Raw genomic sequence first — 56120 nt, 5'->3', positions numbered from 1 at the left:
GCCCAGAGGATGAAGGATTTTCCCGTGGAGGTAAATCTTTTGTGCCGTTTTAACACTCCGGGAGAGCAGAAAAAAACCATTACAGAGTTAAAACGGGGAATGGTGGATATCGTGATCGGCACCCACAGGGTTCTCTCAAAAGACGTGATTTTTAAAGATTTAGGGCTTTTGATTATTGATGAGGAGCAGAGATTTGGAGTTGCCCATAAAGAAAAAATAAAAAAGATGAAGGAAAATGTGGATGTCCTTACCTTAACGGCAACCCCCATTCCCAGAACTCTTCATATGAGCCTTATTGGAATCCGAGATATGAGCGTGTTAGAAGAGCCTCCCATGGACCGTCTTCCCATCCAGACCTATGTCATGGAGTACAATGAAGAGATGGTGCGGGAGGCCATTGCCAGGGAACTTGCCAGGGGAGGACAGGTTTATTATGTCTTTAACCGCATCAACCAGATTGAGGATGTGGCGGCAAAGGTTGCCTCTTTGGTGCCGGAGGCTGCGGTGCAGTTTGCCCACGGCCAGATGAAGGAGAAAGAACTGGAGAATATCATGTATCAATTTATCAATGGAGATATTGATGTTCTCATAAGTACTACAATAATTGAAACAGGATTAGACATTTCAAATGTAAATACGATAATCATTGCCGATGCAGACAATATGGGGCTTTCCCAGCTCTATCAGCTCCGGGGGCGGGTGGGGAGAAGCAGCCGCACCGCCTATGCATTTTTAATGTATAAAAGGGACAAAATGTTAAAGGAAGTGGCGGAAAAGCGCCTGGCGGCAATTAAGGAATACACGGAGCTTGGCAGCGGGTTTAAAATCGCTATGCGGGATTTGGAAATCCGGGGAGCCGGAAATCTTTTGGGGGTAAGCCAGCATGGTCATATGGAGGCTGTGGGCTATGACCTGTACTGTAAAATGTTAAACGAGGCGGTAAAACAGGCAAGGGGAACAAAAGTGGAAGAGAGTTTTGAGACTTCCATTGACTTGGATATCGACGCTTTCATTCCCCCTTCCTATATCCGGGATGAGACCCAGAAGCTGGATGTGTACAAACGGATTGCAGGTATTGAAAATGAGGAAGAGAAAGAAGAAATGTTGGAGGAGTTAATCGATAGGTTTGGGGATTTGCCAAAACCTGTGGAGAACCTTTTGATGATTGCGGAATACAAGGCAAAGGCCCACAGAGCCTATTTCACTGAGGTGGCCCAAAAGGGGGCTGAGATTCGGTTTACCCTTTTTGAGAGGGCAAAGGTGGATGCGGCAAAGATACCGGAATTTGTGGATTTGTACCAGGGGAAGATGAAATTTATTGCGGATAAGAAACTGCCCCTTTTTATTTATACTTTAAAATTAAATTCCAGACAGAAGGAGAGCCCTGTGGAAGTTGTGGAGCAGGTTCTTTATGACTGCAAGATGCTTACTGGAAGGTCCGGGGAAAAGAAGAATTTGTGAAAAGTCTTGCGGCATACAAAAAAAAGCACTATAATAGGTAAATGGCGGCAAAATTGTTTTAGAGAAGTATTAGGAGGAACCTATGAAGAATAAAGAGAGGGCGGCAAAGTTGTTTGCAGCTTTAGCCATAACGGGAATAACCTTAAGCGGATGCGGAAGTACCATTGATTCGGATGCGGTGTTTGCCACATTAGACGATACCACCATCACCATGGGAGTTGCAAATTTCACTGCAAAGTACCAGCAGGCAAATTACGATTCATTTTATACTGCTTATTTTGGGGAGGATATGTGGGAGAAAGACCTTTATGGAAACGGCAGTACTTTAGCCCAGGACGTAAAGAGAGATGTGGCGGACAGCCTGGAAAATATGTATCTCTTAAAGGCCCATATGGCGGAGTATCATGTGGAACTTTCCAAGGAGGAAGAGGCGGCTATAGAGAAGGCGGCAGATACCTTTCTTGCTGACAACTCAAAGGAAGCCATCAAGCAGGTTGGCGGGGAGAACAAAGAGGATATCCTTGAAGTTTTAAGGCTCTACACCATCCAGAGTAAAATGAGAAAAAGTATTGAGGATAGCGCAGATGTGGAAGTGACAGATGAGGAAGCGGCCCAGAGGAGTTTCAGCTATGTGGTAATTAGTACCACAGGAAAGTATGATGAGGAATCCAATTTAGTGGAATATACAGAGGAAGAAAAGGCCCAGTTAAGGGATAAAGCGGTGGATATCGCAGAGGCTGAGGATTTTGAGAAGGCCGTCACCGATGCAGGGTATACTGTGAGCAAAGAGTCTTACGGTTCGGCGGAAGATACGGATTCTTCTTTGAATAAGGAAGTTCTGGAAGCTGCGGATGGCTTAAAGGAGGGGGACATTTCCGGGGTAGTGGAGACAGAAAACGGCTACTATGTCCTGCGCTTGGACAGCGAGCATGACAAGGAAGCTTCAGAGGAGAAGAAAGAGGAGATTTTGTCCCAGAAAAAGAGCGATTATTATGAGGATGTCTTGTCCGGTTGGCGGGATGAGGCAAAATGGGAGATTAACGGAAAAGAGTGGGATAAAGTAACATTTAAAGACAGATTTACCGCAAAAGCAGACCCGGAGGATACCGAAGCACCGGCTGAGGAGGAGGGCTTAGATGCCACCGAGGGCGTGGAATTAAAATAGTTTGTGTCAGGAGCAACTTAAAAGTAAACAGTATGCTGCAATGAGAGTCCTCTTATTGCAGCATTTTTCACCGAGGGCTTGTATGAAAACAGGAGGACATTGTGAAAAATCTTTTGGTATACCTTAAGGATTATAAAAAAGAGTGCGTTTTGGCGCCTTTGTTTAAAATGTTAGAAGCCATTTTTGAACTTTTGGTGCCCCTTGTGATGGCATCTGTTATCGATGTGGGAATTGCAGAAGGGGACATTCCCTATATTATAAAAATGTGCCTGATCCTAATCCTTTTAGGCGTTGTGGGACTTATCAGCGCAGTGACGGCGCAATATTTTTCTGCAAAAGCGGCAGCAGGCTTTGGAACTGCTGTGCGCCATGGGCTTTTTGCCCATATACAAAAGCTTTCTTTTACCAGCCAGGACAAGCTGGGAGACGCCACCTTAATCACCAGAATGACAAGTGATGTAAATCAGGCACAGTCCGGTGTGAATATGGTGCTGCGGCTTTTCCTGCGCTCCCCCTTTATCGTGTTTGGGGCCATGGTGATGGCGTTTACCATTGACGTTTCCGGGGCGATGACATTTGTGGTTATTATCCCTCTTTTATCCCTGGTAGTTTTTGGGGTGATGGCAATAAGCATTCCCCTCTATAAAAAAGTTCAGGGAAAACTGGATGCCGTTACCCAGTGTGCCAGGGAAAATCTTACCGGGGTAAGGGTTATCCGGGCTTTTCACTTGGAGGAGCAGGAGATAAGTGAATTTGAAAAGAGAAATCAAGAGCTTACTGGAATGCAGATGTTTGTGGGAAAGATTTCCGGGCTTTTAAATCCTGTGACCTATGTGATGATTAATGCTGCCACAGCTTATTTGATTTACAAAGGGGCCCTGCAGGTGGACTTAGGGATTCTCACCCAGGGGGAAGTGGTTGCTTTGGTGAATTATATGGGGCAGATTCTTGTGGAACTGATAAAACTGGCAAACCTCATTGTGACTGTGACAAAGGCCATTGCTTGCGGCAACCGTATCCAGTCGATTTTTGAAGTTCCCCAGGGGGAGACGAGAGAGACACCGGCAGAAGATGCCGGGGGCAGCACCGGGGAGGAAATGGTGGTTTTTTCCCATGTGGGCCTTACCTATCAGGATGCGTCAGAGGAATCTCTTACGGAGATAAGCTTTACCGCCCGGCGGGGAGAGACTATAGGGGTAATCGGCGGGACAGGCTCGGGGAAATCGTCCCTGGTGCATCTCATTCCCGGTTTTTATCCCCACACAAAAGGCTCCATACGCATTGACGGAAAAGAGCTGGCTTCCTATGAGCCTGGGGAGCTTAGAAATAAAGTGGGAATTGTGATGCAAAAGGCGGTGCTGTTTCAGGGTACTATCCGGGATAATCTCTCCTGGGGCAGGGAAAATGCCACGGATGAGGAGATGCGGGAGGCATTAAAGACAGCCCAGGCTTTGGAGATTGTGGAGAAAAAGGAGGGGCTTGACACTTATGTGTCCCAGGGGGGCAAAAATTTTTCCGGGGGACAGAGACAGCGCCTTACCATTGCAAGGGCTTTGGTGAGAAAGCCGGAAATTTTGATTTTAGACGACAGCGCTTCCGCCCTGGATTATGCCACAGACGCAGCCCTGCGGAAAGCTATAGCCGGATTAAAGGAAAAGCCCACGGTGTTTATCGTGTCCCAAAGGGCTTCTTCCATTCAGTATGCAGATAAGATTTTAGTGCTTGAGGATGGGGAGCTGGCAGGGATTGGAACCCATGAAGAACTTTTGGATAGCTGTGAAGTATACCAGGAAATTTATTACTCCCAGTTTCCGGAAAAACAGAGTAAGGAGGGAGTCGTCAATGGCTAAAAACAAGACCCAGTGGGGAACAGTAAAAAAGCTCCTCGGCTATATTCGCAAATACACCTGGCTGATATTGGCGTCCTTGCTTTTTGCTGGGGTGTCCGCAGTGTTGACCCTCTATGTGCCCATTCTTACAGGCAGCGCCATCGACTGTATCGTGTCGGAGGGGAAAGTGGATTTTCCAGGAGTTTTCCAAACGATAAAAACAATATTAATTGTAGTTTTAATAACTTCTGCAGCCCAGTGGCTTTTAAATGTGTGCAATAACCGCATTACCTATCAGATTGTCAGGGACATGCGAAAAGATGCCTTTGCAAAAATTGAGATTCTTCCCCTGAAATATCTGGACACCAGGTCTTACGGAGAACTGGTCAGCCGGGTGATTGCCGATGCAGACCAGGTGGCAGAGGGGCTTTTAATGGGATTTACCCAGTTTTTTACCGGTGTTATCACCATACTGGGCACCCTATGCTTTATGGTCAGTATCCAGTACAAAATTGCCCTGGTGGTTATCTGCATCACGCCCCTCTCCCTTTTTGTAGCAAGCTTTATTGCAAAAAGAACTTATGTCATGTTTAAACGCCAGTCGGAGGCCAGGGGGGAGCAGACGGCTCTTATTGAGGAGACGATTGCAAACCAGAAAGTGGTCCAGGCTTTCGGACAGGAGGAGAAAGTACTTGTCCGCTTTGATGAGATAAACGAAAGGCTGCGGAAATATTCTTTGGAGGCAACATTTTTTTCTTCCATGACGAATCCCAGCACCCGCTTTGTAAACAGCCTGGTGTACACAGGGGTAGGGATTTTCGGGGCAGTGGCGGCGGTGATGGGACAAATCAGCGTAGGGCAGCTTGCCAGCTTTTTAAGTTACGCCAACCAGTATACAAAGCCTTTCAATGAAATTTCCGGCGTGGTGACAGAGCTTCAGAATGCCATCGCCTGTGCAGGGAGGATTTTAGAGCTTATTGAAGAGGAACCCCAGGTCAGCGACAGGGATGCAGGGGAACTTACGGGGGTAAAGGGAAATGTGAGCCTTTCCCATGTGGATTTTTCCTACACCAAAGGCCAGAATCTTATTGTGGATTTTAACCTGGATGTCCTTCCGGGGCAGCGGGTAGCTATTGTGGGGCCCACAGGCTGCGGAAAAACCACTTTAATTAATCTTTTGATGCGGTTTTATGATGTGGACGCCGGGGCGATCCAGGTGGAAGGGGAGGATATCAGGGATATTACAAGAAAGAGCCTGCGCTCTTCCTACGGTATGGTTCTCCAGGAAACCTGGCTCAGGGAGGGAACCATTTTTGACAATATCCGTATGGGGACGGATGCTTCCAGGGAGGACGTGATTCAGGCGGCAAAGGCATCCCATGCCCACAGTTTTATTAAAAGGCTCCCCAAGGGGTATGACACCTGGATTACCGAGGAGGGAGGGGGGCTCTCCCAGGGGCAGAAGCAGCTTTTATGCATTGCCAGGGTGATGCTTTCCCTGCCCTCCATGCTCATTTTGGATGAGGCTACCTCCTCCATTGACACGAGAACGGAAATAAAAATTCAGAAAGCCTTTGCAAAAATGATGGAAGGGCGCACCAGCTTTATTGTAGCCCACCGCCTCTCTACCATAAAAGAGGCGGATGTGATACTTGTGATGAAAGACGGCCATATTTTGGAGCAGGGAAACCATGAAAAGCTCCTTGCGGAAAATGGATTTTATGCCACATTGTACAACAGCCAGTTTGTGGCGGCGAAAGAGGCGGAATAGGGGATACTATGAAAAAAAGACAAAAGATAGAAGCAGGTTGTGTTGGCACCTTAGGGGCGCTATTTTTAGGGGCAGCCCTTACCCAGTATATCTCGTTGGGCCAGCCTTACTATGAAATTTACGTTGAGGGAGAAAAAATCGGCTCAATGCCCAAATCAGCGGATGTGGAAAAACTGATTCGGGAGGCAAAACGCAAGGCGATGAAAGATACAAAGGGATATATGTATCTCACCACTCAGGTGGATTATCAAATCAAGGATAAACTTTTTGAGCCCATGATGCCTGTGGAAGAGATGGAACAGCAGGTGGCGGAGAAATTAAAACAAAATAAAATAAACGAAAAAATTTCTGCTTATACCGTTACTACTGAAGATTTTTCTGCAAATTTTGCCACGGAGGAAGAGGCCATGGCCTTTTTGGAGGGGGTAAAAAACCATACGGAGGGGGGCGGTGATTTTTACGTGCGTTTTCGGAAGCCTGCAGGGTATGAGGGGGCTTTTATGGCGGATATACAAAAAGAATCCCAGGAGATGCATGGAAATGACCTTTTTGCAGGGATAAACGCCCAGTTGCTAGACATGGAAAAAGAAGTTTTTGATGAAAAAAACTACCAGGAAAAGACAGGTATTCTGGCTATGGATTTTGCAGATACTGTTTTTGGATATGAAAATGTGGTGAGAAAAGAGGAACTGGCGGATGCTTCCGCCTCTGTGGAAGAGGTAACAAAAGAAAAAGAAACGAATACAATATATGTAGTAGAAGCAGGAGATTGTTTATCTATCATTGCAGAAAAATTTGAGACTTCCGTAGATTCCATTATGAGCCTTAACGAACTCTCCGGGGAGGATGCGCCGGTTTATACGGACCAGGAACTGATTGTGGCGGTGCCAAGGCCGGACATTTCCCTGAAAGTGTCCCAGGGTATCGTATATGAGGAAACCTACGAGGCAGAGGACCAGGTGATAAAAAATGACGGCTGGTATACGAACCGCAGGGAAGTGCGCCAGGAAGGTGCGGAAGGCCTAAGAAGAGTCAATGATATTGTGGTAAGTGAGAATGGAATTGAAATTTCCAGAATTACAGAACATACCCAGATTCTCAGGGAGGCGGTGCCCACGATTGTGGAGGAGGGGACCATTGTGCCTCCAAGCTATATCAAGCCTTTGGGGGGAGGAAGGTTTACCTCCGGTTACGGCAGCAGATGGGGAAGAATGCACAAAGGCGTGGATTGGGCAACTCCTATCGGTACAAATGTGTATGCCTCAAGCGGGGGGACTGTGTCCATCGCCGGGGCAGTGAGAGGATATGGATATGCGGTTTATATCAATCATCCTGACGGAAGACAGACCAGGTATGGTCATTTGAGTAAGGTGCTGGTATCTCCGGGACAGCATGTGGAGCAGGGGCAGAGTATCGCCTTAAGCGGAAATACGGGACGTTCCACAGGACCCCATGTACATTTTGAAATATTAATTAACGGTTCTCAGGTGAATCCATTGGACTATATCCGATAGATGTGGTATACTAATGCTGATTGAACAGCTTATATTGTTACCAAATTATTACACATGTTACATATACAGAAAATTCTTGACAAAAGAATTGTATAGTTACTATAATTAATGTTTGTATGTGAATTCTATAGTTAAGCATAGAGGTGCGATATGGATCAGTATATTATTAAGGGTGGGAATCCGCTGGTTGGAGAAGTTGAGATAGGGGGAGCCAAGAATGCGGCTCTTGCTATTTTGGCAACGGCAATTATGACGGATGAGACCGTTACAATAGAGAACCTTCCCGATGTGCGGGATATCAATGTAATGCTCAATGCCATAGAGGGCATTGGCGCCATGGTGGAGCGGGTGGATGCCCATACTGTAAAAATCAACGGCTCCATGATTAGTAATCTGACGGTGGCCTATGAGTATATTAAAAAAATCCGTGCGTCTTATTATCTTTTGGGTGCCCTTCTTGGAAAATACAAAAAGGCGGAGGTTGCCCTTCCAGGGGGATGTGATATTGGAAGCCGGCCTATCGATTTGCACTTAAAAGGTTTTCGCGCCCTGGGAGCAGCGGTGGATATTCATCATGGGCTGATTTCTGCGGTTGCAGACACTTTAAGGGGAACGCATATCTATCTGGATAAGGTTTCTGTGGGAGCTACTATAAATATTATGATGGCGGCAGCAATGGCAGAGGGAAAAACCACCATTGAAAATGCAGCCAAGGAGCCCCATGTGGTGGATGTGGCCAACTGTTTAAACAGCATGGGGGCAAATATCCGGGGCGCCGGTACAGATGTGATTCGTATTTCCGGGGTGGAGCGGCTGCACAAGACAGATTACTCCATTATTCCCGACCAGATTGAAGCGGGCACATTTATGTTTGCGGCGGCAGCCACCAGAGGGGATGTGACGGTAAAAAACGTGATTCCCAAGCATTTGGAGGCCACCACGGCAAAATTAATTGAAGTGGGATGTGAGATAGAAGAATTGGACGATGCAGTGCGGGTAGTGGCCTCTAAGCCCCTGCACCACACCCAGGTGACGACTCTGCCCTATCCAGGATTTCCTACCGATATGCAGCCCCAGATGTCTGCTGTGCTGGCGATATCAGAAGGAACCAGCACCATAACCGAGAGTATTTTTGAAAATAGATTTAAGTATGTGGATGAGCTCACCCGTATGGGGGCTTCCATAAAAGTGGAGAGCAATATTGCCATTATCACTGGAATTGAAAAATATACAGGGGCCAGGGTAAGCGCTCCGGACCTTCGGGCGGGAGCTGCGCTGGTGATTGCAGGACTGGCGGCCGAGGGGATTACCATTGTGGACGATATCTATTATATTGAGCGGGGATATGAGAGTTTCCATGAAAAACTGGAAAGCCTGGGAGCTCAGATTGAGAAAGTTTCCACGGAAAAAGAGATTCAGAAATTTACATTGAAAGTGTCTTAACAGAGAAAATCACAGAAAAAAAACCGTTTGAAAAATTTTCAAACGGTTTTTCTATGTAAATTAAAGCAATGATTGTATGCTCAGATTTGGGGTGCGGGACAAATCCACGCAGGAGCCGTCGCTTAACTGGACAATAGGCCGTGACAGCTGTTTGTTTAAGAAAATAATATCCCCCGCCCTTCCGTCGTTTAACAGGATGCGGTTTTTCTGGTAGGCGTTGGCAATCTTCTCTAAAAACTTCAAAATATACTTGGGATGGTACTTCTGCAGTCCCTCTTTCTCAAAAGCGGCGATAACCTGGAAGGGACACAGGGGCGCCCGGTAAGAGCGGGCAGCCGTCATGGCGTCATATACATCCGCCACAGCAATCATCATGGCAAAATCGTCAATATCGTTTCCCTGCAATCCCTGGGGATATCCGCTGCCATCCAGCCTTTCGTGGTGCTGGAGAGCGGCCAGTTTTACCCGGGGGTCAAGGAAATCGTCGGGATATGCGGATAAAAGGTCGTAACTTAACTTGGGATGGCTCTTTACCAGAGCAAATTCCTCGTCTGTGTATTTTCCAGGTTTGTTTAATACCTCCGGGGGAATTTTTGCCTTGCCCACATCATGGAGCAGGCCTGCCAGCACCAAGAGCTGTATTTCCTCCCTGGGGAGCTTTAACCATTTGCCGAAAATCCCAGAAATCAGCCCTACATTCATAGAGTGGGCGTAAATGCTGTCGTCCACAGAGCGCATATTGTGGAGCATATCAAACATTTCTATGGAACTTTTCACCCCGTCGATAAGGGGAAAGGCAATTTCACAGAGCATATCTTTGTCAAAAGCACCGCTTTGGTTGATAACAGGGGCAAGCCCTTTCGCCAAATCATCTATAGCCTTTGTATATTCAAACTGGAAACGCTGAAAACCGGCGGAACTCTTAATTCTCTGGGAATATGCAGGATTCTGTGCATTTCCCTTTGGAATATTAGGTGCTTCCGCAGCCTCCGGGGCTTTGGCTGTCTCCGGAACCTCTGCCGCGGCGGGTTCATCATCCTGTATCTCAATACTGGGGATGCCGCATGAATTAATCTGTGCAATTAAGTGGTGAGTCAGGGAAACCCCTGCGTCTGCAACAAACTGACCATCCTTTGTCTTTACCGGAAGGGCAGTAATCATCCCCTCTTCTAACTGTAACGTTCTAACAACATGCATTTTAATAATCCTCCCTGATTGTCAGCCAAACTTCAACTTGAAAACATAGGACAACCAACTATATATTAAAATTATAAAACATAATTCTCAAAGTGGCAATGAAAACTTAAGAAAAATTGTGAAAAAGTTGGGAAAAGTTTGCAATAGTTCTTGACAAAGGCATAGAAATGGTGTAGTTTAATCTCAAACAGGAGCCTGTAAAAATTGAATAGTAGAACCTCTCTTATTCAGAGTGATGGAGATACATAGGATCTGTGAAGTCACGGCAACCCCAGTTACTGGAAGGTGCCAACCTGAGCGAGTGAATCGAGCAATAAGAGGAATTGGTTTATTTGTAATAATATCAATCCGCTTATTTGTTAAGCGGTTTTTTTATGCACACGGACACCCAGAGGAAAAATGTAAGCATAGTAAAGGAGAAAATAAAATGGAAAAAAGATTATTTACCTCAGAGTCAGTTACGGAAGGACATCCGGATAAAATATGCGATGCTGTTTCAGATGCAATCTTAGACGCCTGCATGGCCCAGGACCCTATGAGCCGGGTGGCATGCGAGACGGTGACATGTACAGGATATGTGCTGATTACCGGGGAGATTACCACGAAGGCAAATGTGGACTTTTCCGCTATTGCCAGAGATACGGTGGTGGAGATTGGCTACGACAGCTCTGAAAAGGGATTTGACGGAAATACCTGCGCTGTTATGGTGGCTGTGGACAAACAGTCCCCGGATATCGCCATGGGCGTGGATAAGGCCCTGGAGGCAAAAGAGAGCAAAATGACGGATGCCCAGATTGATGCTATTGGAGCTGGGGATCAGGGAATGATGTTCGGCTATGCCACCAATGAGACAGAAGAATATATGCCCTATTCCATCTCACTGGCACATAAGCTTACCAGGCAGCTCACAAAAGTCCGCAAAGACGGTACCCTTACCTATCTGCGGCCGGACGGAAAATCCCAGGTGAGCATTGAGTATGATGAAAATGGAAAACCTGCCCGCCTGGAGGCAGTGGTTATTTCCACTCAGCATGATGAGAAAGTAACCCAGGAGCAGATACATAAGGATATTAAAGAGCATGTGTTAAATCCTGTGCTGCCAAAAGATCTTTTAGATGAAAACACAAAATATTATATTAACCCTACCGGGCGGTTTGTAATCGGAGGCCCTCAGGGGGATGCAGGTCTTACGGGACGCAAGATTATTGTGGATACCTACGGAGGGGTTGCCCGCCACGGCGGCGGTGCATTTTCCGGTAAGGACTGTACAAAAGTAGACCGTTCTGCAGCATATGCAGCCCGCTATGTGGCAAAAAATATTGTTGCGGCAGGTTTGGCAGAGCGGTGTGAAATTCAGCTTGCATATGCTATCGGCGTGGCACAGCCCAATTCTATTATGGTGGAGACTTTCGGCACAGGAAAACTGCCGGAGACAAAGCTTGTGGAGATTATCCGGGAGAATTTTGACCTGCGCCCTGCAGGAATTATCAAAATGCTGGATCTTAGAAGACCCATTTATAAGCAGACCGCTTCCTATGGACATTTTGGGAGAAATGATTTAAACCTTCCCTGGGAGGCCCTGGACAAAGTGGATGAACTGAAAAAATATTTATAAGGGTTTATGAAAAATTTAGAAAATATTTTGTTTTTTTAGTGGGATTCTGAACTTTTCATGATATAATGTGTCGTAGGGATTCATTTATCCCTGCGACTTTTTTCTGGCAGAGGAAATGGTTATGAAATTAAAGACAAGGCTCACGATTTCGTTTTTTATCATTATGTTTGTACCTATCGTGCTGGCGGGGTTTACCTTTATGTGCTTCTGGAAAGTACAGATTAAAGCTTTGGAACAGACCTATGGGTTTGACGATTCCGACTACAGTTATCTTATGAACTCCGTACAGCTCTTAAACCGTTATACCATAAAAGATTACGGCAATCTTACGGAGATTGCGGAAAATTATCCTGACAGGCTTTTAGACGAGGAGTACCAGATAAGGCTGAATCAGGAATTGCAGAAGAAATATTCCTACCTTATTATCCGAAGGGAGGATAGAATTATTTATAAGGGCAATGACGCATCATTGCTTGAGGGCAGCAGCCTTCCGGACTACGGGGAAAATGACTGGCATGACAATTCTGCCATGTATATGGACGGAAAAGAACAGGCCCTGATTAAACAGGTGGATTTCCGCTTTTCCAGCGGGGAGGAAGGCAGCGCTTTTATTGTCACCAACGCATACGAACTTCTGCCGGAGATGAAAAGGCTGGCCTTTGATGTGTTTATCTCTGTTTTTTTGATTCTCTTATGTACGGCGGCAATGCTGATTATCTGGATATACGGCGGCATTATCCGGCCCTTAAAGAAACTGGAAGCGGCCACGGTGAACATACAGCAGGGCAATCTGGACTTCACTATTGAGGGGGAGGGCAACGATGAAATCAGCGAACTGTGCTCCAGTTTCGAGGAGATGCGCAAGCGTTTAAAGGAATCCGCAGAACAGCAGATGACCAGCGAGCGGGAAAATAGAGAGCTAATCAGCAATATTGCCCATGATTTAAAAACGCCTATCACCACGGTAAAAGGGTATTCGGAAGGGCTTTTGGACGGCGTTGCGGACACGCCGGAAAAACAGGAGAAGTATCTGCGCACCATAAACAATAAGGCAAATGAAATGGATGCTCTCTTAAATGAGCTTACCCTTTATTCCCAGATTGATACCAACCGTATTCCATATAATTTTACAAAACTCAACGTGTCAGAGTATTTCAATGACTGCGTGGAGGAGATAAGTATGGATTTGGAGTCCAAAAATATTGGGCTTACCTACTTTAACTATGTGGATAACCATGTGCTGATTATCGCAGATCCGGAACAGCTGCGCCGGGTGGTGAATAATATTATCGGCAATTCTGCAAAATACATGAAAAATAAACGGGGCCAGATTAACATCAGAATAAAAGATGTGGGGGATTTTATACAGGTTGAGATTGAAGATAACGGAAAAGGCATTGCGCCAAAGGATCTGCCCTATATCTTCGAGCGGTTTTTCCGGGGGGATGCCTCAAGAAATTCCGCCACAGGGGGAAGCGGCATCGGCCTTTCCATCGTGAAAAAAATTGTGGAGGACCACGGGGGGAAAATCTGGGCGACTAGTAAAGAATCTGTAGGTACGGTGATGTATTTTGTGATTCGGAAATATCAGGAGGCCATAAGAGATGAGTAAAATTTTGATTATTGAGGATGAAGTAGCCATAGCGGAGCTAGAAAAGGATTATCTGGAATTAAGCGATTTTCAGGTGGAAATTGAGAGCCAGGGAGATATGGGCCTGGCCCGGGCATTGGGGGAAGAATTTGACCTGTTTATTTTAGATTTGATGCTTCCAGGTCTGGACGGGTTTGAAATCTGCAAAAAAATCCGGGAGGTAAAAAATACCCCAATCCTTATGGTATCGGCCAAAAAAGAGGATATTGATAAAATCCGGGGGCTGGGCATCGGCGCAGATGACTATATTACAAAACCTTTTTCACCCAGTGAGCTTGTGGCAAGGGTGAAAGCCCATCTGGCCCGGTATGAAAGACTTATTGGCAGCAGCCAGGCGGAAAATACCATGATTGAAATCAGGGGGATTAAAATTGACAAAACGGCCCGGAGAGTGTGGGTCAATGATGAGGAAAAACCCTTTACCAGCAAGGAATTTGACCTCCTTACATTTTTGGCGGAAAATCCCAACCGTGTGTTTACCAAGGAGGATTTGTTCCGGGAAATCTGGGAGATGGAGTCTGTGGGGGATATTGCCACAGTGACGGTCCACATTAAAAAAATACGGGAAAAAATCGAGTTAAATTCCTCAAAACCCCAGTATATTGAGACAATCTGGGGGGTGGGATACCGATTTAAGGTGTAGGCATATGGATGCAGTGATATATGAGGATGACGAAGTTCTTATCCTTCACAAAAAAAGCGGGATACCGGTTCAGACAAAAAGGGCCGGGGAAAAGGACATGGTAAGCTTACTGAGAAATTACCGGGCAGAGAAAGGGGAAGAACCCTTTATCGGTCTTGTGCACAGGCTGGACCAGCCGGTGGAGGGGGTCATGGTTTTTGCGAAAAACAGGCAGGCTTTGTCCTTCTTAAACAGGCAGGTTTTACAGGGAAAGCTGGAAAAGCATTATCATGCCATAGTGTGTTTGCAGCCGGGGGAAAGGGTGAAAACCGGGGAAAATTACACGCTCACGGATTATCTAATCAAAGATGGAAAGAACAACTGTTCTTTTGTGGCGGAGCCTTCGGCTCCCAGGGCCAAAAAAGCTGTGCTCTCCTACCGCTTTTTAAAACAGAGAGAAGGATTGGCAGAAGTTCTGGTGAAGCTTCACACAGGAAGGCATCACCAGATACGGGTGCAGATGAGCCATGGGGGATATCCCCTGGCAGGAGACAGGAAATACGGCGGTGACAGGGCCTTACAGGCAGCAGAGGGAAACCACATTGCCTTATGTGCGGCGAAAATTGGTTTTATCCATCCTAAAACATTAAAAAAAATGGAATTTTCTGTGCTGCCTGAAAATCCAATTTTTAGAAAGCTTAAAGATTGAGGATAGAAAACATAAAATTACATATAATTTTCCCATAAAATAATACATGGAAGAAGAAAAATGGGAAAAAAATTTTTGAAACTATTATTACTGGTTGGCGCAGTCTATCTGGGGATGAAATATATCTTTCCCATAGTACTGCCCTTTTTTATTGCATTGATACTTGCCAGGCTGCTCTATCCCCTGGCAAGGAAGACGGAAAAATTTTGTAAGGGAAACCGGGCATTTTCCAGAAGCCTGGTATATATTTTGTTTTTGCTGGCCCTGGGGCTTATCTGTGCAGGGCTTTTATACCTGTGTTACCGCATGGGAAGCGGCTGTGTCCGCCATTTCAATTTTATTGTGGAAAAAGTGCAGGTATTTTCCGGGGAGTGCTGCAGAAAGGTGGAAGAAATCAGCGGCTTGGCCGCGGATGACGTGGGGGAAAAAGTCGGGGATATGGTAAAGGGAATGTCAAACGGGGCCGTGGAAATTTCAAAAGAGGCGGGAGCCTGCATCTTATCCTTTTTGGCAAAAGCCCTTGTAACTCTTGTGGCGGCATTTTTAATACTCCATGAATATGAGTATGTGTTTCGCCTGTTTCAAAAAACCTGGGCGGGGCAGAAGGCTTTTGAGATCCTTCGGAATATGAAAAGTGCCTTTGGGGCGTATCTTAAGGCCCAGATTATCATTATGGGCATTATTACTTTCATCTGCGTGGCTGGGATGTTTTTAACAGGTACAAACTATGCCCTGGCTGTGGGAATCTTTATCGGGATTTTTGACGCCCTGCCCTTCCTTGGGACAGGCACCATACTTGTACCCTGGACTTTTATGGATTTGCTGATGGGGCGTTATCTTGCCGGGGCGGGACATTTTTTGATTTATCTTTTGTGTACCTGTGTCAGGCAGTTTTTAGAACCCAGGCTGGTGGGGAAAACACTGGGGGTTCCACCCCTGTTTGTGCTTATGAGCCTGTATATTGGGATACAGGTGTACGGGGGAGCCGGGGTCTTGCTTGGGCCCATATCTGCACTGTTAATCTATGAAATATGGCTGATAAACAGAGAGAAAGAAGGGGCGTGACAGCCTCTTTTATTTTTCTGTTGACAAATGCGACCATACTGTATATACTGTGTAATAACAGTATAGGAGGTATGAGCTTGGAAATTATAATTAGAAATTCCAGTGACCAGCCCATCTATGAACAGATTTACGCACAGATAAAGGATATGATTTTAACAGGGGTTTTGACAGAAGGGGAAATGCTTCCCTCTATACGGGGACTGGCCAAAGATCTGAGAATCAGCGTCATTACAACAAAGCGTGCCTATGATGAGCTGGAACGGGCCGGGTATGTGAACACCGTAGGGGGGAAAGGCTGTTTTGTGGCGGAGACAAACAGGGAGCTGATACGGGAGGAGCACTTAAAAGAAATAGAGGCGCACATGAGTGAAATTGTAAAGCTGGCTAAGTCCTGCGGGTTAAAAAATGATACCCTGGTGGAAATGTTTAAGCTTTTAGAGTTGGAAGAATAACAGGAGGAAAAGATATGAATGCAATAGAAATGAAGCATGTTTCTAAAACTTATGGTTCTTTTGCCATAAAGGATTTGAATCTCACACTGCCGGAAGGCTGCATTATGGGTCTGGTGGGGGAAAACGGCGCAGGAAAGAGCACCACCATCAGGCTTTTGATGCATTCCGTTACAAAGGAGGCCGGGGAGATAAAGGTTCTTGGGGTGGACAATACATCCAAAGAGTTTCTGGGTGTGCGGGAGGATGTGGGCGTTGTACTGGACGAGGCGTATTTTCCCGAGGTTTTAAACGGCTGGGATGTAAATAAAATTATGAAGCACACATATAAAAACTGGGAGGAAGAAACTTTTTTCCGCTATTTAGATCAGTTTCATGTGGAACGGCAAAAGAAGTTTAAAGACTATTCTAAGGGAATGAAAATGAAGCTTGCCATTGCAGTGGCCCTTTCCCACAAGGCTAAGCTTTTGATTTTAGATGAGGCTACCGGCGGCCTTGACCCCATTGTCAGGGATGAGATTCTTGATATTTTTAATGAGTTTACAAGGGAGGAAGGCCACTCGGTGTTAATTTCATCCCACATCGTAAGCGACCTGGAAAAAATTTGTGATTACGTGGCGTTTCTCCATAAAGGGGAGATCATACTGCATGAGGAAAAAGACAGGCTGCAGGAAATTTACGGTATTCTGCGCCTGGGAAAAAGGGAGGCGGAAGAAATTCCGGAGGAGGCAGTCGTTGGTGTCCGGGATAATGGGTATTTCAAAGAAATCCTGGTTAAGCGGGAGTTTTTACCAGAAAATTACCCCATTGAGCGGGCGGGAATGGAAGATATTATTTTGTATCTGGCGAAAGGAGAATAGGCATGAAAGGTTTATTGTTAAAAGACTGGCTGGTAATTGTGAAGCAGACGAAAGTTTATTTTCTTTTGATGTTTCTATTTGCCCTGGTTCCGGGGATGGGAATTTACAGTATATTTTTTGGGGCGCTTTTGCCTATGACAGCCCTGGCTTATGACGAGAGAAGCAAGTGGGGCCAAATGGCGAAGATGATGCCTTACTCCAACCATAAGATGGTGGCGGAGAAGTATTTGTTTGGCTATCTTCTGGCAGGGGGGATTGCCGTTTTGGAGGCCGTGATCCAAATCCTGTATTTCATTTTGGGAATCGGAGAGGGAGAGCTTTTACAAAATATGGGGGTTATTATAATTTCTGTTTTGGCGGCGGTGAATGTTATGGCGCTGCAGCTGCCGGTAATTTTTCGCATGGGGGTGGAAAAATCAAGGATTTTCCTGATGTTTGTCACCATCAGCGTTATGTTTGGCCTCCAGTCATATTTTTCTGTCAGAGTTTTTGAGGGAGGAGTGTCGCGGCCGGAGTGGAGTCCTTATATGATGCCGGAGATTTTTGCTATTACTCTCATCATACAATTTGTGTCTGTTATGCTTTCGGAAAGGCTGTATGGATGTGCTGTGAAAAAGAAAAATTAGAAAATATTTCTTAAAAAGTTTAGCACATATCACTCTTGGTGGTAAACCGGGTTGCTATTTTGTCCCAGATAAAGTAAACTACAAGAGAAATTACTAGTCAACCCAGAAAAATAAGGAGAGGAAAACAATGATGAAGAAGTTTTTGAAGACTTCCGCTTTATTTCTTATGGTGCTTTTTGTGGGAATTTGTATCGGAACTGGCACCATGGAAGCGAAGGCGGCAGTAGTAACCCAGACAGATGCCCAGAAGACATCTGTGACAGTAACCTGGCCAGCAGAGAAAGATGCGGTAAGCTACAATGTGTACATAAAAGAGAACGGCAGTGATGCGGAGTATGATTTGGTTGGGAACACAGGGGAGCTTGCCTATACCATTTCCGGTTTAAAACCGGCCACCAAATATTCTGTGAATGTAAAAACAGTGAGGGCAGACGGAAGTGAAAATTATGGCAGTATTCTTTATAAGGCTGTTACAATTCCGGATAAGCTTACAGGCCTAAAACAAGAGAGATGGTACTATTTTATTAATGAATTGGATGTGCAGTGGGATAACCAGAGTGCGGCAGACGGTTTTGAGGTGAAGCTGTTCGATAATAAGGGCAAATTAAAGAAGACCAATAAGGTAGGCGGCTACTCTTCCAGAACAAATTTTTCCGTGAAAAACAATGTGGTATACAAAGTGCGGGCCCGCTCTTTCACCACGTTTAACGGGAAAAAATACTACTCTTCCTGGGGAACTATTTACTGCCTGAACCAGCCTATGCTTTCAAAAGTAAAGGTTAGCGGGAATAAGCTGGAATTGAAGTGGAAAAAGACTAACGGGGCTACGCAGTATAAAGTTTATGTGTCTACGAAAATGAAAAACGGATACAAAAAAGTGGCTACGGTGAGCAAGAACAAAAGTTCCTGTACCGTGAAGAAATTTAACGGCAAGAAATTTTCTTCCAAGAAAACATATTATGTGTACGTGGAGGCCATTTGCAATAAGGGAGGTACGAAAAATACTTCCAGTTCCTTATACTGCTGGAATACCAAACGAGGCGGCGGAGATTCCAGTTGGAACCACAGGAAATAGAAACAATCCGGGACAGCATATAAGTGCTGCCCCGTTTTTTTACTTTTCGCCGGTATTTTCTCCCTGTTTTTCACTTTTTTTCCTCAGTTCCTTTTCCTTTTTCTTGGCAACTCTGGAAAAAGTTCTTCCGGTTTCAATATATAAAGGCTTCATTCCCTCTGGAATCCCACGGTAGATGTTGATTAAATGACGTTCTTCCGCATTAAAAGGCGTGACAGGAGGATCCCTGAATGTGGTGAGGCCATAAATATAATCTGTGGTGGTGTGAAAATAAGAGGCAAGGCGAATGGCCATTTTTGCGTCGGGCTGCCTGCGGTTTTGCACATAACCGTTTAAAGTGGTGGATGATATGTTCAGGGCCTCTGCCAACTGCTTTTGGGTAATGCCATCCTGATCAAGTAAATTCCGTAACTGGGTTCCGATATCCAATACGATTCCTCCCTTCCAATGAGAGAATTGTAATGGAAATATACCGGGAAAAAAGGGGAAATGTGCAATTAGCAAATAAATCTCCTTCGACATAATATGATATTCGCTTTATGCGAATCTATATCCATCCCCCGTCCAGCCCGATAATCTGTCCTGTGAGGTAGGAGGGGGATTCCGCCAGCTGGAGAATCAGATGTGCGGCTTCTTTTGGGCTGCCGAACCTTCCTGCAGGAATCTCCTCATTGAGAGCGGCACGTTCTTCCCGGGAAAAGCAGCGGTTCATGTCGGTGTCAATGACGCCGCAGGCAATGGCGTTTACCTGGATATTGCTGGGGGCAAGCTCTTTTGCCAGGGCCTTTGTCAAAGCGTTCATCCCCCCTTTTGCAGCAGAGTATGCCGCCTCGCAGGAAGCCCCCACGCTGCCCCAGGCGGAGGAAATGTTAATGATTTTTCCCTGTTTTTGTGAGACCATGTAGGGTATGGCCATTTTGCAGCAGGAAAAAACGGAGGTCAGGTTTGTATTTATCACATGGTTCCATTCTTTCAGGGTCATGTCGCTTAAGAGCCCGATGTAGTCAATGCCTGCATTATTCACTAAAATATCAATGCCCGGGGCAAATTGTTTCATCTGGTTAAAGAGTCCGCATACAAAATTGTAGTCCCCAATGTCTCCGCAGCAGGTGAGGACGGATACTCCGTAATCCCTCCTCAGTTCTTCCGCAAAGGTTTCCAGTTTTTCTTTTGAATGAAAACAGTTTAGGACCAGGCGGTATCCCCTGGCGGCAAAGGCGGAGGCGGCGGCCTGTCCAATACCCCGGGAGGCCCCGGTGATGAGTACGGTAGAGCTTTTCATAATATTCTCCTGTTCGTTTATTTATGTTTATATTACTATAAAAGATGAAATAAGAAAAGGAACAGGAATAGTTACACAAAATATACAAAGAAATCAGAAAATTTCTTGAAATTATGTACTAATGTGATATAATTGGTACATACACAGATAGGAAGGATATAAACTACCTGTGAACCAAGGAAAGGGGCTGGACATCATGCGTATTACCATTACAGGCAGAAACATTGAACTTACAGAGGGGTTAAAGGCGGCAGTAGAGGACAAACTGGGAAAACTGGAGAAATATTTTGCGCCGGACACAGAAGTATTTGTCACATTGAGTGTGGAGAAAGAGAGACAGAAAATAGAAGTTACCATACCGGTTAAGGGCAACATCGTCCGTTCCGAGCAGGTGAGCAATGATATGTATGTATCCATTGATTTGGTTGAGGAAGTCATTGAGCGGCAGCTAAAGAAATATAAAAAGAAGCTCATCAGCAAACAGCAGAATGCGGCTAGTTTCCGCAAGGAATTTATTGAGAAGGAAACGGATGTGGACGATGAAATCCGTATTATCCGTACCAAGAGGTTTGACATGAAACCCATGTATCCCGAGGATGCCTGTGTGCAGATGGAGTTATTGGGACATAATTTTTTTGTTTTCTGTAATGCAGAGTCGGAGGAAGTCAATGTGGTTTATAAGAGAAACGGCAACACTTATGGATTGATTGAGCCGGAATTCTAAAGAAGATGAAATCCTTCTGACAGGTAAAAATGAAATTGTGCAAAGACAGCAGAACCAAAGGATACGGCGGTTCTGCTGTTTATATGTGCAGTTTTTTTCCCGAATGAGGGGGAATCCTCTCCGGAAAAAAATGAAAAAGGAGATTTTGGTGATATGGAAAATGAATTATTTGAACATGGGCCCATACACAAGGCATATTTTAAGTTTGCCCTCCCTGTGGTGTTTGGTATGGTTGTGTCCCTGATTTACAATATGGCAGACACGTATTTTATCGCCCGGACAGGGAATACAAACCTGGTGGCAGGGGTCTCTCTGGGAGCGCCTGTTTTTACCTTGATGATTGCCCTGGGGGATATTTTTGGTCTGGGGGGGCAGTTCGGTGATATCCCGTCTTTTTGGGCAGAAGAAAGATGAGGACGGCAAACGTCTCGGCATTTTCTGTTTTTACTCCGGGATTGTGTGCGGAGAAAGTGAATATGATAGCTGTTTTAGTGCTGGTGGGTTTTGTCTTTGGGGCACAGCCCCTGGTGGGATATAATTATGGGGCAAAAAATTTTCTCCGGCTGAAAAAAATTCTTCGTTTCTGCTACGGATTTGAATGCAGTTTGGCTGTGGTGCTGGCCTGTGTGCTCTCCCTTTTTGCCCCGTCTTTGATATCTCTTTTTATGCAGGAGGAAAAGATTATTGAGCTGGGCATCCCAATGCTTCGTATGCAGCAGGCGGGGATGCTGTTTGTGGCGGTTGTTTTGGTTACGACCTGTACGTTTCAGTCTGCAGGTAAAGCCTGGGGAGCATTCTTTTTGTCGGTGAGCAGACAGGGCGTAATTTTTGCCGCAGTGATTTTTACGGCATCCCATGCGGCGGGATACATTGGGGTGATTTGTTCTCAGGCGATAGCAGATGCCCTAACGGCTGTGCTAGCGGTTGTGCTGTTTTGGAGAGGTCTTTACCGGGAATTGGAGAGCGAGGCTTTTGTCCCTAAAAATCCATAATAGTACCGGATACAGATATACGGCCCGGAAATACTTTTTCCCGGGCTGTATGTTTCAGGGGACGAAAGACTTTCTACTCTGCGTTAGTTTTGAACATAGAACTCATAAGAAAAGCAGAATGCACTGCTTAAAGACAAACTTTTTTTAGATCTTATCAAGATACTCCAATTTATTTCCCCCTTACATAAAAAGTATAACCCTGTCATTTTTTGTGCGCAATCCGCACAATGCCAATCAATTTTCACTGTGCGGATTTTTGGTGGCCAAAAGCAGGAGAAAATTTATTTGTAAAAAGTTCTTGCTTTTTTGGGAATCATGCTGTATAATACCAAGTGCTGTGGCATGATAGCGTTGAAGCGTGAGGTTGCTGCCTTTGGCAGGTTTTTCCGTGGAGCGAATGTCAAGTTAAGAAACTGGCGACAAGTCACTGTATCACAAAGCAATCTACAAAAAAGTAGAAAACCGTGAAATGTCTTTATGACACACACGGGAGAGTGTGCAGTCACCGCTTGTCGTACTGAGGTAAAGTGCGAAAAGGAGGCGACTTTTTTTATGGCAAGTCAGGTAATGAGAATCACATTAAAAGCTTATGATCATGAGCTTGTGGATGCATCTGCCAAGAAAATCATTGAAACTGTAAAGAAGAACGGAGCTCAGGTGAGCGGACCCGTACCACTTCCCACAAAGAAAGAGGTAGTTACTATTTTAAGGGCCGTACACAAGTACAAAGATTCCAGAGAACAGTTTGAGCAGAGAACTCATAAGAGACTCATTGATATTATGACCCCTACCCAGAAGACTGTGGATGCATTATCCCGTCTTGAGATGCCGGCAGGTGTGTACATCGATATCAAAATGAAAAACAAGTAAATCTAAAAACGAAAACAATCCTCGAAGGTTTAATATAGAAGCTATGTTTTTACATCCACTTATATTGACTGTTCTAGGATGAACGCAGGAAGCGTTCCGCTGTAGGAGTTAGGAGGTAAAAGAATGAAGAAAGCTATTTTAGGCACAAAAGTCGGAATGACTCAAATCTTCAATGAAGACGGCGTTTTAGTACCTGTTACCGTATTGCAGGCTGGCCCTTGTGTGGTTACCCAGGTGAAAACCGTGGAGAACGACGGTTACAGCGCAGTGCAGGTGGGTTTTGTAGACAAGAAAGAAAAAATTGTCAACAAAGACGCAAACGGCAAGAAGGAAATCAGAAACAGACACGGCGTAAACAAGCCGGAAAAAGGACATTTTGAGAAAGCCGGGGTTTCCGGTAAGAAATATGTCAGGGAGTTTCGTTTTGAGAATGCCGAGGATTATAAGCTGGCAGATGAGATTAAAGCTGATATCTTTGCTGCAGGCGATAAGGTAGACGCTACTGCAATCACAAAAGGAAAAGGGTTCCAGGGTGCAATCAAGAGACTTGGACAGCACAGAGGGCCTATGGCTCACGGTTCCAAATTCCACCGCCATCAGGGTAGTAACGGCGCATGTTCTTCCCCAAGCCGTGTGTTTAAGGGAAAAGGAATGCCGGGACATATGGGACATGTAAAGGCTACGGTACAGAATCTTGAGATTGTCCGGGTAGATGCAGAGAACAACCTTCTCTTAATCAAAGGTGCAGTACCGGGACCTAAGAAATCATTAGTAACAATTAAGGAATCAGTGAAAGCAGCAAAATAGCGCTTACAGGAAAGGAGGAATTTACAGATGGCTACAGTATCTGTTTTAAATATGCAGGGTAATGAAGTTGGAACCATGGATTTAAATGATGCTATCTTCGGTGTGGAAGTAAATGAGCACCTGGTGCACATGGCAGTGGTTCAGCAGCTTGCAAATAATCGTCAGGGAACACAGAAAGCAAAGACACGTTCTGAAGTTCGCGGCGGCGGAAGAAAACCATGGAGACAGAAAGGGACCGGCCATGCAAGACAGGGTTCCATCAGAGCTCCCCAGTGGACTGGCGGCGGTGTGGTATTTGCCCCCACTCCAAGAGATTATTCTTTCAAACTGAACAAAAAGGAGAAGAGGGCAGCCCTTAAGTCCGCACTTACTTCCAGGGTTCAGGAAAACAAATTTATCGTAGTTGACGAGCTGAAATTCGATGAGATTAAGACAAAGAAATTTGCAGAGGTAATGAAAAACTTAAACGTTGAGAAAGCATTGGTAGTCCTTAATGACAATGATGTGAATGTGGTGAAATCCGCTGCAAACATCCCCACCATTAAGACAGCTTCCACAGCAACCATCAATGTGTTTGATATCTTAAAATACAACACGGTAGTCGTTACAAAAGCTGCTGTGGAGACAATTCAGGAGGTGTATGCATAATGGCAAACGTACAATATTATGACGTAATCCTCAAACCGGTAGTGACGGAAAAGAGCATGAATGCAATGGCTGAGAAGAAATACACTTTTTTCGTTCATCCTGACGCAAACAAGTTTATGATTAAAGAAGCTGTTGAAAAAATGTTCGAGGGAACAAAAGTGGCAAGCGTAAACACCATGAACATCCAGGGAAAGAAAAAGAGACGTGGAATGGTGACAGGCAGGACAGCGGCTGCAAAAAAAGCAATCGTACAGCTTACAGAGGACAGCGCTGACATTGAGATTTTCAGTGGGCTTTGATAAAAATATCGAATTGAAAGGAGAATTACAATGGGAATTAAGACATATAACCCATATACACCTTCCAGAAGAAACATGACTGGTTCGGATTTTTCTGAGATTACAAAGACAACTCCTGAAAAATCCCTGTGTGTTTCTTTAAAGAAAAACGCCGGACGTAATAACCAGGGTAAAATTACCGTAAGGCATCACGGCGGTGGAAACAGAAGAAAATACAGAATTATCGATTTCAAGAGAAAGAAAGACGGTATTCCCGCAACTGTAATCGGTATTGAGTATGATCCTAACAGAACGGCAAATATTGCATTAATCTGCTATGCAGACGGTGAGAAAGCATATATCTTAGCTCCTGAGGGGCTGACAGACGGCATGAAAGTTATGAACGGCCCGGAAGCGGAAATCCGTGTAGGAAACTGCATGCCCCTTGAGAACATCCCTGTAGGTACACAGGTACACAATATTGAGCTTCTCCCGGGCAAGGGCGGACAGATGGTTCGTTCCGCAGGCCTGGCAGCACAGCTTATGGCAAAAGAAGGAAAATATGCCACATTAAGACTTCCTTCCGGTGAGATGCGTATGGTGCCCATCGGATGCCGCGCAACCATCGGAGTTATCGGCAATGGCGACCATAACCTGGTAAATATCGGAAAAGCCGGACGTAAACGTCATATGGGCATCCGTCCTACTGTCCGTGGATCTGTTATGAACCCCAATGACCATCCTCACGGCGGTGGTGAAGGTAAAGCTCCGGTAGGACGTCCGGGACCATGTACTCCCTGGGGTAAACCTGCACTGGGACTTAAGACCAGAAAGAAACACAAACAGTCAAATAAACTTATCGTAAGAAGAAGAGACGGTAGGGCAATCAAATAGGAGGTAAGGAGTTATGGCTCGTTCATTAAAAAAAGGACCATTTGCGGATGAGAGTTTATTAAAAAAGATTGACGCAATGAACGCTTCCGGGGACAAGACAGTAATTAAGACCTGGTCCCGCCGTTCTACAATCTTCCCCTCATTTGTAGGTCATACTATTGCAGTTCATGATGGAAGAAAACATGTTCCCGTATATGTTACGGAAGATATGGTAGGACATAAACTCGGTGAGTTCGTTGCTACAAGAACTTACAGAGGACATGGAAAAGACGAAAAGAAATCAGGCGTAAGATAATTTGAAAGGAGGCTTTTTTCATGGCTAAAGGACATAGATCCCAAATTAAGAGAGAGAGAAATGAAGTAAAAGACGCAAGACCTTCCGCTAAGTTATCCTATGCAAGAGTATCTGTTCAGAAGGCTTGTTTCGTGTTAGATGCTATCCGTGGAAAAGATGTTGCGACAGCCCTTGCTATCGTGGCGTACAATCCAAGATACGCTTCAAGGGTTATTGAGAAATTATTGAAATCTGCCATTGCAAATGCAGAGAACAATAACGGAATGAAAGCAGAAAACCTTTACGTTGCAGAGTGCTATGCAAACAAAGGGCCAACAATGAAGAGAATCAGACCAAGGGCACAGGGAAGGGCATACAGAATCGAGAAGAGAATGAGCCATATTACAATTGTGCTTGATGAGAGATAAGGAGGGCGAACATGGGACAGAAAGTGAATCCACATGGCTTAAGGGTCGGTATCATTAAAGATTGGGACTCTAAGTGGTATGCGGAAGCAGATTTTGCAGACTTTTTAATTGAAGACTACAATATCAGAACATTCCTTAAGAAAAAATTATACGCTGCAGGCGTTTCCAAAATTGAAATCGAACGCGCTTCCGGCAGGGTAAAAGTAATTATTTATACGGCAAAGCCTGGCGTGGTAATCGGAAAAGGCGGAGCAGAAATCGAGAAGATTAAGAAAGAAGTTCAGAAATTAACCGACAAGAAACTTGTGGTTGATATCAAAGAAGTAAAAAGACCGGATAAAGATGCTCAGCTTGTGGCAGAGAACATTGCATTACAGCTTGAGAACCGTGTATCCTTCCGCCGTGCAATGAAATCCTGTATGGGACGCTGCATGAAAGCAGGGGCAAAGGGAATCAAGACTTCCTGCTCCGGACGTCTTGGCGGCGCAGATATGGCCCGTACCGAGTTTTACAGCGAAGGAAATATCCCTCTTCAGACTTTAAGGGCAGATATCGACTACGGATTTGCTGAGGCAGATACCACATACGGAAAAGTCGGCGTGAAAGTATGGGTATACAAAGGAGAGGTGCTTCCTACAAAAGGGAATAAGGAAGGAGGAGCTCAGTAATTATGTTAATGCCAAAAAGAGTAAAACATCGTAAGCAGTTCCGTGGAACTATGCGCGGAAAGGCAACGAGAGGAAATAAAATCACCAACGGTGAATATGGTATTGTGGCAATGGAGCCATGCTGGATTAAATCCAACCAGATTGAGGCAGCCCGTATCGCAATGACACGTTATATCAAGCGTGGCGGTAAAGTTTGGATTAAAATTTTCCCGGATAAACCGGTAACTGCAAAACCGGCTGAAACCCGTATGGGTTCCGGTAAAGGAACATTAGAATACTGGGTAGCTGTGGTAAAACCAGGACGTGTATTATTTGAGATCTCCGGAGTGTCGGAGGAAATCGCCAGAGAGGCATTGCGTCTTGCTACACATAAATTACCTTGTAAATGTAAAGTAGTTTCTCGTGCAGACTTAGAAGGCGGTGAATCAAATGAAAACGAATAAATATTTAGAAGAATTAAAATCACAGTCTGTTGCAGATTTAAATGCACAGTTAGTGGAAGCTAAAAAAGAGCTTTTCAATTTGAGATTCCAGAATGCAACAAATCAGTTGGAGAATACCGGCAGAATCAAGGAAGTCAGAAGAAATATTGCCAGGATTCAGACCGTTATTACTGAGAAAGCAACTGTAGCGGAATAAGACGGGAAGGAGAGCATAGACCGTGGAAGAAAGAAATCTTAGAAAAACACGTACAGGTGTGGTTGTAAGTGACAAAATGAATAAAACCATTGTTGTTGCCGTTAGAGATAATGTAAGACATCCACTTTACAATAAAATCGTAAAAAAGACCTATAAATTAAAAGCACACGATGAGAACAACGAGTGCAAAATAGGCGACACTGTAAAAGTTATGGAGACAAGGCCCTTATCCAAAGATAAGAGATGGCGACTTGTAGAGATTATTGAGAGAGCAAAATAATTAAAGGAGGCTGCAACATGGTACAACAGGAAAGCAGACTGAAAGTGGCCGATAACACAGGGGCAAAAGAGATTCTTTGCATTCGTGTTATGGGTGGATCTACCAGAAGATATGCGAATATCGGTGATGTGATTGTTGCTACGGTGAAAGACGCAACACCAGGCGGTGTTGTTAAAAAAGGCGATGTAGTGAAAGCCGTAGTTGTCCGTTCCGTAAAAGGTGCCCGTCGTAAAGATGGTTCTTATATTAAATTTGATGAGAACGCTGCTGTTATTATCAAAGATGACAAAACCCCCAGGGGAACACGTATCTTTGGGCCAGTAGCTAGAGAGCTTCGTGAGAAACAGTTTATGAAAATTGTTTCTTTGGCTCCAGAAGTATTGTAGGAGGTGAAACGAAGATGGCTACAATGAAAATTAAAAAAGGCGACATGGTAAAAGTGATTGCCGGCAAAGACAAAGACAAAGAGGGAAAAGTAATTTCCGTAAATAGAAAAAAGAATACACTCCTCGTGGAAGGTATCAATATGGTTACCAAGCATGCAAAACCAAGTATGCAGAACCAGCAGGGCGGTATCGTTCATCAGGAAGGACCAATTGATGTGTCAAACGTCATGTATCTTCACAAAGGAAAAGCTACTCGTGTGGGCTTTAAAATGGATGGGGATAAGAAAGTTCGTTTTGCCAAATCAACTGGTGAGGTAATCGATTAATCAGAGAGGAGGACAAATCAGTTGAGTAGACTAAAAGACCAGTATCAGAATGAAATCGTAGATGCATTGGTAAAAAAATTCGGATATAAAAACAAACTCCAGGCGCCGAAGCTTGAGAAAATCGTAGTAAACATGGGCGTTGGCGAGGCAAAAGAAAATGCCAAAATCCTGGAGGCTGCCGTAAAGGATTTAGAGACAATTACAGGCCAGAAAGCAGTTACCACAAAGGCGAAAAAATCTGTTGCCAACTTCAAACTCAGGGAGGGCATGGCAATCGGATGTAAGGTTACTTTAAGGGGCGAGAAGATGTATGAGTTTTTAGACCGTCTTGTAAACCTTGCACTTCCCCGTGTACGTGATTTTAGGGGTATCAACCCCAACGCCTTTGACGGCAGAGGAAATTATGCCCTGGGCATTAAAGAGCAGTTGATTTTCCCTGAAATCGAGTATGACAAAATCGACAAAGTAAGGGGTATGGATGTTATTTTCGTAACTACAGCAAAGACCGATGAAGAGGGCCGGGAACTGTTGGCTCAGTTCGGTATGCCATTTGCAAAGTAATCAGGAGGAGATTTTAATGGCTAAGACATCTATGAAAATAAAACAGCAGCGCAAACAGAAATTCTCTACCAGAGAGTACAGCCGTTGCAGAATCTGCGGACGTCCCCATGCGTATCTGAGAAAGTACGGCATTTGCAGGGTATGTTTCCGTGAGTTAGCATATAAAGGACAGATACCGGGAGTGAAAAAAGCGTCTTGGTAGGCCGGAAACACTTAGCGAAGGCAAGCCTTCAGGCGCAGGCTGAGGTTAGTGTGAGGCCGTTCTGTGAGATCATGACAATTGAACTGCTAATGTTCAATTGTATAGTGAACGCAAGCTGTTAAGCGCAGCGCGAACTTATCGAACAGAACATCCTTTAGTATCACAATAAAAAATCAGGAGGAAAATTCAATATGACAACGAGTGATCCGATTGCAGATATGCTTACAAGGATACGTAACGCAAACACTGCAAAACATGATACAGTTGATGTTCCAGCTTCTAAGATGAAAATTGCGATTGCTGACATCTTGGTGGATGAAGGATATATTGTAAAATACGATATCATTGAAGAGAACAACTTTAAAACAATCCGCATCACATTAAAATACGGTGCAGATAAAAATGAGAAAATCATTTCCGGCATCAAGAGGATTTCCAAACCGGGACTCCGTGTTTACGCTGGCAAAGATAAGATTCCCCAGGTATTAGGCGGACTTGGCATTGCCATTCTCTCCACAAACCAAGGAATCATCACCGACAAACAGGCAAGAAAACTCCAGGTAGGCGGAGAAGTATTGGCTTTTGTTTGGTGACATTGAACACTTAATGAGTGCAAGCCGCAGGCGAAGGACGAATTTAGTGTGAAAGTCGTTCCCGACACTTAGCGGTGGCAAGCCGTAAGGCGAAGACAGCGTGTTAGTGGAGTGGAACATACCTTCTGTGAGATTAGCGAATCCGAGCCGCAAGGCGAGAGTTGAGCTTAGTGAACAGAACATCCTTATAAAACAGGATAATAATTAAAATATAAATTAGGAGGTACGGGCATGTCACGTATAGGAAGAATGCCAATCGCAGTTCCCGCAGGCGTTACTGTGGATATTGCAGAAAATAATCATGTGACTGTAAAAGGTCCGAAAGGGACTCTGGAAAGAACACTTCCAGCAGAGATGGAGATTAAGTTAGAGGATTCTCAGATAAATGTTGCAAGACCTAACGATTTAAAGAGAATGAAATCTTTACATGGTTTGACAAGAACTTTAATAAACAACATGGTTGTGGGCGTAACAGATGGATACACCAAAGAACTGGAAGTAAACGGTGTTGGTTACAGAGCTTCAAAATCAGGAAAGAAATTAACTTTAAACCTTGGTTATTCCCATCCGGTGGAGATGACAGATCCGGAAGGATTAGAGTCCACCGTAGAGGGCAATAAAATCATCGTTAAGGGTATTGATAAAGAAAAAGTCGGCCAGTACGCTGCTGAAATCAGAGATAAGAGAAGACCTGAACCTTACAAAGGAAAAGGTATCAAATATGCTGATGAAGTTATCCGTCGTAAAGTCGGTAAGACTGGTAAGAAATAAGTAAAGGAGTGGACAAAAAATGGTAAGCAAAAAATCAAGAACCGAAGTTCGTGAAAAAAAGCATAGAAGACTTCGTAATCATCTTGCCGGGACAGCAGAAAGACCACGTTTGTCTGTCTTTCGGAGCAACAATCACATGTATGCTCAGGTAATTGATGATACAGTTGGCAATACGCTTGTGTCTGCTTCTACTTTAGACAAAGAAGTAAAGGCAGAAGTGAAAAAGACCAATAACGTGGAAGCTGCAGCATATTTGGGAACTGTAATTGCCAAGAAAGCATTGGACAAGGGAATCAATACTGTTGTATTTGACCGCGGCGGTTTCATTTATGAAGGTAAAATCAAAGCTTTAGCTGATGCGGCAAGGGAAGCCGGGTTAGAGTTTTAGAAGGAGGAAGCGAATTACATGAAACGTACAATTATTGACCCTAGTCAGTTAGAATTAAATGAAAAAGTAGTTTCCATCAAACGTGTAACAAAGGTTGTAAAAGGCGGACGTAACATGCGTTTTACAGCGCTGGTAGTTGTGGGAGACGGCAACGGCCATGTAGGTGCAGGTTTGGGAAAAGCAACTGAAATTCCCGAGGCAATCCGCAAGGGAAAAGAAGATGCAATGAAAAAATTAATTACCGTGAAATTAGACGACAACAAGAGTATTACCCATGACACCATGGGGAAACATACTGGCGCGTCCGTATTGTTAAAGAGAGCACCGGAAGGTACCGGAGTTATCGCCGGCGGCCCTGCACGTAATGTCTGCGAGCTTGCTGGTATCAGCAATATCCGTACAAAATCTTTGGGATCTAACAATAAGCAGAACGTTGTGCTTGCTACAATCAATGCTTTAAGCCAGTTAAAATCTCCGGAAGAAGTAGCGAAACTCCGCGGCAAATCCGTGGAAGAAGTCGTGGGTTAAGGAGGGCTTAAAAAATGGCAGAGAAATTAAAAATTACACTTGTGAAATCTACAATCGGAGCAGTTCCTAAAAACAGAAAAACTGTGGAAGCTTTGGGTCTTAATAAAATCGGCAAAACAGTGGAGATGCCGGATAACAAGGCAGTCCGGGGAATGATTCAGAATGTGAGACATTTAGTAAAAGTAGAAGAAATCTAATTAATGGATAAGGAGGTGTCAGCATGGATTTATCAAACTTAAGACCTGCAGAGGGTTCTGTGCAGAATGGTAATTTCAGAAGAGGACGTGGACACGGCTCAGGAAACGGAAAAACTGCCGGTAAGGGACATAAAGGACAGAAAGCCCGTTCAGGAGCTACAAGGCCAGGTTTTGAAGGCGGACAGATGCCGTTATACAGAAGAATTCCCAAGAGGGGATTCAAATGCAGAAATTCCAAGGAAATCGTGGGAATTAACATGTCAGCCCTGGAAGTATTTGACAATGATGCCGTTGTGACAGTAAGCAGCTTAATGGCAGCGGGAATCGTAAAAAATCCAAGAGATGGCGTTAAGATTCTGGGCGGCGGAGAACTTACAAAGAAACTTACCGTTCAGGTAAATGCATTTAGTGCAGGTGCAAAAGAAAAGATTGAAGCTCTCGGTGGAAAAGCAGAGGTGATTTAATGTTTAAAACCCTTCGTAATGCATTTAAGATTAAGGATATACGGGATAGAATACTGTACACATTTTTTATCATGATTGTCATCCGAATCGGAAGCCAGCTTCCGATTCCTGGTGTTGACAGAAATGTGTTTGCAAACTGGTTTGCAAATCAGAGCAGTGACGCATTTAACTTCTTTGATGCAGTTACCGGCGGTTCTTTCTATCAGATGTCTGTTTTTGCATTAAATATTACACCATATATTACAAGTTCCATTATTATGCAGCTTTTGACCATCGCAATCCCCAAATTGGAGGAAATGCAGAAAGAAGGGGAGGAGGGCAGAAAGAAGATTGCGGAGTTTACCCGTTATCTCACCGTTGTCCTTGCCCTGATCGAATCCGTCGCTATGGCGGTAGGATTTGGAAGAGGCGGCTATTTGGAAGAATTCAATGCGTTGAATGTAATTATGGTTGTGACCGCTTTGACGGCGGGCTCTGCTGTGCTGATGTGGTTTGGTGAGAGAATTACGGAAAAGGGAATCGGAAACGGTATTTCCATTGTGCTGGTTATCAATATTATCTCCAGGCTTCCGGAGGATCTTACTGCGTTGTACCAGCAGTTTATCAGCGGTAAAACAGTTGCCAAGGGAGTGCTTGCAGCAGTGATTGTGATTGCAATCATCGTTGCCATGGTGGTATTCGTTATTCTTCTTCAGGATGCCCAGAGAAAGATTCCGGTGCAGTATTCCAAGAAGATTCAGGGAAGAAAACAGGTTGGCGGACAGTCATCCTTTATTCCCTTGAAGGTAAACACTGCAGGGGTGATTCCGGTTATTTTTGCCCAGTCATTGCTGCAGACGCCTGTGATTGTCGCTTCCCTTTTAGGCAAGGGAAACGGAACCGGTGTGGGAAGCCAGATTTTAAAGGGACTGTCCCAGTCCAATTGGTGCGACCCCAGCGCTCCGGTTTATTCCATCGGATTGGTTGTGTATATAGTATTGATTATTGCATTTGCATATTTTTATACATCCATTACCTTTAATCCCCTGGAAATTGCCAACAATATGAAAAAAGCCGGCGGGTTTATTCCGGGTATCCGCCCAGGAAAGCCAACCAGCGATTATTTAACGAAACTATTGAATTATATTGTCTTTATCGGGGCGGTAGGTCTGGCATTTGTTGCATTTGTGCCTATATTCTTTGACGGGGTGTTTAACGCCAATGTTTCATTTGGCGGAACTTCTATCATTATTATTGTAGGTGTGGTAATTGAGACCATTAAGCAGATTGAGTCCCAGATGCTTGTGCGGTATTACAAAGGATTTTTAAATGATTAAATCCCACAGGAAGGCAATGCGCAGCGATTGCTGCAGCAATATATTATTTTGGAGATACTGGCACAGCCGTATCTCCAAAAATGCTATTAAAAAAGGAGGATATCTTATGAAGATTATTATGTTAGGGGCTCCGGGAGCCGGAAAAGGAACACAGGCAAAGCAGATTGCAGACAAATATCAGATTCCCCATATTTCCACGGGAGATATTTTCCGGGCTAACATCAAAAACGGCACGGAGCTGGGAAAAAAGGCAAAAGAGTACATGGACCAGGGAGCATTGGTTCCCGACGAACTCACTTGCGATTTGGTTATGGACCGCATTAAGCAGGATGACTGCAAAAACGGATTTGTCCTGGATGGATTCCCAAGGACTATTCCCCAGGCAGAGGCATTGGACAATGCCCTGAAGGGAATCGGGGAAAAAATGGATTATGCCATTGACGTGGATGTGCCGGATGAGAACATTGTAAACCGTATGGGAGGCAGAAGAGCTTGCTTAAACTGCGGTGCAACCTATCATGTTGTCAGTATCCCCACCAAGGTAGAGGGAATCTGTGACAGATGCGGCAGCGAAGTGGTGCTTCGGGACGATGACAAGCCAGAGACTGTTCAGAAGCGTTTAACGGTTTACCATGAGCAGACACAGCCTTTGATTGATTATTACAAGAATCAGGGAATTTTAAAATCCGTGGATGGAACAGTGCCTATGGAAAGTGTATTTTCCGCAATCGTAGAGATTTTAGGAGCTTAATCTATGGCAGTAACCATAAAATCTGCCAGAGAAATTGAGCTTATGAGAGCTGCCGGTAAAATTCTGGCAAAAGTACACCAGAATTTAGGAAAGGCATTAGAGCCGGGAATGACTACTTTAGAGATTGACCAAATAGGCGAAGAAATGATTCGCAGTTACGGCTGCATTCCCTCTTTTAAGAATTATCAGGGATATCCCGCATCTGTGTGCGTATCTGTAAATAACGAGGTGGTGCATGGGATACCATCCCAAAAGAGGCGGATTAAAGATGGGGATATTGTAAGCCTTGACATCGGAGTGATTTACAAAGGGTATCACTCCGATGCCGCAAGGACCCACGGCATTGGAGAAATTTCAGAAAATGCCGCAAGGCTTATCAAACGTACCAGGGAAAGCTTTTTTGCGGGGCTTCGGTTTGCCACGGCAGGCTGTTATCTTCACCAGATATCCAAGGCCATCGGGGATTATGCGGAAAAAGGGGGCTATGGGGTAGTCAGGGATTTGGTGGGACACGGAATCGGTTCCCATCTCCATGAGGAGCCGGAGGTGCCCAATTTCAGAAAACTCACCAGAGGAATCCGTTTAAGGCCGGGGATGACCCTTGCAGTGGAACCTATGATTAATGAGGGAACAGGCAATGTGGAGTGGATGGATGACAACTGGACGGTGGTGACCCAGGACGGGAAACTGTCTGCCCATTATGAAAATACCATACTAATCACCAAAAGCAGGCCGGAAATCCTTTCGATTACAGAGGATGAGATTGCCGGGGGAATCTGGGTTCCGGAGGGAAGCCTATGACTGTAGAATTTGCAAAGTCCCTGTCGGGACATGACAAAAACCATATTTATTACATTTTAAGCAAGGGAGAGCGGGAGGCATATCTGGTAAATGGAAGTACCCATGGAATTGCCAATCCAAAAAAGAAAAATGTAAAGCATTTTCAGATTATAAAAAACATACCTGGGGAATTGCAGGATTTGTTAAAGAGAGAAGAGGAACTGTCCGATACAACTATTCGCAGGGCAATCAGAAAATATGAGAAATTAAATGTTTTAGTAGGAGGCTTATGAAATGTCGAAAGCAGATGTTATTGAAGTAGAGGGAACTGTGGTGGAGAAACTTCCAAATGCTATGTTTCAGGTAGAGTTAGAAAACGGGCATCAGATTTTAGCCCATATCAGCGGGAAGCTGAGAATGAATTTTATCCGGATTCTTCCGGGAGATAAAGTGACAATCGAAATGTCCCCTTATGATTTGACAAAGGGGCGTATTATCTGGAGAGATAAATAAAAAAGTATTTGACAGACAGGTATATTTGTGGTATCATTTGAAATGGACTTTTTGGAAACTGGCAGAATTATACTGCGCAACGGATAAGAAAGGAGGATTTGCTGTGAAAGTAAGATCATCAGTTAAACCTATTTGCGAAAAATGCAAAGTTATCAAGAGAAAAGGAAGCATCCGCATTATCTGTGAAAATCCAAAACACAAACAGAGACAGGGCTAATTTGTTTCCTAAAAACCGCGTAAGCGGCAACTATTATGTGCGGCTGCAGCGAAACACCTGGAAGGGTTGTTACGTTGTTCATAATAAAAAAGCGTAAAACGCTTGTCCGAAGAATTCTTCATACCGGGATTCTTTGGATTTTTATGGAAAGGCTAGTTCTGTAGGGGATGCCCTTTGGGACGGGGAAGAGAAGCTTCCCCTCTTTCGTGGATGGTAATGTATGCACACATTTCAGGCCGGGACACCGGAGCTGCATATGGTTACTGTCACATTACAGTAGGTAGGCGCTTTGCGTCAATTTATAATTTCAGTGGAGGTGCAACGACACATGGCTCGTATCGCAGGTGTAGATTTACCAAGAGAAAAACGTGTTGAGATTGGCTTGACTTATATTTATGGAATCGGCAGGGCAAGTTCTAACCGTATTCTTGCAGAAGCAAAAGTTAATCCCGATACTCGTTGTCGTGATTTAACAGACGAAGAAGTAAAGAGAATCAGCGAAGTGATTGACGCTACCCAGATGGTAGAAGGTGATTTGAGAAGAGAGATTGCTCTCAATATTAAGAGATTGCAGGAAATCGGATGTTACAGAGGCATCCGTCACAGAAAAGGACTTCCGGTTCGCGGACAGAAGACTAAGACAAATGCAAGAACCAGAAAAGGACCGAAGAGGACTGTAGCAAACAAGAAGAAGTAGGCATTGAACACTTAATGAATCCAAGCCGGAAGGCGAAGGATGAATTTAGTGAGAAAGCCGTTCTTTGCGCTTAGCAAACCCGGGCCGAAGGCGAGAGGTGAGCTTGGCAAAAAGAACATCCTTAATTTTAGAAGAAAGTAGGTTAGTTTTATTATGGCTAAAGTTACAAAAAAAGTGACAAAGAAGCGTGTAAAGAAAAACGTTGAACGGGGACAGGCACATATTCAGTCATCATTTAACAATACAATCGTAACTATTACCGATGCTGAAGGAAATGCTTTATCATGGGCAAGTGCCGGCGGTCTTGGCTTTAGAGGTTCAAGGAAATCTACTCCTTATGCTGCACAGATGGCAGCAGAGACCGCTACAAAGGCAGCACTGGTTCACGGATTGAAGTCCGTAGATGTTATGGTAAAAGGACCGGGTTCCGGAAGGGAAGCAGCCATTCGTGCCCTTTCTGCGTGTGGTCTTGAAGTGACAAGTATCAGAGACGTAACACCAGTTCCTCATAATGGATGCCGTCCACCAAAACGCAGAAGAGTCTAATATTTTTATTAAGGGAGTGCGCTGATGCGCACGCAGGTCTTTAAAGGTCGCTCTGCGCTGCTTTAAAGACAAAAAATTAGGAGGTATAGTCGAAGATGGCAGTGAATAAAGTTCCTGTTCTTAAAAGATGCAGATCACTTGGTTTAGATCCGGTGTATTTAGGAATAGATAAAAAATCAAAAAGAGAATTAAAAAGAGCAAACAGAAAAGTTTCCGAATATGGCCTTCAGTTAAGGGAAAAACAGAAAGCCAAATTCATTTACGGCGTATTGGAGAAACCTTTCCATAATTATTATGAGAAGGCTGACCGGCAGAAGGGTATGACCGGTGAGAATTTAATGATAATGCTGGAGAGCAGACTGGATAACGTTATTTTCCGTATGGGATTTGCCAGAACAAGAAGAGAATCCAGACAGGTGGTTGGCCATAAGTTTGTTACCGTAAACGGAAAGTGTGTAAATATTCCGTCTTATCTGGTAAAAGCCGGCGACGTAATCGAAATCAGAGAGAAGAGCAAAGGGCTTCAGAGATTTAAGGATATCCTGGAAGTAACAGCAGGAAGATTAGTTCCGGAATGGCTTGATGTTGACACGGAGGCATTGAAGGGTACAGTAAAAGAGCTGCCCTCCAGAGATATGATTGATGTACCGGTCAATGAGATGTTAATTGTCGAGTTATATTCTAAGTAAGCCGTGATATAGCCAGTACCTATATGTATATAGTATATATAGCGAATACCCGAAAAGGAGGGATTCTGTAGTGTTCGATTTTGAAAAACCAAAAATTGAAATCGCTGAAATTTCAGAAGACAAAAAATATGGTAGATTTGTTGTAGAACCCTTAGAGAGAGGTTATGGTACCACACTGGGCAATTCTTTGAGGAGAATTATGTTGTCTTCCTTACCGGGAGCAGCGGTAAGCCAGATAAAAATTGACGGCGTATTGCATGAATTCAGTTCCATTCCAGGGGTAAAAGAGGATGTGACTGAAATTATCATGAATATTAAAAATCTTGCACTGAAGAACACATGTCCAACAGATGAACCGAAAGTTGCTTACATTGAATTTGAGGGTGAAGGCGTTGTTACAGCTGCTGATATTCAGGCAGATCCGGATATTCAGATTTTAAATCCTGAATTAGTAATTGCAAACTTAAATGGCGGTGCTGACTGTAAACTTTATATTGAATTTACCATTACAAAGGGAAGAGGATATGTCAGCGCAGAAAAGAATAAGTCGGAAGATGTACCCATCGGGGTAATTGCGGTGGATTCCATTTATACACCGGTGGAGCGTGTGAATCTCATCATTGAGAATACCCGTGTAGGACAGATTACAGACTATGACAAACTGACCTTAGATGTATTTACCAACGGCACGTTAGAGCCGGACGAGGCGGTAAGCCTTGCGGCAAAAGTGTTAAGCGAGCATTTGAATCTCTTCATTAACCTTTCCGAGACAGCAATGTCCGCAGAAGTTATGGTGGAGAAAGAGGATGACGCCAAGGGCAAAGTTTTGGAGATGAACATTGATGAACTGGAGTTGTCTGTGCGTTCTTACAACTGCTTGAAGAGGGCCGGGATTAACACGGTGGAGGAACTTACAAACCGTACACCGGAAGATATGATGAAAGTCCGCAATCTTGGACGTAAATCTTTAGAAGAAGTATTAGCAAAATTAAAAGAATTAGGGCTTCAGCTTAACCAGGGTGAAGAACTCTGATTTTAGGAGGATTTGACAATGGCAAAGTATAGAAAATTAAGCAGAACCTCTTCTCAGAGAAAAGCGTTGCTGAGAGGCCAGGTTACTGCATTACTCGCTAGTGAGAACGGAAGAATCGTTACCACGGAAGCAAAGGCAAAGGAAGTCCGCAAAATTGTGGACGGACTGATTGCTATGGCTGTAAAAGAGAAAGATAATTTTGAAGAAGTTACAGTGAAAGCAAAAGTTGCAAGAAAAGATAAAGACGGCAAGAGGGTAAAAGAAGTTGTGGACGGCAAGAAAGTAACAGTCTATGACGAGGTGGAAAAAACCATTAAAAAGGATAATCCTTCCCGTCTCCATGCAAGAAGAAAAATGTTGAAGGTTCTGTATCCTGTAAAGTCTGTTCCCACAGAGACAGCCGGCAGGAAGAGAAACACAAAGGAAGTTGACCTTGTGGATAAATTATTCACAGAGATTGCTCCCAAATATGCAGACCGCAACGGCGGTTATACAAGAATCGTTAAAATCGGCCAGCGCAAAGGCGACGGTGCGTTAGAGGTTCTTTTAGAGTTAGTTTAAACAGTAGATGAAACTCCGGTATTAGCCGGAGTTTTTCTGTAACTTGATGGCTGAACTGTAATTTTTGAGAGGTACGTTTATGTTTCCGGAATTGTTTTCCATCGGCCCTGTCACCATACACAGCTACGGGCTGATGGTGGCGGTTGGGGTGATTACCGCTGTGTGGCTGGCAGATGCCAGGGCTATGAAAACCGGGGTGGCAGAGGACGGCTTTATGTTTATGCTGGGTCTCTTTTCACTTATCGGCGGATTTGCAGGCTCTAAGATTTTGTTTTGGCTTACCATTCTGCCGGATGTAATTGCAAACCCTTCGATTATGCTGGATTTTGCCAATGGATTTGTGGTGTATGGCGGATTAATCGGAGGAATATTAACGGCAGTGGTTTATTGTAAAATAAAAAAGACGGATTTTTTTGTCTGCTTTGATGTAGCGGCTCCGGTAATTGCACTGGCACAGTTTTTTGGCAGAATTGGGTGTTTTTTGGCGGGATGCTGCTATGGCCAGCAGACAGAGGGCTCCTTTGGGGTGGTTTTCCACGACTCGCTGTACGCTCCCGTGGAAGTCCCATTGTTTCCCATACAGCTTGTTTCTGCAGGTTTAAACTTGATAAACTTTTTGTTTCTATCCTGGCTGTGGCAAAGAAAGCCAAAAAAAGGCGCTGTAGGAGCCGTGTATATTATCACCTACAGCGTGGGCAGATTTGTGCTGGAGTTTTTCCGGGGAGACTTGGAGAGAGGCTCTGTAGGAGCCCTGTCTACCTCCCAGTTTATCTCCATATTTACGGTTATTATCGGTGTGGGGATGCTTATTCGCCTTCTTTATTATAAAGGGGAAGAGAAAAGATAAATTCTGTTCCCACACCTTCCGTACTGATTACATTGATGTTTTCGTTGTGGGCCTGGATAATTTCTTTTACAATGGAAAGGCCCAGGCCTGTCCCCTTTTTGTCTTTTCCGCGGGACAGGTCTGTCTTATAAAACCGTTCCCATATTTTTCCCAGGCTGTCTTTTGGGATGCCGATTCCCGTGTCCTTGACGGAAACGAAAACTTTTTCGTTTTTCACTGTCGTCTCCACCGTGATAAAGGAATCGTTGTGGGAAAACTTAATGGCATTGTCAATAAGGTTATAAATTACCTGTTGGATTTTACTCATATCCGCCTTTACATACAGATTTTTGTCGGTGAGTATCAGTTCAAAGGATACATGTTTTTCTTTGCAGATTCCCTCAAAGGTCTGTACAGTCATTTTTATCACATGGTTGATATCAAATCTTGAAGTGTCTAACATCATTCCCCGTTTGCCGATTTTGTTAAGCTCTAACAGGCTTTTTGTAAGTTTGTTTAACCTCTCTGTCTCAAAGAGGATAATATTTAAATATTTTTCCTGCATTTCCACAGGGATGGTGCCGTCTAACATGGCCTCCACATAACCTTTGATTGAGGTTAAAGGGGAGCGGAAATCGTGGGATACATTTGACACAAATTTCCGCTGGTCCTCCTCTAAAGTGTTCAGCTCATTTGCCATGTAGGATAAGGAAGCGGCCAGATAACCGATTTCGTCGTTGGAGTGGACATCGATTTTGTGGTCAAAGTTTCCTGCTACATATTCCCCGGCGGCCCGGGAAATCTTCCGTAAAGGAAGGATGACGGAAGCTGAAAATATGCCCAGGAGCAGAAAAGCGCAGAGGAATAATATGGCCAGGGTCACATAGGAAATATTTAAAAGCCCATAGTGGAAAGAGGATATTTGCCGCATAGGTTTATGTAGAACCACATACCCTTTGATTTTGTAGTTAATGGAAATAGGGGCAAATACACTTAACTGCTCTTCTTCAAAATAATTATAAAATTTCCCCGTTCTGTAGTATTTACTGCCAAAATCCAGAATATTAAATCCATTTATATTTTCTAGGTTTAAAAGGTCTGTCTTTTTTTCCGAATTTACCAGAATATCACCGTTGACCCCCACCACCCATATGGAAGCCCCCAGATAATTGTCCAAAGCTTCCAGGCGTTCTTCAAAATCCGCCAGGGTGATATCGTTTCTGTAGTAGCTTACAGCGTAATCGGAAGCGATAATAGTAGCCTCTTTGTAGAGGGAGGAAGTCTCAGTTTCCACAAGATAGTCAGAGGTAATATGGGAGGTAAAAGTGGATACGATAATAAACCCTGCAATTCCAAAAATTAAGTATCCGCAGAATAGTTTTGGAAAGATTGTTTTTTTCATTTCTACTCTTTAACCTCAAATTTATATCCGATGCCCCACACAGTGGCAAGACTCCAGTTGGCCGTGTCCTTGATTTTTTCCCGGAGGCGCTTCACATGGACGTCCACCGTCCTGGTGTCACCGATGTATTCATAGCCCCAGATATGGTCTAAAAGCTGCTCCCTGGTGAAAACCTGGTTAGGTGAGGATGCCAGGAAGTATAAAAGCTCCAGTTCCTTTGGGGGCATATCCACCGGCTGGTTTTTATAGAGAACGGAATAATTGGACAGATTTACCACTAAGTCCGTGTACTCTACGCATTTGATATTTACCGTAAAGGCCTCTGTCTTGGGAGCGGGCTGGAAACGTCTTAAAACCGCTTTTACCCGGGCCACAAGCTCCTTGGAGTCAAAGGGTTTCATAATGTAATCGTCCGCCCCCAGCTCAAGGCCCAAAACTTTGTCAAAAATTTCTCCCTTGGCGGAGAGCATGATAATGGGCACATTGGATTTGCCCCGGATTTCCCGGCACACTTGATAACCGTCAATGCCCGGCAGCATTAAGTCCAGGAGAATTAAATTGGGGGCGTACTGTTCAAAAGCAGACAGGGCTTCTTCCCCGTCATTTACGGTTTTGGTGTCGAAACACTCTTTTGTAAGGTAGAGAGAGATTAATTCGGCGATGTTTACATCGTCATCTACAATTAAAATTTTCTGTTTTGCAAGCATGTCTATTCCTTTCTCTTATTTAAACTCTGCTATGGTAACCCCGGAATCCCCCTCGCCGAATTCACCAAGGTGATAAGTTTTTACATATTTCTGCCGTTTCAAATGCTGCTGTACGGCCTTCCTTAAGGCTCCTGTCCCCTTGCCGTGGACGATGCGCACAGAGGGAAGGTGGGCGATATAGGCGTCGTCCAGATACTTATCCAAATGTGCTAAGGCTTCGTCCACCGTCATGCCGATGAGGTTGATTTCCGTGGACACGGAGGAGGACTTTGACATTTTAATTTTACCTGTCCCCGATTTGTTAAACTTTTTGGAGGAGGGGGAAGTCTCATCCTCTAAAAGCACTAAATCCCGTATATTTACCGTGGAATTTAAGATGCCCATCTGTACGGTCAAATCTCCTTTTGCATTGGGAAGGGAACTTACGGTGCCTTTTAAATTCATGCTTAAAACTTTTACGGAATCCCCGATACGAAGGTTTTTGGGTACTTTGTTGTTTGCGGGGGGTTCCTTTTTGGCGGCAAGCTGTTTTTCATGTCCAGACATTTTATCCCGGAGTTTGGCCCGCTCTCTTTCCATCTCGCTGGCGGGGGCGTGAATCTGGCCGAATTTATTGAAATTGCGGATGCTTTCGTCCGCTATGTCTTTCGCTTCTTTTATGATATTGTAAGCCTGCTCGTTTGCCTCCCGCAGAATTTTTTCCCGGCTCTGGTCGATGCGCTCCTGCTTTTGTTCCAGTTTCTGCTTTAAGGAGGAAATTTGTTCTTTGTAGGCATTAATTTCCGCCTGTTCCTTTTCGATGGTGACCCGGCTGTTCTCCAAATCGGAGATTAAATCCTCAAAACTTGCCTGGGATTCGGTGATGCGGCTTTTGGCATCCTCAATTAAATCTGCATCCAGGCCGATTTTCCCGGAAATGGCAAAGGCGTTGCTCTTTCCCGGAATCCCGATTAAAAGCCGGTAGGTGGGGCTTAATGTCTCCACGTCAAACTCGCAGGAAGCGTTTTCCACTCCCTCTGTGGAAAGGGCAAAGACTTTGATTTCGCTGTAGTGGGTGGTTGCCATGGTGCAGACATTTTGGTTATGGAGCCTTGTTAAAATGGAAATGGCAAGGGCGGCTCCTTCCGTTGGGTCTGTTCCGGCGCAAAGCTCATCAAAAAGCACCAGGGAATCCTGATCTGCCTTTGACAGGATGGAAACAATATTGGTCATATGGGAGGAAAAGGTGCTTAAATTCTGTTCAATGCTCTGCTCATCTCCGATATCTGCAAAAACGTTTTGAAAAACCCGAAGCTCTGAGCGGTCCCCTGCGGGGATGTGAAGCCCGGCTTGGCCCATAAGGGTGAGGAGCCCCACGGTTTTTAAGGAGACGGTTTTGCCCCCGGTATTTGGCCCTGTAACAATTAATAGGTTAAAGTCATCCCCAAGGATTACGTCAATGGGCACAACCTTTTTGGGGTCTAACAGGGGATGGCGGCCTTTGCGGATATGAATCCTTCCCCCGGTGTTAAATACGGGGGAAACGCCGTTGTGGATTTTTGCAAGGCAGGCCTTGGCAAAAATGAAATCCAGCTCTGTTAGAAGTTCATAGTCCTGGGCCAAAGCGGTCTGGTATTCAAAAACCTGGGCGCTTAAACCTGCAAGGATTACTTCAATCTCTTTGGCTTCCCGCAGAAAAAGCTCTTTTAATTCGTTGTTTAAGTTTACCACGGAAGCAGGCTCGATAAACAGGGTGGAACCGCTGGAGGACTGGTCGTGAACCATGCCGGGAACCTGGTTTTTTGCCTCCGCTTTCACAGGAAGGCAGTATCTATTGTCCCGCATGGTAATTACGGCATCCTGGAGATACCCGCTGTTTCCCGCCTGGTTCATTACTTTTGTCATCTGGCTTCTAATCCGCTCATTCATGCCCCCGATTTGGCGGCGGATGGATTTTAAGTTGCTGCTGGCGTCGTCGCTTATTTCCTCTTCCGATAAAATACAGCGTTTCAACTCTTCGTTTAAGGGGGTAAGAGGTTCGATGCCGTCAAATAACCCGTCTAAGGAGTCTGTTTTCTCCTCATCTCTGTCCCGCCTGTTGTAGGCCTTTACCCGTTTTGCCGTCTCTAAAAGGGAGCTGATTTTAAGGAGTTCCCCTATACTTAAAGTGCCGCCGATTTCCAAACGTTTTAACAGTTCCCCAATGGGGTGGATGCCGGAAAATGACAGGCTTCCCTTGGCAAAAATACGGAGCAGGGCTTCGTCCGTCTGTTTTTGGGCAAGATTTATCTGCTGGATGTCTGTCATGGGGAGCAAATTTTGGCACCGTTTCTTGGCCTCCCGGCTGAAGGCAAACTCTGTTAATTTTTCGATAATTTTATCGTATTCTAATGTGCGTAACGCTTTTTTTTCCATAATATTTCCTCAATATTTCTTTGTTTTTCTACCAACCATTATAACGCATCATTCCGGGGTTGGAAAGTAAATCTTGCATATCTTTCACACACCATTTATAATAGAAGGTGACGCAGCTGTTATTTTGTATGCAGATACGAAGGAGCGGTAAGTGTATGGGAGATCAGGAGAAGGAAAGCTTTGATTTTATCAGAGAAAAGATTAAAGAAAAACCTTTGAACAAAAAGCGGATGTTAAAACAGGGTGTCTTTACCGTGGCACTGGCTGTTTTATTTGGCGTGACTGCCTGTGCAGTTTTTACGTATCTGCAGCCTTTTATGGAAAATTGGATGCATCCCAAGGCCAATACGCCTATTACGATTCCTGCGGATGAATTTGCCACAGAGACGGAAGCAGCGGAATCAGAAGAAGAGGTGGTCCCGGAGCCCCCTGTGGCGGAGACAACCATTGTGAAAAAAGAACTGGAGCTTGCAGATTACCAGTCTCTTCAGAACAAGATTTATGCGGTGGGAAAAGAAAAAAACAGTTCCATCGTAACAGTAACCGGTGTGGTCAGCGATACGGATTGGTATAACAATGCCTATGAGAGCAAGGGGCAGGCCTCCGGTATTATCATCGGGGACAACAACAGGGAGCTGTTGATTTTGACGGAGCATAAAGTGATTAAAGAGGCGGAGGCAATCAGCGTTACTTTTATCAATGAAATGACATTGACAGCATCTTTGAAAAAGTATGACGGAAATACAGGGCTTGCCATGCTTTCCGTGCCCTTAGATTCCCTGGATGAAGCCACAAAAAATGCGATTACCTATGGAGTTTTGGGAAATTCCCTGTCTTTGGCCCAGGGAAATGTGGTGATTGCAGTAGGAAGCCCTCTGGGAACGAATTACTCAATCGCCGCAGGCAATATCACGTCTGTGAACAATGAAATCCATACGGTGGATAATACATACAAAGTGCTGACTACAGATATTGTGGGAAGCAAAAACAGCAGCGGCGCACTTCTGAATTTAAACGGTGAAATCGTTGGGCTGGTGATGCAGGATTACAGCAGCAACAGTGATGAAAATACCCTCATTGCCGTATCTATATCCGAGTTGAAAAAACTTATCGAAATGCTTTCTAACGGAAAGGACATTCCTTATCTTGGCCTTAAAGTGGTGACTGCCACAGAGCGGATTTCCAAGGAGTACGATATTCCCAAGGGAGTTTATATTAAAGAGGTGGTTTTGGATTCCCCGGCTCTTTGGGCGGGGCTTCAGACAGGGGATGTGATTACGGAAATGGACGGGGAGGAGATTGCCTCTGTGGATGCATATGAGGCAAAGGTTTTAAGTTTAGAGCCGGGAGACACCATAGAAATCGCCGTCAAACGCCAGGGACTGGATGAGTATTCCAGGGTGGAATGCACGGTGACGGCAGGAAAATTGGATTAGCGGGAAATTTTAGGAAGGAGAGGCCCATTTGGGCTGGGAAGAACATGAAGTATATTGAGATATTGCGGGAAGGGGAAAGGGTAAACGAAGTTTACCTTTGTAAACATAGACAGTCGGCCGTGACCAAAAACGGAAAGGCCTATGAGAATTTGATTCTGCAGGATAAAACCGGAACCTTAGATGCAAAAATCTGGGAGCCGGACTCCCAGGGAATCGATGATTTTGAAAGATTTGACTATATCAGCGTCACCGGGGATGTAACAAGTTTTCAGGGAGCGCTGCAGCTCAATGTAAAACGGGTGCGGAAGGCACAGCCGGGGGAGTATGAGCCGGGAGATTACCTTCCGGTGAGTTCCAGGGATGTGGATGAGATGTACGGTGAGTTAAAGGACATCATTTCTTCTGTGGAGACACCCTGTTTAAAGATGCTTCTCTCCAAATTTTTCCTGGAGGATAAAGAGTTTGAAAAACGTTTCAAATTTCACTCTGCGGCAAAAACGGTGCACCATGGTTTTGTGGGGGGGCTTTTGGAACATACCCTGGGGGTTACAAAACTCTGTGAGGCATTCTGCAGGCAGTATCCCATGTTAAACAGGGATTTACTCTTATCAGCGGCTATGTTTCACGATATCGGAAAGCTGGAGGAACTCTCTGTTTTTCCTGAAAATGATTACACGGATGACGGGCAGCTTTTAGGACATATTGTTATGGGAACAGAATGGGTGGGAGAGAAAATCCGGGAGATACCGGAGTTTCCCAAAAAGCTGGCCAGTGAATTAAAGCACTGCATTCTGGCCCACCACGGGGAGTTAGAGTACGGCTCACCGAAAAAACCTGCGCTTATGGAGGCTGTGGCCCTTAGTTTTGCCGATAACGTGGATGCAAAAATGGAGACATTAAAAGAGGCATTTGCCTCTATCCCTGAGGGAAATACCGAATGGCTGGGATATAACCGTCTTTTGGAGTCTAATATACGAAAGACCAGCAGGTAAACCTATGCAGAAAAATGATATGATAGAGCTTACAATTACAGATTTGTCCGTGGAAGGCTCAGGTATCGGGAAATTTCAGGGAATGACTTTTTTCGTAAAGGACACTGTAATCGGAGATGTGATTTTTGCCAAGATTATGAAGTTAAAAAAGAATTATGGATATGCACGTCTAATGGAGATAAAGGAGGCTTCGCCCAACCGGGTGGAGCCCCATTGTGTCTATGCAAGAGCCTGCGGAGGATGCCAGCTCCAGCAGATGTCTTATGAGAGCCAGCTTGCCTTTAAGGAGAAAAAAATCAGGGATAATTTAATCCGTCTTGGAGGTTTTTCCAAGGAGGAGCTTTATGAGGTAATGGAGCCTGTGGTGGGGATGGAACATCCCTTCGGCTACCGAAATAAGGCCCAGTTTCCTGTGGGATATGACAGGGATGGAAATGTGGTGACAGGTTTTTATGCCGGGAGAACCCACAATATTATTCCCAACACCGACTGTGCCCTGGGAGTGCCGGTGAACAGGATGGTTTTGGAGACTGTGCTCTCCTATATGAGAGCACAGAGAGTCAGCGCCTACCAGGAGGCCACGGGAAAGGGGCTGGTGCGTCATGTCTTAATCCGGTGTGGCTTTGACTCTAAAGAGATTATGGTGTGCCTGGTGATAAACGGAAGAGAGCTGCCTGGAGAGGGAAAGCTGGCAGAGATGCTAAAAAAAATTCCGGGCATGACGAGCATTTCCCTGAATGTGAATACCCAAAAGACCAATGTGATTTTAGGCAGGGAGACAAGGACAATCTGGGGCAGAGATACCATCAAAGACGCCTTATACCTCAGGAATGTTTCGGATTTTTCCAGGACAGGGAAAAAGACGGTGTATCAGATTTCTCCTCAGTCTTTTTATCAGGTGAATCCTTTGCAGACGGAGAAATTGTATTCTCTTGTACTGGACTATGCCGCCCTTACTGGAAAAGAGACGGTGTGGGATTTGTACTGCGGGATTGGTACGATTTCCCTGTTTTTGGCAGCTAATGCCAGGAAGGTTTACGGGGTGGAAATTGTTCCAAAAGCTGTGGAGGATGCCAGGAAAAATGCCAGGCTAAACGGCATTGGAAATGCAGAATTTTTCCTGGGGAAAGCGGAGGAAGTTCTGCCGGAGTTTTATGGAAGGGCTAAGGCTGGTGGCGCAAAAGAGGATATGCTGCACCCGGATGTGATAGTGGTTGATCCGCCCAGAAAAGGGTGTGATGAAAAATGCCTGGATACTATGCTTAAGATGAGGCCGGGGAGGATTGTGTATGTGAGCTGCGATTCGGCTACCCTGGCAAGGGATTTGAGGGTGCTTAAAGGCGGGGGTTATGAGGTTCGGAAAGTTCGGGGTGTGGACCAGTTTGGGGAGACGGTGCATGTGGAGACAGTCTGCCTTCTGTCGAGAAAAGCCCAATAAATCAAAGGATTTCGCCATTTTGGAAATAAAATAGATGTGTGTTTCTGTTTCCGTAGAGTGATGATATAACCGGATGTTTACCCCAGGGGATAGGCTTTTAGAAATGGGAGATATACATTTTGGCGAAAGGATACTTTTTCGAAAAAGAAATGAAGGACAGATTAATAAAATTATTTGGTAATGTAGCATAGGAGGAAATAGAGTGACTACTGAGTTATTGGAGATAATGAGAACTGATATAAAACGATGCGAAGATGCTCAAGCATCAAGCAATGGTACGCATAGTTTATATCAGGCACTAATTGCAAAATACAACGGTATATTTGAAGATTTTGGGAAGGATATACCGACATCAGGGAAAGCATGTGCTGTTGGTAGTGCGCTGAATTACAGACCAGAATTAAATGCTATCAAAGAAAAATTAGAATTGATTATTGCGACAGATAAAGAAAAAGATCCTTTATTTGATTTTAAATCTATGTATGAAGAAGATTTGGAATCTTTAAAACAAGCTATATCCGATTCTGCAAATGAGGTGACACCTGAAATCGCTAAACAGCAATTGTATAAAGATGTAACTGCAAAGTATGAAGCATATGTTCCAAAGCTTAATGCAGGATTATATGGATATGAGGAAGTGATTGGAATTTATGATGAAGTGGCCGGACAAGAACTGTTTTATGACTTAAGACAAATTTATAATAAAATGCTGACTTTTAAAGCATTGGGATATCCGGCACTTATGGAAACAATTCCTCAGAGCGTTCCAATGGTACAGATAACAAATACAAATGAAAACAAAGTTGATATTAATATTTCCTTTAGTGATGTAAGAAAAGAAATTGAGAATATGTCGGCGTTGCCAGATACCGAAATAGAAGAGATTTTGAATAAGATTAACGAATTAGAAAAAATCGTTAAATCTCCAGACCGCAAATCAAAAAAGTGGGAAAATGCAAAAGGAATTGTTAAATGGATTGCTGATAAAGGTGTTGATGTAGGAATTGCATTGTTGCCGTTGTTATTGCAGATTAAGTAGATATACATAGAAACGTAGCGTGAGGAATGTTGTAAAATGGGGATAAAACTATTACCCCACTTTGAAAACCCATTGCATACTTTCGCTATGCAGTATAAAATCAAAGTTCAAGGGAATATTGAGACTGTTTGTCTGCTTTCGAGGAAACCTTGATTTTCTGCGGTTTGTGGGATAATAAAGAAAGATAATGGACGTGTGTTTTCTGGTCTTTTGAATGAAACATTTGAATATTGAAACAGTGGGGTGGTTTGAAACCTTGCTGAATAATAGGCTTTTGCTAAAAGGTATTACTTTTGCGAAAATGTATGATACCTTCTGGCAGAAGCCTTTTTATATAAAGATAACTTGACTTCTAAATCTTACGGGTGTAATATTCAAGAGAGTATATTGTATTGTTGGAGAAAATTTTTTTACCCAAAAATCTTACAAATGTAATAATTAAAGTGCTGTACATTGAAAATCAGGATATTACCATATTAGAAAAAAGAACGGAGGTCTATATGAAAGAAAAAAGGAGAGGCATGGGAATGAGACTATGCATGATACAAATACTTCTGAGTTATACCATTTCGGGGTGCAGTGATATGCCCCCGGAAGAAATACAGGTTGATGATCCCTTCATTGAGGTTCAGGAGGCAACAGAAAATTCTCAGGAGAATGCGGAAGAAATTATAGAAATCTGTGTGGATCTTTATAAAGAAGCAGCAGAACAAAATAAGATAGCTGATTTGGAAATGATTCGAAGTATTGTTAATCGCCTTGGAGAAAATGGATATCCGGCTGTTGACAGCAGAAATCAAATTAACATGACGGAACCAGAGAAGGTAGTGGAATTCTGCGAAAAGGTGGATGCACAGGAGGAAGCAGAAATAACGATTCTTGAAGTCAGCTATTTGGGCGGATTTGTAAAATACGATTTGCACACAAAAGACGGAAATGTAGATGTGGTCAGAAGCTATTACAAGTATGAAAATGGAAATATGAAAAGAGAGGTTATAGGAAACTATCAAGCGGAGTATTGGAATTATACAGAAGAAGGTTACCTGATGTTTTCCGGTGTCTGGTTTTCAGAAGAATTGTATGTTCTTACGTTGAGTGGGGCAGAGGAGCATACCGCATTACGAGTACAGCCATTGGATGAAACATATAGGGTGTTGAGTCGGAAATACCTCCGCCCAATCAGCTTTGAACAGAATAATATGTTCATTGTAGATTGGAGCGAGGATGATTTTGGAGATTTGAATTTCTATGATATGTATGACATTCTTTATCCAAAAGTAAACGGTCAGTATGTTCCTTATGTTGCTGATGACAACTTATCAGTCAGTGCAGTTTATCAGATTCCAAAAGAGGAATTCGAAAGTGTTATTATGAAATATTTCAATATCGATAGCGAAACGCTACAATCCAAAACGGTCTATGATTCGGTGGATTCGACTTATGAATATAAGCCGAGAGGTTTCGAAGAAGTAGAATACCCGGAATATCCATATTCAGAGATAGTCGGTTTTACAGAAAACAGCGATGGGACAATTACACTTACAGCTAATGTAGTATTCCCTTATGCAGGTGATTCCAAGGTATATGCTCATGAGGTTGTGGTCCGCCCGTTAGAGGACGGAGGAGTACAATATGTATCTAACCGAATTATACCATCTGAAAACAACTACAGAGAAACTTGGCATACGCCACGGTTGACGTTAGAAGAATGGGAAGAATTGTACGGAGGCGAATAATGGAAGATGTGAAATGGCTGCTTAGAAGATGTGGACTTCCGATTTTGCTGCTGTTGTTTTTCGTGATAGCAGGAGTGTTCTGTTGGGGAAAACAGCATGCAGAAAAGCAAAAGATGGCAGAAGAAGTATGGGAGCCACCTGTAGAAATCGAAAATAGCGAAGCAGAAACAGAAGAAGCCGAGAATGCGGAAACTTCTACAGAGTCAGCATATTGGTTCATTCCGCAAGCCAGCGATGACCTCCTTTCAGAAGAGGAGAAGGAGCAGTTGCAGAGTACGGTTTTGTCAGCAGCAGAATCGGTCAGAGAAATCTATAAGGATATTGTAATTGCAGATGCACCAAGCTACTCTTCCGGTATTAACGAATTTACCAACGAGCAGAGGAAAGCCGTGGTGGAACAATTGGGCAGAAGCGGTTTAGTAAGTGTTGAAGAAGATAATGCTATGCAAAATCATGAAGCAATTGAAGCGTTTTACGCAGATTACTTGAATGGACAGGACTCGATGGTTACGGTATTTGAAGTGCATAGAGATGGACTGATTGGAGCAGTTACTTTTATTTACCGGAAAGGTGAGTTGCAGACTTATTATATAGGCGTTCGTTGGAAGGAAGGTGGAGTGCCTGAAATACAGGGAACTTCGGTAAGTAATGTGGCTGAAGTTAAACTTACTGAAAAAGGGTATTTTATCTACGCATATGAATATGTGATTGCACATGCAAGTTTGAGACAGTATTGGAGAATAGAACCGCTTCCAGAAGACTGCCAGGAACTGACGGAGACTGATGACAGAAAAAATAAAGGAGCAGATACTTGCTGTCAGGGCTACGGGGCGAACCAATATGTTTGACACGAATATGGTTCAGGTAATTGCAAAAGAGATGAAGTTTTATGAACTTGTGGTTTTTATTGAGGAACACAAGGGAGATTATGCAAAATTTATACTAACAGGCGAGTGTTAAATTTATACAGTAAAGGATTCCTACGGGAGTCCTTTTTTGATGCCATGAAACGGAGGTGAGGACAGTGGCACAGAGAGGACGTAAGCCAAAGCCAACGGCAGTAAAGGTGTTGGAGGGCAATCCGGGCAAGAGAAGCCTTAATACGGCCGAACCGAAGCCTGAAAAGAAAGCACCACGCTGTCCGTCATGGCTTGAGGATGAAGCGAAAAAAGAATGGAAGAGGATGAGCAAGCAACTGGAGCAGTTGGGGATTCTCACGGAGATTGATATGGCTGCCTTTGCCGGATACTGTCAGGCATATGCGAGGTGGAAAGAAGCAGAGGAATTTATCACGCAGCATGGAACGATTGTGAAGACTCCTAGTGGCTACTGGCAGCAGGTGCCACAGGTATCCATTGCACAGACCTATCTTAAGATTATGAAAAAATTTTGTGAGCAGTTCGGACTTACTCCTTCTGCGAGAAGCAGAATTGTTGCAGATACAGCTGAGGACAAAGAAAGTGATGCGATGGAACTTCTCTTGATTAAGGGAGGTGGCAGATAATGTATGATGTGACAAAAGCGGATCATGCGGTCAACTTTATCAATTGTCTGAAGCACACCAAAGGAAAATGGAGGGGAGTTCCGTTTGAACTTCTTTCCTGGCAGGATGAGATTATCCGCACACTATTCGGTACGGTTAAGGAAAATGGCTACAGGCAGTACAATACCTGCTACTGTGAGATTCCGAAGAAAAATGGAAAGTCGGAACTGGAGGCTGCCATTGCATTATATATGACCTGCGGTGACGGGGAATGGGGAGCAGAAGTGTATGGCTGTGCTTCCGACCGCCAACAGGCATCTATTGTATTTGATGTGGCTGTGGATATGGTGGATCAGTGTCCTGCTTTGAAAAAGAGAATTAAACCAGTGATGTCGGTTAAGAGGCTTGTGTATAAACCGACCAACAGCTTCTATCAGGTGTTATCAGCTGAAGCATATACCAAGCATGGTCTGAACGTACACGCTGTTATTTTTGATGAACTTCATGCACAGCCGAACAGAGAACTTTTTGACGTTATGACAAAAGGCTCAGGTGATGCCAGAACACAGCCTTTATATTTTCTGATTACTACAGCCGGAACAGACAGAAATTCGATTTGCTTTGAACAGCACCAAAAAGCTGTTGACATTATAGAGGGCAGAAAAATTGACCCGACATTCTATCCCGTGATTTATGGTGCATCCGATGAGGATGACTGGACGAGCGAAGCCACATGGTATAAAGCAAATCCTTCCCTTGGAAAAACCATCGATATTGAAAAGGTTCGAAATGCTTACATCAGTGCAAGGGAAAATGCAGCAGAAGAAAATATCTTCCGGCAGCTTCGATTAAACCAATGGGTAAAACAGTCCACTCGTTGGATGCAGATGGATAAATGGGATGCGTGTGCATTCCCTGTAAATGAGGAGGAACTTATCGGAAGAACCTGCTATGGCGGTTTAGACCTTTCGAGTACATCGGATATCACTGCATTTGTACTTGTATTTCCACCAAGAAATGATGAAGAAAAATACATCATTTTACCATATTGCTGGATACCGGAAGATAACATGAGACTCCGTGTCAGAAGGGATCATGTTCCCTATGATGTGTGGGCAGCAGAAGGGTGTCTTGAAACTACAGAAGGAAATGTCATTCATTATGGTTTTATAGAGAAATTTATAGAGGAACTTGGAACGAAGTACCATATAAAAGAAATTGCATTTGACCGTTGGGGTGCAACGCAGATGGTGCAGGATTTGGAAGGTATGGGATTTACTGTTGTTCCTTTCGGGCAGGGGTATAAGGATATGAGTCCGCCAACGAAGGAACTTATGAAGCTGACACTTGAGGAGCGAATTGCCCACGGTGGGCATAAGGTTCTCCGTTGGATGATGGACAACGTGTATGTCAGACAAGACCCTGCCGGAAATATCAAAATGGATAAAGAAAAATCCACAGAGAAAATTGATGCTGCAGTAGCAACCGTCATGGCACTTGACCGTGCAATCCGTAATCAGGGTAGCGAGGGAAGTGTATATGATGGCAGGGGAATTCTTGTTTTTTAAGAAAGAAAACCTCTCCGGCAGATGGAGAGGTTTGAAGGATCATGGTTGTGTTTATGTATCGGAATAAGAACTGCATTTTTCTTCCAACATTTTGAAATTACAGCATCTTGTAGCAAGGGAAGAATCCGGCTTGGCAATGCATTTCTGATATAATTTCATGGCTTTGTTTTGCAGAGTGTCTTGAACATTGTCAATTAGAGCTTTTTCTTTCTGGAGCAGGTAGACATAGTCTGTTTTTTCTTTTTCATTACTGAAAGAACGGAAGCTTTCTACCTGATTATATTTTAACTGTGTAAGACAGTTATCAGGAACCGGAATCATATTATTGATATTTAATACCGCATAAAGATATCCGGTGGATTCATCCTGGAGTTTGTGGAAATCCAGACTGTTGGACATCTTCTGATGTTTTGGTTTTGCAGAGGAAATAGGGACATAGTAGTGGAAATCTCCGATAGTAAGAAGAATTCCCACATGGAGTTTCAAACGTTCCCCATATTCCACATATCCGACACGGGAATCAAACTGTGTCAGGTAATTGATGTATTTTTTATCGACAACGTACCAATCCATAAAGCCTCCTGAAAAGTAAAAAAGCGGGTGGATTACTCCACCCACTGCTGTTAACCGATTGTTTTAATTGGACAATCTAACCGCTTTTAAACGAGCATTTTAACTGGACGCTCTAACCGCTGCACAGATATTTCTATCTGTGTTTTTATTATATGCAATTTACAGCAAAAAATCAATGCCTTTAATTGCTAAATTTTTATGAACTTTTTTCGATGTTTATAGATTCGATTTTATCACAGGCAGATACAAAAAGAAAGAGAGGGATAGCAGATGGGAATAAAAAGTTTGTTTGGTTTCGGTCAGGTGAGGGATAAGCCTGTACGGAATTACAGCAATGGTGAGTATACATTCAATTTCGGACGAAGCACCAGCGGAAAGAGTGTCAATGAAATGACTGCTATGCAGACCACGGCAGATTACGCATGTGTGAGGATTTTGTCAGAGGCGGTTGCATCGCTTCCAATTCATGTATACAGATACAAAGACGGTGGGAAGGAAATGGTTTGCGACCATCCGCTTTATACGCTGCTCCATGATGAGCCAAACCCGGAGATGACTTCATTTGTGTTCAGGGAAACGCTGATGAGTCATCTTTTAATTTGGGGAAATGCGTATGCACAAATCATACGAAATGGGAAAGGCGAGGTGCTTTCTCTGTATCCGCTTCTTCCAAACAAGATGAGTGTGGAGAGGGACAGTAATGGAGTGCTGTATTATGTGTATTCCCGTTATACAGATGAGAATCCCAACATGAAAAAGATGGGAGATATCATCTTAAGGCAGGAGGATGTGCTTCATATTCCCGGACTTGGATTTGATGGTCTTATCGGTTACTCACCTATTGCAATGGCAAGGAATGCTGTAGGTATGACAATGGCCTGTGAGGAATACGGTGCCAGCTTTTTTGCTAATGGTGCAAATCCCGGTGGTGTGTTGGAGCATCCGGGTGTGTTGAAAGACCCGGCAAAGGTAAGAGATTCTTGGAATGCAGTGTATCGTGGAACGACCAATGCCCACAAGATTGCCGTACTTGAGGAAGGGATGAAATATCAGCAGATAGGTATCCCACCGGAGGAGGCGCAGTTCCTGGAAACAAGAAATGGTGTTAGTATATAAGTGTGGACAGAAAAAGTTGAACAACCTATACTATCAAGTGAAAGAGCAAAGGAGA

Annotated in this window: 67 protein-coding genes, 1 pseudogene and 1 riboswitch (1 of these 69 running past the window's edge); of the genes and pseudogenes, 61 read left to right on the top strand and 7 right to left on the bottom strand. The window is 44.1% G+C overall.

What is annotated here, in order from left to right; genetic code table 11:
• The 6 genes from mfd to D7Y06_RS08260 form a co-directional block, all read left to right on the top strand.
• A protein-coding gene (gene mfd, locus D7Y06_RS08285; protein WP_120407335.1) for a transcription-repair coupling factor crosses the window boundary here: on the top strand, positions 1 to 1461 show its 3' portion. Its footprint begins 2082 nt before the window's first position; the window shows 1461 of its 3543 coding nt (coding positions 2083-3543); the start codon falls outside the window, past its left edge; it ends in the stop codon at positions 1459 to 1461.
• Positions 1462 to 1543: 82 nt separating this feature from the next.
• Positions 1544 to 2626 carry a peptidyl-prolyl cis-trans isomerase gene (locus tag D7Y06_RS08280; protein ID WP_120407334.1) on the top strand — a complete coding sequence of 361 codons (1083 nt, stop codon included), beginning with the start codon at positions 1544 to 1546 and terminating at the stop codon, positions 2624 to 2626.
• Between the two features lie 101 nt (positions 2627 to 2727).
• Positions 2728 to 4476, top strand: a complete 1749-nt coding sequence (locus D7Y06_RS08275; protein ID WP_120407333.1) for an ABC transporter ATP-binding protein — start codon at positions 2728 to 2730, stop codon at positions 4474 to 4476.
• Entirely contained in the window at positions 4469 to 6226 is a 1758-nt protein-coding gene (locus D7Y06_RS08270) for an ABC transporter ATP-binding protein (protein WP_120407332.1), read from the top strand. The genes D7Y06_RS08275 and D7Y06_RS08270 overlap by 8 nt, the downstream gene beginning before the upstream one ends.
• A gap of 8 nt (positions 6227 to 6234) precedes the next feature.
• The gene (locus tag D7Y06_RS08265) at positions 6235 to 7740 is read left to right on the top strand and encodes a M23 family metallopeptidase (protein WP_120407331.1); all 1506 of its coding nucleotides are present in this window, start codon (positions 6235 to 6237) and stop codon (positions 7738 to 7740) included.
• Between the two features lie 150 nt (positions 7741 to 7890).
• Positions 7891 to 9183 (top strand): UDP-N-acetylglucosamine 1-carboxyvinyltransferase, encoded by a 1293-nt coding sequence (locus tag D7Y06_RS08260; protein WP_120407330.1) that lies wholly within the window; start codon positions 7891 to 7893, stop codon positions 9181 to 9183.
• Between the two features lie 60 nt (positions 9184 to 9243).
• Here D7Y06_RS08260 and D7Y06_RS08255 read toward each other — a convergent pair whose 3' ends face one another.
• Positions 9244 to 10380 (bottom strand): HD-GYP domain-containing protein, encoded by a 1137-nt coding sequence (locus D7Y06_RS08255; RefSeq protein ID WP_120407329.1) that lies wholly within the window; start codon positions 10378 to 10380, stop codon positions 9244 to 9246.
• A gap of 220 nt (positions 10381 to 10600) precedes the next feature.
• A riboswitch (SAM riboswitch) is annotated at positions 10601 to 10700 on the top strand.
• Positions 10701 to 10807: 107 nt separating this feature from the next.
• Here D7Y06_RS08255 and metK point away from each other — a divergent pair.
• The 9 genes from metK to D7Y06_RS08210 all read left to right on the top strand — a co-directional run bounded on the left by metK (position 10808) and on the right by D7Y06_RS08210 (position 19052).
• Entirely contained in the window at positions 10808 to 11995 is a 1188-nt protein-coding gene (gene metK / locus D7Y06_RS08250) for a methionine adenosyltransferase (RefSeq protein WP_120407328.1), read from the top strand.
• Positions 11996 to 12116: 121 nt separating this feature from the next.
• Entirely contained in the window at positions 12117 to 13607 is a 1491-nt protein-coding gene (locus D7Y06_RS08245) for a sensor histidine kinase (RefSeq protein ID WP_120407327.1), read from the top strand.
• The gene (locus tag D7Y06_RS08240; protein ID WP_120407326.1) at positions 13600 to 14289 is read left to right on the top strand and encodes a response regulator transcription factor; all 690 of its coding nucleotides are present in this window, start codon (positions 13600 to 13602) and stop codon (positions 14287 to 14289) included. The genes D7Y06_RS08245 and D7Y06_RS08240 overlap by 8 nt, the downstream gene beginning before the upstream one ends.
• A gap of 4 nt (positions 14290 to 14293) precedes the next feature.
• Complete coding sequence (locus tag D7Y06_RS08235; RefSeq protein WP_120407325.1) at positions 14294 to 14977, top strand: RluA family pseudouridine synthase; 684 nt, start codon at positions 14294 to 14296, stop codon at positions 14975 to 14977.
• A 60-nt stretch (positions 14978 to 15037) separates the two neighbouring features.
• On the top strand, positions 15038 to 16042 hold the full coding sequence (locus D7Y06_RS08230; RefSeq protein WP_120407324.1) for an AI-2E family transporter: 1005 nt from the start codon (positions 15038 to 15040) through the stop codon (positions 16040 to 16042).
• Positions 16043 to 16119: 77 nt separating this feature from the next.
• Positions 16120 to 16494, top strand: a complete 375-nt coding sequence (locus tag D7Y06_RS08225) for a GntR family transcriptional regulator (protein WP_120407323.1) — start codon at positions 16120 to 16122, stop codon at positions 16492 to 16494.
• 14 nt (positions 16495 to 16508) lie between these two features.
• A complete protein-coding gene (locus D7Y06_RS08220) occupies positions 16509 to 17351 on the top strand; it encodes an ABC transporter ATP-binding protein (RefSeq protein ID WP_120407322.1) in 843 nt (280 codons plus the stop codon).
• Positions 17352 to 17353: 2 nt separating this feature from the next.
• The gene (locus D7Y06_RS08215) at positions 17354 to 17977 is read left to right on the top strand and encodes an ABC-2 transporter permease (protein ID WP_120407321.1); all 624 of its coding nucleotides are present in this window, start codon (positions 17354 to 17356) and stop codon (positions 17975 to 17977) included.
• A gap of 127 nt (positions 17978 to 18104) precedes the next feature.
• Positions 18105 to 19052: a fibronectin type III domain-containing protein gene (locus tag D7Y06_RS08210; RefSeq protein ID WP_120407320.1), complete on the top strand. Its 948-nt coding sequence runs from the start codon at positions 18105 to 18107 to the stop codon at positions 19050 to 19052.
• A 39-nt stretch (positions 19053 to 19091) separates the two neighbouring features.
• Here D7Y06_RS08210 and D7Y06_RS08205 read toward each other — a convergent pair whose 3' ends face one another.
• Together D7Y06_RS08205 and ymfI are read right to left on the bottom strand one after the other, a co-directional pair.
• Entirely contained in the window at positions 19092 to 19481 is a 390-nt protein-coding gene (locus D7Y06_RS08205) for a helix-turn-helix domain-containing protein (RefSeq protein WP_158591319.1), read from the bottom strand.
• 118 nt (positions 19482 to 19599) lie between these two features.
• Positions 19600 to 20334 (bottom strand): elongation factor P 5-aminopentanone reductase, encoded by a 735-nt coding sequence (gene ymfI / locus D7Y06_RS08200; protein WP_120407318.1) that lies wholly within the window; start codon positions 20332 to 20334, stop codon positions 19600 to 19602.
• 196 nt (positions 20335 to 20530) lie between these two features.
• On the opposite strand from ymfI, the gene hpf reads away from it, so the two are divergent.
• From hpf to lgt, 36 genes are all read left to right on the top strand, one after another.
• Positions 20531 to 21058, top strand: coding sequence for a ribosome hibernation-promoting factor, HPF/YfiA family (hpf, locus tag D7Y06_RS08195; RefSeq protein ID WP_120407378.1), 528 nt, complete (start codon positions 20531 to 20533; stop codon positions 21056 to 21058).
• A gap of 153 nt (positions 21059 to 21211) precedes the next feature.
• Positions 21212 to 21472: a hypothetical protein gene (locus tag D7Y06_RS26955; protein WP_243119169.1), complete on the top strand. Its 261-nt coding sequence runs from the start codon at positions 21212 to 21214 to the stop codon at positions 21470 to 21472.
• Between the two features lie 62 nt (positions 21473 to 21534).
• Positions 21535 to 22050 carry an MATE family efflux transporter gene (locus D7Y06_RS26950; protein WP_243119168.1) on the top strand — a complete coding sequence of 172 codons (516 nt, stop codon included), beginning with the start codon at positions 21535 to 21537 and terminating at the stop codon, positions 22048 to 22050.
• Between the two features lie 552 nt (positions 22051 to 22602).
• Positions 22603 to 22920, top strand: coding sequence for a 30S ribosomal protein S10 (gene rpsJ, locus D7Y06_RS08185; protein ID WP_120407317.1), 318 nt, complete (start codon positions 22603 to 22605; stop codon positions 22918 to 22920).
• Positions 22921 to 23043: 123 nt separating this feature from the next.
• The gene (gene rplC / locus D7Y06_RS08180; RefSeq protein WP_120407316.1) at positions 23044 to 23727 is read left to right on the top strand and encodes a 50S ribosomal protein L3; all 684 of its coding nucleotides are present in this window, start codon (positions 23044 to 23046) and stop codon (positions 23725 to 23727) included.
• Between the two features lie 27 nt (positions 23728 to 23754).
• The gene (gene rplD / locus D7Y06_RS08175) at positions 23755 to 24375 is read left to right on the top strand and encodes a 50S ribosomal protein L4 (RefSeq protein WP_120407315.1); all 621 of its coding nucleotides are present in this window, start codon (positions 23755 to 23757) and stop codon (positions 24373 to 24375) included.
• Positions 24375 to 24674, top strand: a complete 300-nt coding sequence (gene rplW / locus D7Y06_RS08170) for a 50S ribosomal protein L23 (protein ID WP_120407314.1) — start codon at positions 24375 to 24377, stop codon at positions 24672 to 24674. The genes rplD and rplW overlap by 1 nt, the downstream gene beginning before the upstream one ends.
• A gap of 30 nt (positions 24675 to 24704) precedes the next feature.
• The gene (rplB, locus tag D7Y06_RS08165) at positions 24705 to 25547 is read left to right on the top strand and encodes a 50S ribosomal protein L2 (protein ID WP_120407313.1); all 843 of its coding nucleotides are present in this window, start codon (positions 24705 to 24707) and stop codon (positions 25545 to 25547) included.
• Positions 25548 to 25560: 13 nt separating this feature from the next.
• Positions 25561 to 25842, top strand: a complete 282-nt coding sequence (gene rpsS, locus D7Y06_RS08160; RefSeq protein WP_120407312.1) for a 30S ribosomal protein S19 — start codon at positions 25561 to 25563, stop codon at positions 25840 to 25842.
• Between the two features lie 20 nt (positions 25843 to 25862).
• Positions 25863 to 26249, top strand: a complete 387-nt coding sequence (gene rplV, locus D7Y06_RS08155) for a 50S ribosomal protein L22 (protein ID WP_120407311.1) — start codon at positions 25863 to 25865, stop codon at positions 26247 to 26249.
• A gap of 11 nt (positions 26250 to 26260) precedes the next feature.
• Entirely contained in the window at positions 26261 to 26917 is a 657-nt protein-coding gene (gene rpsC, locus D7Y06_RS08150) for a 30S ribosomal protein S3 (protein ID WP_120407310.1), read from the top strand.
• A gap of 2 nt (positions 26918 to 26919) precedes the next feature.
• Positions 26920 to 27360, top strand: a complete 441-nt coding sequence (gene rplP / locus D7Y06_RS08145; RefSeq protein ID WP_120407309.1) for a 50S ribosomal protein L16 — start codon at positions 26920 to 26922, stop codon at positions 27358 to 27360.
• Positions 27347 to 27556, top strand: a complete 210-nt coding sequence (rpmC, locus tag D7Y06_RS08140; protein ID WP_120407308.1) for a 50S ribosomal protein L29 — start codon at positions 27347 to 27349, stop codon at positions 27554 to 27556. Before rplP ends, rpmC begins: the two co-directional genes overlap by 14 nt.
• A gap of 22 nt (positions 27557 to 27578) precedes the next feature.
• Complete coding sequence (gene rpsQ, locus D7Y06_RS08135; RefSeq protein ID WP_016213338.1) at positions 27579 to 27836, top strand: 30S ribosomal protein S17; 258 nt, start codon at positions 27579 to 27581, stop codon at positions 27834 to 27836.
• 17 nt (positions 27837 to 27853) lie between these two features.
• The gene (gene rplN / locus D7Y06_RS08130; protein WP_120407307.1) at positions 27854 to 28222 is read left to right on the top strand and encodes a 50S ribosomal protein L14; all 369 of its coding nucleotides are present in this window, start codon (positions 27854 to 27856) and stop codon (positions 28220 to 28222) included.
• A gap of 14 nt (positions 28223 to 28236) precedes the next feature.
• Positions 28237 to 28548 (top strand): 50S ribosomal protein L24, encoded by a 312-nt coding sequence (gene rplX, locus D7Y06_RS08125; protein WP_120407306.1) that lies wholly within the window; start codon positions 28237 to 28239, stop codon positions 28546 to 28548.
• Between the two features lie 21 nt (positions 28549 to 28569).
• Positions 28570 to 29109, top strand: coding sequence for a 50S ribosomal protein L5 (gene rplE, locus D7Y06_RS08120; RefSeq protein ID WP_120407305.1), 540 nt, complete (start codon positions 28570 to 28572; stop codon positions 29107 to 29109).
• A gap of 16 nt (positions 29110 to 29125) precedes the next feature.
• On the top strand, positions 29126 to 29311 hold the full coding sequence (locus D7Y06_RS08115; protein WP_120407304.1) for a type Z 30S ribosomal protein S14: 186 nt from the start codon (positions 29126 to 29128) through the stop codon (positions 29309 to 29311).
• Between the two features lie 191 nt (positions 29312 to 29502).
• Complete coding sequence (gene rpsH, locus D7Y06_RS08110) at positions 29503 to 29904, top strand: 30S ribosomal protein S8 (RefSeq protein WP_120407303.1); 402 nt, start codon at positions 29503 to 29505, stop codon at positions 29902 to 29904.
• Positions 29905 to 30135: 231 nt separating this feature from the next.
• Entirely contained in the window at positions 30136 to 30675 is a 540-nt protein-coding gene (rplF, locus tag D7Y06_RS08105) for a 50S ribosomal protein L6 (RefSeq protein WP_120407302.1), read from the top strand.
• A gap of 19 nt (positions 30676 to 30694) precedes the next feature.
• Entirely contained in the window at positions 30695 to 31063 is a 369-nt protein-coding gene (gene rplR / locus D7Y06_RS08100; RefSeq protein ID WP_120407301.1) for a 50S ribosomal protein L18, read from the top strand.
• 18 nt (positions 31064 to 31081) lie between these two features.
• Positions 31082 to 31591, top strand: a complete 510-nt coding sequence (gene rpsE, locus D7Y06_RS08095; RefSeq protein WP_120407300.1) for a 30S ribosomal protein S5 — start codon at positions 31082 to 31084, stop codon at positions 31589 to 31591.
• Between the two features lie 14 nt (positions 31592 to 31605).
• Complete coding sequence (rpmD, locus tag D7Y06_RS08090; RefSeq protein ID WP_120407299.1) at positions 31606 to 31788, top strand: 50S ribosomal protein L30; 183 nt, start codon at positions 31606 to 31608, stop codon at positions 31786 to 31788.
• Between the two features lie 23 nt (positions 31789 to 31811).
• Positions 31812 to 32252 (top strand): 50S ribosomal protein L15, encoded by a 441-nt coding sequence (gene rplO, locus D7Y06_RS08085; protein WP_120407298.1) that lies wholly within the window; start codon positions 31812 to 31814, stop codon positions 32250 to 32252.
• Positions 32252 to 33568: a preprotein translocase subunit SecY gene (gene secY, locus D7Y06_RS08080; RefSeq protein WP_120407297.1), complete on the top strand. Its 1317-nt coding sequence runs from the start codon at positions 32252 to 32254 to the stop codon at positions 33566 to 33568. The genes rplO and secY overlap by 1 nt, the downstream gene beginning before the upstream one ends.
• 106 nt (positions 33569 to 33674) lie before the next feature.
• Positions 33675 to 34319, top strand: a complete 645-nt coding sequence (locus D7Y06_RS08075) for an adenylate kinase (protein ID WP_120407377.1) — start codon at positions 33675 to 33677, stop codon at positions 34317 to 34319.
• Between the two features lie 3 nt (positions 34320 to 34322).
• On the top strand, positions 34323 to 35120 hold the full coding sequence (map, locus tag D7Y06_RS08070) for a type I methionyl aminopeptidase (RefSeq protein ID WP_120407296.1): 798 nt from the start codon (positions 34323 to 34325) through the stop codon (positions 35118 to 35120).
• The gene (locus tag D7Y06_RS08065) at positions 35117 to 35392 is read left to right on the top strand and encodes a KOW domain-containing protein (RefSeq protein ID WP_120407295.1); all 276 of its coding nucleotides are present in this window, start codon (positions 35117 to 35119) and stop codon (positions 35390 to 35392) included. Before map ends, D7Y06_RS08065 begins: the two co-directional genes overlap by 4 nt.
• 1 nt (position 35393) lies before the next feature.
• Positions 35394 to 35612: a translation initiation factor IF-1 gene (gene infA, locus D7Y06_RS08060; protein ID WP_016213352.1), complete on the top strand. Its 219-nt coding sequence runs from the start codon at positions 35394 to 35396 to the stop codon at positions 35610 to 35612.
• Between the two features lie 103 nt (positions 35613 to 35715).
• Positions 35716 to 35829 carry a 50S ribosomal protein L36 gene (gene rpmJ, locus D7Y06_RS08055; protein ID WP_003022746.1) on the top strand — a complete coding sequence of 38 codons (114 nt, stop codon included), beginning with the start codon at positions 35716 to 35718 and terminating at the stop codon, positions 35827 to 35829.
• 328 nt (positions 35830 to 36157) lie between these two features.
• Positions 36158 to 36526 (top strand): 30S ribosomal protein S13, encoded by a 369-nt coding sequence (gene rpsM, locus D7Y06_RS08050; RefSeq protein ID WP_120407294.1) that lies wholly within the window; start codon positions 36158 to 36160, stop codon positions 36524 to 36526.
• Positions 36527 to 36679: 153 nt separating this feature from the next.
• Entirely contained in the window at positions 36680 to 37072 is a 393-nt protein-coding gene (rpsK, locus tag D7Y06_RS08045) for a 30S ribosomal protein S11 (protein ID WP_120407293.1), read from the top strand.
• Between the two features lie 95 nt (positions 37073 to 37167).
• Positions 37168 to 37761 carry a 30S ribosomal protein S4 gene (gene rpsD / locus D7Y06_RS08040; RefSeq protein WP_120407292.1) on the top strand — a complete coding sequence of 198 codons (594 nt, stop codon included), beginning with the start codon at positions 37168 to 37170 and terminating at the stop codon, positions 37759 to 37761.
• A gap of 70 nt (positions 37762 to 37831) precedes the next feature.
• Entirely contained in the window at positions 37832 to 38794 is a 963-nt protein-coding gene (locus D7Y06_RS08035) for a DNA-directed RNA polymerase subunit alpha (protein WP_120407291.1), read from the top strand.
• Positions 38795 to 38812: 18 nt separating this feature from the next.
• Entirely contained in the window at positions 38813 to 39355 is a 543-nt protein-coding gene (locus tag D7Y06_RS08030) for a bL17 family ribosomal protein (protein WP_120407290.1), read from the top strand.
• A gap of 79 nt (positions 39356 to 39434) precedes the next feature.
• Positions 39435 to 40202 (top strand): prolipoprotein diacylglyceryl transferase, encoded by a 768-nt coding sequence (gene lgt, locus D7Y06_RS08025; protein WP_120407289.1) that lies wholly within the window; start codon positions 39435 to 39437, stop codon positions 40200 to 40202.
• Here lgt and D7Y06_RS08020 read toward each other — a convergent pair.
• From D7Y06_RS08020 to D7Y06_RS08010, 3 genes are read right to left on the bottom strand one after another with little or no spacing between them, the layout of a single operon-like run.
• Positions 40162 to 41583 carry a sensor histidine kinase gene (locus D7Y06_RS08020; protein WP_120407288.1) on the bottom strand — a complete coding sequence of 474 codons (1422 nt, stop codon included), beginning with the start codon at positions 41581 to 41583 and terminating at the stop codon, positions 40162 to 40164. The genes lgt and D7Y06_RS08020 overlap by 41 nt on opposite strands.
• A 2-nt stretch (positions 41584 to 41585) precedes the next feature.
• Positions 41586 to 42290 carry a response regulator transcription factor gene (locus tag D7Y06_RS08015; RefSeq protein WP_120407287.1) on the bottom strand — a complete coding sequence of 235 codons (705 nt, stop codon included), beginning with the start codon at positions 42288 to 42290 and terminating at the stop codon, positions 41586 to 41588.
• Positions 42291 to 42305: 15 nt separating this feature from the next.
• Positions 42306 to 44684 carry an endonuclease MutS2 gene (locus tag D7Y06_RS08010; RefSeq protein WP_120407286.1) on the bottom strand — a complete coding sequence of 793 codons (2379 nt, stop codon included), beginning with the start codon at positions 44682 to 44684 and terminating at the stop codon, positions 42306 to 42308.
• Between the two features lie 155 nt (positions 44685 to 44839).
• Here D7Y06_RS08010 and D7Y06_RS08005 point away from each other — a divergent pair, with 155 nt between their 5' ends.
• From D7Y06_RS08005 to D7Y06_RS07965, 9 genes are all read left to right on the top strand, one after another.
• Positions 44840 to 46120: a S1C family serine protease gene (locus D7Y06_RS08005; protein ID WP_120407285.1), complete on the top strand. Its 1281-nt coding sequence runs from the start codon at positions 44840 to 44842 to the stop codon at positions 46118 to 46120.
• Between the two features lie 44 nt (positions 46121 to 46164).
• Positions 46165 to 47112: a 3'-5' exoribonuclease YhaM family protein gene (locus D7Y06_RS08000; protein WP_120407376.1), complete on the top strand. Its 948-nt coding sequence runs from the start codon at positions 46165 to 46167 to the stop codon at positions 47110 to 47112.
• A 4-nt stretch (positions 47113 to 47116) separates the two neighbouring features.
• Positions 47117 to 48550 (top strand): 23S rRNA (uracil(1939)-C(5))-methyltransferase RlmD, encoded by a 1434-nt coding sequence (gene rlmD / locus D7Y06_RS07995; RefSeq protein WP_120407284.1) that lies wholly within the window; start codon positions 47117 to 47119, stop codon positions 48548 to 48550.
• 202 nt (positions 48551 to 48752) lie between these two features.
• Entirely contained in the window at positions 48753 to 49589 is an 837-nt protein-coding gene (locus tag D7Y06_RS07990; protein ID WP_120407283.1) for a hypothetical protein, read from the top strand.
• Positions 49590 to 50089: 500 nt separating this feature from the next.
• Positions 50090 to 51325: a DUF6070 family protein gene (locus D7Y06_RS07985; protein ID WP_120407375.1), complete on the top strand. Its 1236-nt coding sequence runs from the start codon at positions 50090 to 50092 to the stop codon at positions 51323 to 51325.
• Entirely contained in the window at positions 51325 to 52173 is an 849-nt protein-coding gene (locus D7Y06_RS07980) for a DUF6070 family protein (RefSeq protein WP_243119166.1), read from the top strand. The genes D7Y06_RS07985 and D7Y06_RS07980 overlap by 1 nt, the downstream gene beginning before the upstream one ends.
• Entirely contained in the window at positions 52166 to 52285 is a 120-nt protein-coding gene (locus tag D7Y06_RS07975) for a DUF5049 domain-containing protein (protein ID WP_442970395.1), read from the top strand. Before D7Y06_RS07980 ends, D7Y06_RS07975 begins: the two co-directional genes overlap by 8 nt.
• A 64-nt stretch (positions 52286 to 52349) precedes the next feature.
• Positions 52350 to 52829: a phage terminase small subunit P27 family gene (locus tag D7Y06_RS07970; RefSeq protein ID WP_120407281.1), complete on the top strand. Its 480-nt coding sequence runs from the start codon at positions 52350 to 52352 to the stop codon at positions 52827 to 52829.
• Positions 52829 to 54376 carry a terminase large subunit gene (locus D7Y06_RS07965; RefSeq protein WP_120407280.1) on the top strand — a complete coding sequence of 516 codons (1548 nt, stop codon included), beginning with the start codon at positions 52829 to 52831 and terminating at the stop codon, positions 54374 to 54376. The genes D7Y06_RS07970 and D7Y06_RS07965 overlap by 1 nt, the downstream gene beginning before the upstream one ends.
• A gap of 51 nt (positions 54377 to 54427) precedes the next feature.
• On the opposite strand, the gene D7Y06_RS07960 is transcribed toward D7Y06_RS07965, so the two are convergent.
• Positions 54428 to 54949: a type III toxin-antitoxin system ToxN/AbiQ family toxin gene (locus tag D7Y06_RS07960; RefSeq protein ID WP_120407279.1), complete on the bottom strand. Its 522-nt coding sequence runs from the start codon at positions 54947 to 54949 to the stop codon at positions 54428 to 54430.
• 270 nt (positions 54950 to 55219) lie between these two features.
• Between D7Y06_RS07960 and D7Y06_RS07955 the strand changes: the two are divergent.
• Positions 55220 to 56047 (top strand): annotated as a pseudogene (locus D7Y06_RS07955) (phage portal protein); the annotation flags it as partial.
• Between the last annotated feature and the right edge of the window lie 73 nt (positions 56048 to 56120).

The sequence above is a fragment of the Roseburia sp. 1XD42-69 genome, from assembly GCF_003612565.1.
In the GTDB taxonomy this organism is placed as follows: domain Bacteria; phylum Bacillota; class Clostridia; order Lachnospirales; family Lachnospiraceae; genus Roseburia_B.
The sequence above is the reverse complement of the archived record's forward strand: the minus strand, read 5'-3'. Positions and strand labels throughout refer to the sequence as shown.

Bases quoted from the DNA above. Each gene is read 5' to 3' on its own strand.
- D7Y06_RS08280 (WP_120407334.1), top strand. From the start codon at position 1,544: ATGAAGAATAAAGAGAGGGCGGCAAAGTTGTTTGCAGCTTTAGCCATA.
- D7Y06_RS08270 (WP_120407332.1), top strand. From the start codon at position 4,469: ATGGCTAAAAACAAGACCCAGTGGGGAACAGTAAAAAAGCTCCTCGGC.
- D7Y06_RS08265 (WP_120407331.1), top strand. From the start codon at position 6,235: ATGAAAAAAAGACAAAAGATAGAAGCAGGTTGTGTTGGCACCTTAGGG.
- D7Y06_RS08260 (WP_120407330.1), top strand. From the start codon at position 7,891: ATGGATCAGTATATTATTAAGGGTGGGAATCCGCTGGTTGGAGAAGTT.
- D7Y06_RS08255 (WP_120407329.1), bottom strand. From the start codon at position 10,380: ATGCATGTTGTTAGAACGTTACAGTTAGAAGAGGGGATGATTACTGCC.
- metK (WP_120407328.1), top strand. From the start codon at position 10,808: ATGGAAAAAAGATTATTTACCTCAGAGTCAGTTACGGAAGGACATCCG.
- D7Y06_RS08245 (WP_120407327.1), top strand. From the start codon at position 12,117: ATGAAATTAAAGACAAGGCTCACGATTTCGTTTTTTATCATTATGTTT.
- D7Y06_RS08240 (WP_120407326.1), top strand. From the start codon at position 13,600: ATGAGTAAAATTTTGATTATTGAGGATGAAGTAGCCATAGCGGAGCTA.
- D7Y06_RS08235 (WP_120407325.1), top strand. From the start codon at position 14,294: ATGGATGCAGTGATATATGAGGATGACGAAGTTCTTATCCTTCACAAA.
- D7Y06_RS08230 (WP_120407324.1), top strand. From the start codon at position 15,038: ATGGGAAAAAAATTTTTGAAACTATTATTACTGGTTGGCGCAGTCTAT.
- D7Y06_RS08220 (WP_120407322.1), top strand. From the start codon at position 16,509: ATGAATGCAATAGAAATGAAGCATGTTTCTAAAACTTATGGTTCTTTT.
- D7Y06_RS08215 (WP_120407321.1), top strand. From the start codon at position 17,354: ATGAAAGGTTTATTGTTAAAAGACTGGCTGGTAATTGTGAAGCAGACG.
- D7Y06_RS08210 (WP_120407320.1), top strand. From the start codon at position 18,105: ATGATGAAGAAGTTTTTGAAGACTTCCGCTTTATTTCTTATGGTGCTT.
- ymfI (WP_120407318.1), bottom strand. From the start codon at position 20,334: ATGAAAAGCTCTACCGTACTCATCACCGGGGCCTCCCGGGGTATTGGA.
- hpf (WP_120407378.1), top strand. From the start codon at position 20,531: ATGCGTATTACCATTACAGGCAGAAACATTGAACTTACAGAGGGGTTA.
- D7Y06_RS26955 (WP_243119169.1), top strand. From the start codon at position 21,212: ATGGAAAATGAATTATTTGAACATGGGCCCATACACAAGGCATATTTT.
- D7Y06_RS26950 (WP_243119168.1), top strand. From the start codon at position 21,535: ATGATAGCTGTTTTAGTGCTGGTGGGTTTTGTCTTTGGGGCACAGCCC.
- rpsJ (WP_120407317.1), top strand. From the start codon at position 22,603: ATGGCAAGTCAGGTAATGAGAATCACATTAAAAGCTTATGATCATGAG.
- rplC (WP_120407316.1), top strand. From the start codon at position 23,044: ATGAAGAAAGCTATTTTAGGCACAAAAGTCGGAATGACTCAAATCTTC.
- rplD (WP_120407315.1), top strand. From the start codon at position 23,755: ATGGCTACAGTATCTGTTTTAAATATGCAGGGTAATGAAGTTGGAACC.
- rplW (WP_120407314.1), top strand. From the start codon at position 24,375: ATGGCAAACGTACAATATTATGACGTAATCCTCAAACCGGTAGTGACG.
- rplB (WP_120407313.1), top strand. From the start codon at position 24,705: ATGGGAATTAAGACATATAACCCATATACACCTTCCAGAAGAAACATG.
- rpsS (WP_120407312.1), top strand. From the start codon at position 25,561: ATGGCTCGTTCATTAAAAAAAGGACCATTTGCGGATGAGAGTTTATTA.
- rplV (WP_120407311.1), top strand. From the start codon at position 25,863: ATGGCTAAAGGACATAGATCCCAAATTAAGAGAGAGAGAAATGAAGTA.
- rpsC (WP_120407310.1), top strand. From the start codon at position 26,261: ATGGGACAGAAAGTGAATCCACATGGCTTAAGGGTCGGTATCATTAAA.
- rplP (WP_120407309.1), top strand. From the start codon at position 26,920: ATGTTAATGCCAAAAAGAGTAAAACATCGTAAGCAGTTCCGTGGAACT.
- rpmC (WP_120407308.1), top strand. From the start codon at position 27,347: ATGAAAACGAATAAATATTTAGAAGAATTAAAATCACAGTCTGTTGCA.
- rplN (WP_120407307.1), top strand. From the start codon at position 27,854: ATGGTACAACAGGAAAGCAGACTGAAAGTGGCCGATAACACAGGGGCA.
- rplX (WP_120407306.1), top strand. From the start codon at position 28,237: ATGGCTACAATGAAAATTAAAAAAGGCGACATGGTAAAAGTGATTGCC.
- D7Y06_RS08115 (WP_120407304.1), top strand. From the start codon at position 29,126: ATGGCTAAGACATCTATGAAAATAAAACAGCAGCGCAAACAGAAATTC.
- rpsH (WP_120407303.1), top strand. From the start codon at position 29,503: ATGACAACGAGTGATCCGATTGCAGATATGCTTACAAGGATACGTAAC.
- rplF (WP_120407302.1), top strand. From the start codon at position 30,136: ATGTCACGTATAGGAAGAATGCCAATCGCAGTTCCCGCAGGCGTTACT.
- rplR (WP_120407301.1), top strand. From the start codon at position 30,695: ATGGTAAGCAAAAAATCAAGAACCGAAGTTCGTGAAAAAAAGCATAGA.
- rpsE (WP_120407300.1), top strand. From the start codon at position 31,082: ATGAAACGTACAATTATTGACCCTAGTCAGTTAGAATTAAATGAAAAA.
- rpmD (WP_120407299.1), top strand. From the start codon at position 31,606: ATGGCAGAGAAATTAAAAATTACACTTGTGAAATCTACAATCGGAGCA.
- rplO (WP_120407298.1), top strand. From the start codon at position 31,812: ATGGATTTATCAAACTTAAGACCTGCAGAGGGTTCTGTGCAGAATGGT.
- secY (WP_120407297.1), top strand. From the start codon at position 32,252: ATGTTTAAAACCCTTCGTAATGCATTTAAGATTAAGGATATACGGGAT.
- D7Y06_RS08075 (WP_120407377.1), top strand. From the start codon at position 33,675: ATGAAGATTATTATGTTAGGGGCTCCGGGAGCCGGAAAAGGAACACAG.
- map (WP_120407296.1), top strand. From the start codon at position 34,323: ATGGCAGTAACCATAAAATCTGCCAGAGAAATTGAGCTTATGAGAGCT.
- D7Y06_RS08065 (WP_120407295.1), top strand. From the start codon at position 35,117: ATGACTGTAGAATTTGCAAAGTCCCTGTCGGGACATGACAAAAACCAT.
- infA (WP_016213352.1), top strand. From the start codon at position 35,394: ATGTCGAAAGCAGATGTTATTGAAGTAGAGGGAACTGTGGTGGAGAAA.
- rpsM (WP_120407294.1), top strand. From the start codon at position 36,158: ATGGCTCGTATCGCAGGTGTAGATTTACCAAGAGAAAAACGTGTTGAG.
- rpsK (WP_120407293.1), top strand. From the start codon at position 36,680: ATGGCTAAAGTTACAAAAAAAGTGACAAAGAAGCGTGTAAAGAAAAAC.
- rpsD (WP_120407292.1), top strand. From the start codon at position 37,168: ATGGCAGTGAATAAAGTTCCTGTTCTTAAAAGATGCAGATCACTTGGT.
- D7Y06_RS08030 (WP_120407290.1), top strand. From the start codon at position 38,813: ATGGCAAAGTATAGAAAATTAAGCAGAACCTCTTCTCAGAGAAAAGCG.
- lgt (WP_120407289.1), top strand. From the start codon at position 39,435: ATGTTTCCGGAATTGTTTTCCATCGGCCCTGTCACCATACACAGCTAC.
- D7Y06_RS08020 (WP_120407288.1), bottom strand. From the start codon at position 41,583: ATGAAAAAAACAATCTTTCCAAAACTATTCTGCGGATACTTAATTTTT.
- D7Y06_RS08015 (WP_120407287.1), bottom strand. From the start codon at position 42,290: ATGCTTGCAAAACAGAAAATTTTAATTGTAGATGACGATGTAAACATC.
- D7Y06_RS08010 (WP_120407286.1), bottom strand. From the start codon at position 44,684: ATGGAAAAAAAAGCGTTACGCACATTAGAATACGATAAAATTATCGAA.
- D7Y06_RS08005 (WP_120407285.1), top strand. From the start codon at position 44,840: ATGGGAGATCAGGAGAAGGAAAGCTTTGATTTTATCAGAGAAAAGATT.
- D7Y06_RS08000 (WP_120407376.1), top strand. From the start codon at position 46,165: ATGAAGTATATTGAGATATTGCGGGAAGGGGAAAGGGTAAACGAAGTT.
- rlmD (WP_120407284.1), top strand. From the start codon at position 47,117: ATGCAGAAAAATGATATGATAGAGCTTACAATTACAGATTTGTCCGTG.
- D7Y06_RS07985 (WP_120407375.1), top strand. From the start codon at position 50,090: ATGAAAGAAAAAAGGAGAGGCATGGGAATGAGACTATGCATGATACAA.
- D7Y06_RS07980 (WP_243119166.1), top strand. From the start codon at position 51,325: ATGGAAGATGTGAAATGGCTGCTTAGAAGATGTGGACTTCCGATTTTG.
- D7Y06_RS07975 (WP_442970395.1), top strand. From the start codon at position 52,166: ATGTTTGACACGAATATGGTTCAGGTAATTGCAAAAGAGATGAAGTTT.
- D7Y06_RS07965 (WP_120407280.1), top strand. From the start codon at position 52,829: ATGTATGATGTGACAAAAGCGGATCATGCGGTCAACTTTATCAATTGT.
- D7Y06_RS07960 (WP_120407279.1), bottom strand. From the start codon at position 54,949: ATGGATTGGTACGTTGTCGATAAAAAATACATCAATTACCTGACACAG.